This window comes from Sabulicella flocculans, assembly GCF_045449635.1.
Taxonomy (GTDB): Bacteria; Pseudomonadota; Alphaproteobacteria; order Acetobacterales; family Acetobacteraceae; genus Roseococcus.
This window is the reverse complement of sequence record NZ_JBJJBR010000002.1, coordinates 53,631-108,234: the sequence shown is the minus strand read 5'-3', so window position 1 is coordinate 108,234 and position 54,604 is coordinate 53,631. Positions and strand designations below refer to the sequence as shown.

The 54,604-nt window shown below is 74.4% G+C and carries 52 protein-coding genes and 3 tRNA genes (2 of these 55 only partly in view); 25 read left to right on the top strand and 30 right to left on the bottom strand.

The features are described from left to right. The 3 genes in view from ACI6QG_RS03345 to ACI6QG_RS03335 are tightly spaced (at most 11 nt apart) and all read right to left on the bottom strand, a layout consistent with a single transcriptional unit that may run on beyond the window. A protein-coding gene (locus tag ACI6QG_RS03345) for a hypothetical protein (RefSeq protein ID WP_407023145.1) crosses the window boundary here: on the bottom strand, nt 1-242 show its 5' portion. Its footprint begins 49 nt before the window's first position; 242 of the gene's 291 nt are visible here — the first part of the coding sequence; the start codon lies at nt 240-242; its stop codon lies off the left edge, out of view. Nucleotides 243-246: 4 nt separating this feature from the next. Continuing rightward, nucleotides 247-771, bottom strand: coding sequence for a hypothetical protein (locus ACI6QG_RS03340; RefSeq protein WP_407023144.1), 525 nt, complete (start codon nt 769-771; stop codon nt 247-249). A gap of 11 nt (nt 772-782) precedes the next feature. After that, entirely contained in the window at nt 783-1,715 is a 933-nt protein-coding gene (locus tag ACI6QG_RS03335; RefSeq protein WP_407023143.1) for a LysR family transcriptional regulator, read from the bottom strand. Nucleotides 1,716-1,791: 76 nt separating this feature from the next. Between ACI6QG_RS03335 and ACI6QG_RS03330 the strand changes: the two genes are divergently transcribed. From ACI6QG_RS03330 to ACI6QG_RS03310, 5 genes are all read left to right on the top strand, one after another. Continuing rightward, on the top strand, nt 1,792-2,565 hold the full coding sequence (locus ACI6QG_RS03330; protein ID WP_407023142.1) for a putative hydro-lyase: 774 nt from the start codon (nt 1,792-1,794) through the stop codon (nt 2,563-2,565). Between the two features lie 28 nt (nt 2,566-2,593). After that, complete coding sequence (locus tag ACI6QG_RS03325) at nt 2,594-3,655, top strand: TRAP transporter substrate-binding protein (RefSeq protein WP_407023141.1); 1,062 nt, start codon at nt 2,594-2,596, stop codon at nt 3,653-3,655. Beyond that, entirely contained in the window at nt 3,652-4,251 is a 600-nt protein-coding gene (locus tag ACI6QG_RS03320; protein WP_407023140.1) for a TRAP transporter small permease subunit, read from the top strand. Before ACI6QG_RS03325 ends, ACI6QG_RS03320 begins: the two co-directional genes overlap by 4 nt. Beyond that, nucleotides 4,248-5,615, top strand: a complete 1,368-nt coding sequence (locus tag ACI6QG_RS03315; protein WP_407023139.1) for a TRAP transporter large permease — start codon at nt 4,248-4,250, stop codon at nt 5,613-5,615. The genes ACI6QG_RS03320 and ACI6QG_RS03315 overlap by 4 nt, the downstream gene beginning before the upstream one ends. A 38-nt stretch (nt 5,616-5,653) precedes the next feature. Further along, a tRNA-Glu gene (locus ACI6QG_RS03310) sits at nt 5,654-5,729 on the top strand. 16 nt (nt 5,730-5,745) lie between these two features. On the opposite strand, the gene ACI6QG_RS03305 is transcribed toward ACI6QG_RS03310, so the two are convergent. The 9 genes from ACI6QG_RS03305 to ACI6QG_RS03265 form a co-directional block, all read right to left on the bottom strand. Beyond that, the gene (locus tag ACI6QG_RS03305) at nt 5,746-6,909 is read right to left on the bottom strand and encodes an acyl-CoA dehydrogenase family protein (RefSeq protein WP_407023138.1); all 1,164 of its coding nucleotides are present in this window, start codon (nt 6,907-6,909) and stop codon (nt 5,746-5,748) included. Between the two features lie 54 nt (nt 6,910-6,963). Next, a complete protein-coding gene (gene mnhG / locus ACI6QG_RS03300) occupies nt 6,964-7,299 on the bottom strand; it encodes a monovalent cation/H(+) antiporter subunit G (protein ID WP_407023137.1) in 336 nt (111 codons plus the stop codon). Continuing rightward, complete coding sequence (locus ACI6QG_RS03295) at nt 7,296-7,577, bottom strand: K+/H+ antiporter subunit F (RefSeq protein WP_407023136.1); 282 nt, start codon at nt 7,575-7,577, stop codon at nt 7,296-7,298. The genes mnhG and ACI6QG_RS03295 overlap by 4 nt, the downstream gene beginning before the upstream one ends. Beyond that, a complete protein-coding gene (locus tag ACI6QG_RS03290; RefSeq protein WP_407023135.1) occupies nt 7,574-8,062 on the bottom strand; it encodes a Na+/H+ antiporter subunit E in 489 nt (162 codons plus the stop codon). The genes ACI6QG_RS03295 and ACI6QG_RS03290 overlap by 4 nt, the downstream gene beginning before the upstream one ends. Next, nucleotides 8,059-9,651: a monovalent cation/H+ antiporter subunit D gene (locus ACI6QG_RS03285; protein WP_407023134.1), complete on the bottom strand. Its 1,593-nt coding sequence runs from the start codon at nt 9,649-9,651 to the stop codon at nt 8,059-8,061. The genes ACI6QG_RS03290 and ACI6QG_RS03285 overlap by 4 nt, the downstream gene beginning before the upstream one ends. Then, nucleotides 9,648-9,992, bottom strand: a complete 345-nt coding sequence (locus ACI6QG_RS03280) for a Na+/H+ antiporter subunit C (protein WP_407023133.1) — start codon at nt 9,990-9,992, stop codon at nt 9,648-9,650. Before ACI6QG_RS03280 ends, ACI6QG_RS03285 begins: the two co-directional genes overlap by 4 nt. Beyond that, entirely contained in the window at nt 9,983-12,871 is a 2,889-nt protein-coding gene (locus ACI6QG_RS03275; protein WP_407023132.1) for a monovalent cation/H+ antiporter subunit A, read from the bottom strand. The genes ACI6QG_RS03280 and ACI6QG_RS03275 overlap by 10 nt, the downstream gene beginning before the upstream one ends. A 4-nt stretch (nt 12,872-12,875) precedes the next feature. Continuing rightward, the gene (locus ACI6QG_RS03270) at nt 12,876-13,367 is read right to left on the bottom strand and encodes a PTS sugar transporter subunit IIA (protein ID WP_407023131.1); all 492 of its coding nucleotides are present in this window, start codon (nt 13,365-13,367) and stop codon (nt 12,876-12,878) included. Nucleotides 13,368-13,431: 64 nt separating this feature from the next. Continuing rightward, a tRNA-Val gene (locus ACI6QG_RS03265) sits at nt 13,432-13,506 on the bottom strand. A 72-nt stretch (nt 13,507-13,578) separates the two neighbouring features. Between ACI6QG_RS03265 and ACI6QG_RS03260 the strand changes: the two genes are divergently transcribed. From ACI6QG_RS03260 to ACI6QG_RS03225, 8 genes are read left to right on the top strand one after another with little or no spacing between them, the layout of a single operon-like run. Continuing rightward, entirely contained in the window at nt 13,579-14,328 is a 750-nt protein-coding gene (locus ACI6QG_RS03260; RefSeq protein WP_407023130.1) for a DUF3108 domain-containing protein, read from the top strand. Nucleotides 14,329-14,339: 11 nt separating this feature from the next. Then, nucleotides 14,340-15,191: a metal ABC transporter solute-binding protein, Zn/Mn family gene (locus ACI6QG_RS03255; RefSeq protein ID WP_407023129.1), complete on the top strand. Its 852-nt coding sequence runs from the start codon at nt 14,340-14,342 to the stop codon at nt 15,189-15,191. Beyond that, nucleotides 15,178-15,846 carry a deoxyribonuclease V gene (gene nfi / locus ACI6QG_RS03250; RefSeq protein WP_407023128.1) on the top strand — a complete coding sequence of 223 codons (669 nt, stop codon included), beginning with the start codon at nt 15,178-15,180 and terminating at the stop codon, nt 15,844-15,846. Before ACI6QG_RS03255 ends, nfi begins: the two co-directional genes overlap by 14 nt. Nucleotides 15,847-15,856: 10 nt before the next feature. After that, entirely contained in the window at nt 15,857-16,189 is a 333-nt protein-coding gene (locus ACI6QG_RS03245) for a DUF423 domain-containing protein (RefSeq protein ID WP_407023127.1), read from the top strand. After that, the gene (locus ACI6QG_RS03240; RefSeq protein ID WP_407023126.1) at nt 16,186-17,082 is read left to right on the top strand and encodes an SAM-dependent methyltransferase; all 897 of its coding nucleotides are present in this window, start codon (nt 16,186-16,188) and stop codon (nt 17,080-17,082) included. Before ACI6QG_RS03245 ends, ACI6QG_RS03240 begins: the two co-directional genes overlap by 4 nt. Nucleotides 17,083-17,117: 35 nt before the next feature. Next, nucleotides 17,118-18,200 carry an enolase C-terminal domain-like protein gene (locus tag ACI6QG_RS03235; RefSeq protein WP_407023125.1) on the top strand — a complete coding sequence of 361 codons (1,083 nt, stop codon included), beginning with the start codon at nt 17,118-17,120 and terminating at the stop codon, nt 18,198-18,200. A 57-nt stretch (nt 18,201-18,257) separates the two neighbouring features. Then, nucleotides 18,258-19,433 carry an acetyl-CoA C-acetyltransferase gene (locus ACI6QG_RS03230; RefSeq protein ID WP_407023124.1) on the top strand — a complete coding sequence of 392 codons (1,176 nt, stop codon included), beginning with the start codon at nt 18,258-18,260 and terminating at the stop codon, nt 19,431-19,433. Next, nucleotides 19,433-20,257: an HpcH/HpaI aldolase/citrate lyase family protein gene (locus ACI6QG_RS03225; RefSeq protein ID WP_407023123.1), complete on the top strand. Its 825-nt coding sequence runs from the start codon at nt 19,433-19,435 to the stop codon at nt 20,255-20,257. Before ACI6QG_RS03230 ends, ACI6QG_RS03225 begins: the two co-directional genes overlap by 1 nt. 7 nt (nt 20,258-20,264) lie before the next feature. On the opposite strand, the gene ACI6QG_RS03220 is transcribed toward ACI6QG_RS03225, so the two are convergent. The 9 genes from ACI6QG_RS03220 to ssb form a co-directional block, all read right to left on the bottom strand. Next, on the bottom strand, nt 20,265-22,238 hold the full coding sequence (locus ACI6QG_RS03220) for a methyl-accepting chemotaxis protein (RefSeq protein ID WP_407023122.1): 1,974 nt from the start codon (nt 22,236-22,238) through the stop codon (nt 20,265-20,267). A 75-nt stretch (nt 22,239-22,313) separates the two neighbouring features. After that, nucleotides 22,314-22,389 (bottom strand) — tRNA-Lys (locus ACI6QG_RS03215). Between the two features lie 47 nt (nt 22,390-22,436). Then, entirely contained in the window at nt 22,437-22,955 is a 519-nt protein-coding gene (locus ACI6QG_RS03210) for a peptidylprolyl isomerase (RefSeq protein WP_407023121.1), read from the bottom strand. A gap of 74 nt (nt 22,956-23,029) precedes the next feature. After that, nucleotides 23,030-23,530, bottom strand: coding sequence for a pantetheine-phosphate adenylyltransferase (gene coaD, locus ACI6QG_RS03205; protein ID WP_407023120.1), 501 nt, complete (start codon nt 23,528-23,530; stop codon nt 23,030-23,032). Then, entirely contained in the window at nt 23,527-26,229 is a 2,703-nt protein-coding gene (gyrA, locus tag ACI6QG_RS03200; RefSeq protein WP_407023119.1) for a DNA gyrase subunit A, read from the bottom strand. Before gyrA ends, coaD begins: the two co-directional genes overlap by 4 nt. A 151-nt stretch (nt 26,230-26,380) precedes the next feature. Further along, complete coding sequence (locus ACI6QG_RS03195; protein ID WP_407023118.1) at nt 26,381-27,232, bottom strand: class I SAM-dependent methyltransferase; 852 nt, start codon at nt 27,230-27,232, stop codon at nt 26,381-26,383. Next, nucleotides 27,229-28,260, bottom strand: a complete 1,032-nt coding sequence (locus ACI6QG_RS03190) for a glycosyltransferase family 2 protein (protein ID WP_407023117.1) — start codon at nt 28,258-28,260, stop codon at nt 27,229-27,231. Before ACI6QG_RS03190 ends, ACI6QG_RS03195 begins: the two co-directional genes overlap by 4 nt. Continuing rightward, complete coding sequence (locus ACI6QG_RS03185) at nt 28,250-30,355, bottom strand: glycosyltransferase WbsX family protein (RefSeq protein ID WP_407023116.1); 2,106 nt, start codon at nt 30,353-30,355, stop codon at nt 28,250-28,252. Before ACI6QG_RS03185 ends, ACI6QG_RS03190 begins: the two co-directional genes overlap by 11 nt. A 144-nt stretch (nt 30,356-30,499) precedes the next feature. Beyond that, nucleotides 30,500-31,033, bottom strand: coding sequence for a single-stranded DNA-binding protein (gene ssb, locus ACI6QG_RS03180; RefSeq protein WP_407023115.1), 534 nt, complete (start codon nt 31,031-31,033; stop codon nt 30,500-30,502). A 125-nt stretch (nt 31,034-31,158) separates the two neighbouring features. Between ssb and uvrA the strand changes: the two genes are divergently transcribed. After that, the gene (uvrA, locus tag ACI6QG_RS03175; protein ID WP_407023114.1) at nt 31,159-34,053 is read left to right on the top strand and encodes an excinuclease ABC subunit UvrA; all 2,895 of its coding nucleotides are present in this window, start codon (nt 31,159-31,161) and stop codon (nt 34,051-34,053) included. A 1-nt stretch (nt 34,054) separates the two neighbouring features. On the opposite strand, the gene ACI6QG_RS03170 is transcribed toward uvrA, so the two are convergent. Together ACI6QG_RS03170 and ACI6QG_RS03165 are read right to left on the bottom strand one after the other, a co-directional pair. Beyond that, nucleotides 34,055-34,300: a hypothetical protein gene (locus ACI6QG_RS03170; protein ID WP_407023113.1), complete on the bottom strand. Its 246-nt coding sequence runs from the start codon at nt 34,298-34,300 to the stop codon at nt 34,055-34,057. A gap of 111 nt (nt 34,301-34,411) precedes the next feature. Then, complete coding sequence (locus ACI6QG_RS03165; RefSeq protein ID WP_407023112.1) at nt 34,412-35,488, bottom strand: alpha-hydroxy acid oxidase; 1,077 nt, start codon at nt 35,486-35,488, stop codon at nt 34,412-34,414. A gap of 68 nt (nt 35,489-35,556) precedes the next feature. Here ACI6QG_RS03165 and ACI6QG_RS03160 point away from each other — a divergent pair, with 68 nt between their 5' ends. Then, nucleotides 35,557-36,408, top strand: coding sequence for an isocitrate lyase/PEP mutase family protein (locus ACI6QG_RS03160; RefSeq protein WP_407023111.1), 852 nt, complete (start codon nt 35,557-35,559; stop codon nt 36,406-36,408). Here ACI6QG_RS03160 and ACI6QG_RS03155 read toward each other — a convergent pair. Next, nucleotides 36,396-38,699, bottom strand: coding sequence for a xanthine dehydrogenase family protein molybdopterin-binding subunit (locus tag ACI6QG_RS03155; protein ID WP_407023110.1), 2,304 nt, complete (start codon nt 38,697-38,699; stop codon nt 36,396-36,398). The two genes, ACI6QG_RS03160 and ACI6QG_RS03155, sit on opposite strands and share 13 nt — an antisense overlap. A gap of 63 nt (nt 38,700-38,762) precedes the next feature. On the opposite strand from ACI6QG_RS03155, the gene ACI6QG_RS03150 reads away from it, so the two are divergent. Beyond that, nucleotides 38,763-39,620, top strand: a complete 858-nt coding sequence (locus ACI6QG_RS03150) for a DMT family transporter (RefSeq protein ID WP_407023109.1) — start codon at nt 38,763-38,765, stop codon at nt 39,618-39,620. Beyond that, the gene (locus ACI6QG_RS03145; protein ID WP_407023108.1) at nt 39,617-40,450 is read left to right on the top strand and encodes an alpha/beta fold hydrolase; all 834 of its coding nucleotides are present in this window, start codon (nt 39,617-39,619) and stop codon (nt 40,448-40,450) included. Before ACI6QG_RS03150 ends, ACI6QG_RS03145 begins: the two co-directional genes overlap by 4 nt. On the opposite strand, the gene ACI6QG_RS03140 is transcribed toward ACI6QG_RS03145, so the two are convergent. Then, complete coding sequence (locus tag ACI6QG_RS03140; protein ID WP_407023107.1) at nt 40,407-41,570, bottom strand: MFS transporter; 1,164 nt, start codon at nt 41,568-41,570, stop codon at nt 40,407-40,409. The genes ACI6QG_RS03145 and ACI6QG_RS03140 overlap by 44 nt on opposite strands. Then, a complete protein-coding gene (gene greB, locus ACI6QG_RS03135) occupies nt 41,567-42,082 on the bottom strand; it encodes a transcription elongation factor GreB (RefSeq protein WP_407023106.1) in 516 nt (171 codons plus the stop codon). Before greB ends, ACI6QG_RS03140 begins: the two co-directional genes overlap by 4 nt. 66 nt (nt 42,083-42,148) lie before the next feature. Here greB and ACI6QG_RS03130 point away from each other — a divergent pair, with 66 nt between their 5' ends. After that, nucleotides 42,149-43,123, top strand: a complete 975-nt coding sequence (locus ACI6QG_RS03130) for a glycosyltransferase family 2 protein (protein ID WP_407023105.1) — start codon at nt 42,149-42,151, stop codon at nt 43,121-43,123. Here the strand turns inward: ACI6QG_RS03130 and ACI6QG_RS03125 are convergent. After that, nucleotides 43,082-44,599 (bottom strand): DUF6311 domain-containing protein, encoded by a 1,518-nt coding sequence (locus ACI6QG_RS03125; RefSeq protein WP_407023104.1) that lies wholly within the window; start codon nt 44,597-44,599, stop codon nt 43,082-43,084. The genes ACI6QG_RS03130 and ACI6QG_RS03125 overlap by 42 nt on opposite strands. 210 nt (nt 44,600-44,809) lie before the next feature. Between ACI6QG_RS03125 and ACI6QG_RS03120 the strand changes: the two genes are divergently transcribed. The 6 genes from ACI6QG_RS03120 to ACI6QG_RS03095 all read left to right on the top strand — a co-directional run bounded on the left by ACI6QG_RS03120 (nt 44,810) and on the right by ACI6QG_RS03095 (nt 51,076). After that, nucleotides 44,810-45,502: a sugar transferase gene (locus ACI6QG_RS03120; protein WP_407023103.1), complete on the top strand. Its 693-nt coding sequence runs from the start codon at nt 44,810-44,812 to the stop codon at nt 45,500-45,502. A 35-nt stretch (nt 45,503-45,537) separates the two neighbouring features. Next, nucleotides 45,538-47,043, top strand: a complete 1,506-nt coding sequence (locus tag ACI6QG_RS03115) for an oligosaccharide flippase family protein (protein ID WP_407023102.1) — start codon at nt 45,538-45,540, stop codon at nt 47,041-47,043. Next, nucleotides 47,040-48,086 carry a glycosyltransferase family 4 protein gene (locus ACI6QG_RS03110; protein ID WP_407023101.1) on the top strand — a complete coding sequence of 349 codons (1,047 nt, stop codon included), beginning with the start codon at nt 47,040-47,042 and terminating at the stop codon, nt 48,084-48,086. Before ACI6QG_RS03115 ends, ACI6QG_RS03110 begins: the two co-directional genes overlap by 4 nt. Further along, nucleotides 48,083-49,174 carry a glycosyltransferase gene (locus tag ACI6QG_RS03105; protein WP_407023100.1) on the top strand — a complete coding sequence of 364 codons (1,092 nt, stop codon included), beginning with the start codon at nt 48,083-48,085 and terminating at the stop codon, nt 49,172-49,174. The genes ACI6QG_RS03110 and ACI6QG_RS03105 overlap by 4 nt, the downstream gene beginning before the upstream one ends. After that, a complete protein-coding gene (locus tag ACI6QG_RS03100; RefSeq protein WP_407023099.1) occupies nt 49,171-50,019 on the top strand; it encodes a glycosyltransferase family 2 protein in 849 nt (282 codons plus the stop codon). The genes ACI6QG_RS03105 and ACI6QG_RS03100 overlap by 4 nt, the downstream gene beginning before the upstream one ends. 184 nt (nt 50,020-50,203) lie before the next feature. Next, entirely contained in the window at nt 50,204-51,076 is an 873-nt protein-coding gene (locus ACI6QG_RS03095) for a glycosyltransferase family 2 protein (RefSeq protein WP_407023098.1), read from the top strand. On the opposite strand, the gene ACI6QG_RS03090 is transcribed toward ACI6QG_RS03095, so the two are convergent. Genes ACI6QG_RS03090 through ACI6QG_RS03080 form a run of 3 tightly spaced genes read right to left on the bottom strand, consistent with a single transcriptional unit; the run spans nt 51,071 to nt 54,236 of the window. After that, nucleotides 51,071-51,871, bottom strand: coding sequence for a YdcF family protein (locus ACI6QG_RS03090; protein WP_407023097.1), 801 nt, complete (start codon nt 51,869-51,871; stop codon nt 51,071-51,073). The genes ACI6QG_RS03095 and ACI6QG_RS03090 overlap by 6 nt on opposite strands. Further along, nucleotides 51,871-53,349 (bottom strand): ArnT family glycosyltransferase, encoded by a 1,479-nt coding sequence (locus ACI6QG_RS03085; RefSeq protein WP_407023096.1) that lies wholly within the window; start codon nt 53,347-53,349, stop codon nt 51,871-51,873. Before ACI6QG_RS03085 ends, ACI6QG_RS03090 begins: the two co-directional genes overlap by 1 nt. 23 nt (nt 53,350-53,372) lie before the next feature. Beyond that, nucleotides 53,373-54,236 (bottom strand): DMT family transporter, encoded by an 864-nt coding sequence (locus ACI6QG_RS03080; protein ID WP_407023095.1) that lies wholly within the window; start codon nt 54,234-54,236, stop codon nt 53,373-53,375. Nucleotides 54,237-54,275: 39 nt separating this feature from the next. Here ACI6QG_RS03080 and ACI6QG_RS03075 point away from each other — a divergent pair, with 39 nt between their 5' ends. Further along, nucleotides 54,276-54,604: the 5' portion of an NUDIX domain-containing protein gene (locus ACI6QG_RS03075; RefSeq protein ID WP_407023094.1), read on the top strand. It continues 307 nt past the right edge of the window; only the first 329 of its 636 coding nucleotides appear in the window; the start codon lies at nt 54,276-54,278; the stop codon falls past the right edge of the window.

Below are 54,604 nucleotides of genomic sequence, written 5' to 3'. Positions count from 1 at the left end.
TGCTTCTTGGCGGCCAGCCCGCGCTCGCTGGGCGCGCCGTCGCCGGGCGACTTGCCGCGGCGGGCGCGGCGCAGGTCGCGCACCTTGCCCTGGGCGCGGGCGTGGCGCTCGCGCAGCCAGCGCGCGGTCTCCAGCGCCTCCTCGGGCGTCAGCGCGGCCAGGGCGGGCATGTGGGAGCGGCGGACGAAGCCCACCTCCTCCTCGCTCAGCAGGCGGCGTTCGGTGGCGAAGGAAGCACCCATGGTCTCAGGCCTCGTCGTGGCGGATCTCGACCTGCGCCGCCGCCAGCCGCTCGAACAGGCGGCGGCGGCGCAGGATCGGCATCCAGTCATACAGGAAAATCTCGGCCGGCTTCCACATCAGCACCCAGCCCAGGATCTTCAGCCCCTCGGAGGCGATGGAAGGGGCGGCCCAGCCGGGCACCAGCTCCTCGGCGAAGGTGGCGAGCACCAGGCAGGCTGACAGCCCGGCCAGCCCGGTGAGCAGCGCCTTGCGGCCATAGCGGAAATGCTCGCGCATCGCCGCGCGCTCGGCCGCGGCGCGGGAGGCGAAGGCGGCGGCGAGCATCGCGGCCATGCCCTCGTCCGCCGCGCCGCGCGGCAGGTGCAGGCGCAGCCGCAGGGGGGCGCGGCTGGGCGTGGCGGCGGCGCGTTCCAGCAGGTAGGCCTCGGCCTCGGCGTCCAGCCGCCCGGCGCGGAAGGGCGAGGGGTCGAGCGTGTTGAACAGCTCCGCCGCGCTGCCGAGGCGGATCTCGATCACGGCGTGGTCCATGCGCGCGGATGCTAGGGCGAAGCGGCGGCGGCGCCATGGCCCAGAGTCCCGGCGCTGGTCGGTGCGTCCGCCACTTCCGCCGCCATCGCCGCCGCCGCGGCCGCGGTGGCCGAGCGCGGGCCGGCGCGCCAGCAGGCCACGAAGTCCAGCGGCGGCAGCGCCGGGCCGCGCAGGGCCACCAGCCGGCCGGCCGCCACCTCCTCCCGCGCGATGGCCGGCGGCACCACGGCCACGCCGATGCCGCCCGCCGCCATGCGCAGCAAGGTGGCCAGCGAGTGCGAGGTGTGGATGCGCGGCCGCCCCCGCCCGGCATGGCGCGCCAGCAGGGCGTGCACGGCGGCGTAGGGCGCGGTCTGCCGCGCGAAGGTCAGCAAGGGCTGGCGCGCCATCTCCGCCGCGCCGAAGCGGCGCCCGTGCAGGCCCAGCGCCGGGGCGGCGAAGAAGCCCAGCGCCTCGCGCCGCAGGGGGCGGACCGCCAGCCCCGGCCCGGCGAGCGGGCCGACCAGGAAGGCCAGGTCCAGCGCCCGCTCCTCCACCCGCGCGCGCAGGTGGGGCGTCACGTCCACCTCCACCTCCAGCTGCAGGCGGGGGTGGCGCTCGGCCAGGCGCTCGACGAAGCGCGACAGGAAGGTGTGCACCACCGTCTCGGACACGCCCAGGCGCAGCGTGCCGGACAGGGCGGCGGGCTCGCCCAGCTCGCGCAGCATCTCCTCGCGCGCGGCCAGCAGGCGCTCGGCGTGCTCCAGCAGCAGGCGGCCGGCCTCGGTGGGCACCACGCGGCGGGCGCTGCGGTCCAGCAGGCGGCGGCCCAGCGCCTCCTCCAGCGCGGCGATGCGCTGGGAGACGGCGGGCTGGGTGGTGCGCAGCCGCGCCGCGCCGCCGCCGAAGGAGCGCAGCGTGGCCACCGCCACGAAGGTCTCCAGCGCCTTGAACTCCACGGCCATGGATAAGCCCCGCTGATGGCCGGCCATCGAAAACGAGGATTGGACGTGATGCAAGCGCCCGTGCTGCGCTGCGTGCATGACAGCCCTCGCCAACCCGCGCGCCGTCCGCCTCGCCTGCCGCGAGGGGCGCTTCAGCCGCCCCACCCACGGCCAGGCACCGGGCTGCGAGCAGGCCAACCTGGTGATCCTGCCCGCCGACTGGGCCGACGAGTTCCTGCGCTTCTGCGTGCGCAACCCCCGCCCCTGCCCGGTGCTGGGGGTCAGCGAGCCCGGCGCGGTGACGATGCCCGGCGTGGCCGAGGGGCTGGACCTGCGCCACGACCTGCCGCGCTACCGCATCTGGCGCGATGGCGTGCTGGCGGAGGAGCCGGACAGCATCGCCCATGCCTGGCGGGACGACCTGGTGGCCTTCGCGCTCGGCTGCTCCTTCGGATTCGAGGCGGCGCTGGACGCGGCGGGGCTGACGCCGCGGCACATGCAGCTGGGCTGCAACGTGCCGATGTTCCGCACCTCCCTCCCCTGCAAGCCCGCCGGGCGGTTCCACGGGCCGATGGTGGTGTCCATGCGCCCCTACCGGGCGCGCGACGCCATCGAGGCGGTGCGCATCACCGCGCGCTTCCCGGATTCGCACGGCGCGCCCCTGCACCTGGGCGACCCCGCGCTGATCGGCATCGCCGACGTTTCGCGCCCCGACTACGGCGACCCCGTGCCCGTGGCGGCGGACGAGCTGCCGGTGTTCTGGGCCTGCGGCGTCACGCCCCAGGCGGCCATCGCGGCGGCACGGCCGCCCTTCGCCATCACCCATGCCCCGGGCTTCATGCTGGTCACCGACCGGCGCGCCCCCGGCTGAGCCTGCCCCCCCGAGAGGAGAGACGACGATGCGAATGCCCGCCCTGCTCGCCGCCGCGCTGCTGGCCCTGCCAGCCGCCGCGCAGACCGTGCCCTCCCTGCCCGCCGGCCCGCCGGTGACGCTGCAGATCGTCACCCAGCCCGGCCCGGCTTTCCCGCAATACACCCGGGTGGACCAGCCCATCCTGCGCGACGCGATGCGCGAGCGCTCCAACGGCCGCGTCACCACCACCCTGGCCAGCTGGCCCGAGCGCAACCTGAACGGGCCGGAGATCATCCGCCTCGTGCGCTCCGGCCAGGTGGACATCGGCGCGGCGCCGCTGAACACGCTGGCCGGCGACGTGCCGCTGCTGGACGTGTTCGACCTCGCCGGGCTGAACCCGACGCTGGAGCAGGCGCGCCGCGTCGCCGCCGCCGTGCTGCCCGAGGCGAACCGCGAGCTGGAGCGCTTCGGCGTGCGCATCATCGCCGCCTACCCCTTCCCGGCGCAGGTCTTCTTCTGCCGCGAGCCGGTGGCGTCCCTGGCGGAGCTGCGCGGCAAGCGGGTGCGCACCGGCGGCGGCTCGATCAACGACTTCGTGAGCGCCATCGGCGCGCAGCCGGTCGGCATCGGCTTCCCCGAGGTCTATGCGGCGCTGGAGCGCGGCGTGGTGGACTGCGCCATCACCGGCACTGCCAGCGGCAACAGCGCGCGCTGGTACGAGGTGACGCGCGGCCTCTACGCGCTGCCGGTGGCGTGGTCCACCTCGGGCTACCTGGTGAACCTCGCGTGGTGGAACCGGCTGGACCCCGCGGTGCGCGGCTTCATCGAGGCGCATCTCCGCGAGGTGGAGGAAGCCCAGTGGCGCCTTGGCGCCGAGACGACGGAGGACGGCATCGCCTGCAACGCCGGCCAGCGCGCCGAGTGCCGCATCGGCCGGCTGGTGGAGGGGCGGACCATGACCGTCGCCCGCCCGGGCGACGCCGACATCGCCGCCGTGCGCGCCACGCTGTCGGCCAACGTGCTGCCCGGCTGGGTGCGGCGCTGCGGCGAGCGCTGCGGGCAGCTCTATGACCGCCTCGTCGCGCCCGTCTCGGGCGTGGCGCGGTGATCGGCGCGGTCAGCCTGGCGCGGCGCAGCCTGGCCGGGCTGGCCGCCCTGATGGGGCACCTGGCGGGGTGGGGATTCATCGCCTGCGCCGGCCTCATCACCTTCGACGTGGTGGCGCGCAACACGGTGGGCTTCTCCTCGCAGAGCACCACGGAGCTGTCGGGCTACGCGCTGGCCTTCGGCATCGCCTGGGGGCTGGCGCATGCGCTGGCCCGGCGGGCGCATGTGCGGATTGACCTGCTGGTGATGAAGCTGCCGGCGCCCGTGCGGCCCTGGCTGCACCTGCTGGCCATGGCCTTCCTGCTGGGCTTCGCCGCCACGCTGACCTGGGCGGCCTGGATGCTGGTGGATGAGAGCCTGCTGTTCGGCGCCCGCGACATGAGCCTGCTGGGCACGCCGCTGTGGCTGCCGCAGGGGCTGTGGCTGGCCGGCATCGCGGTGATGGCGGCGCTGGCCCTGCTGCTGCTGCTGGAGGGGCTGCTGCTGACCCTGGCCGGCCGCGGCGCCGATGCCGAGGCGCTGCTGGTGGCGCGCACCGACATGGACGAGGCCAAGGAGACGCTGGAGATCCTGGCCGAGGTGGAGCGGCGCGCATGATTGCCATCGGGTTCATCGGCACGCTGGTGGCGCTGCTGGTCGGCATGTCGCTGTTCGGCGCCGGGCCGGGCTCGGGCATGATCGGCGAACTGCTGATGCTGGCGGGCCTGTTCGCGCTGTTCTTCGGCATGGGCATCCATGTCGGCGCGGCGCTCGGCGTGCTGGGGCTGCTGGTGGGGCTGGCCTATTCCGACCGGCCCTTCTGGCTGTTCCTGGGGCAGACGGTGTGGTCGCCCTCCTCCTCCTTCGTGCTGGTGGCCGTGCCATTGTTCCTGCTGATGGGCGAGGTGCTGCTGCGGGCGGGGCTGAGCGAGAAGCTGTATCGCGCGCTGAACCTGTGGCTGGACCGGCTGCCGGGCGGGCTGCTGCACACCAACATCGCGGCCTCGGGCGTGTTCAGCGCCATCAGCGGCAGCAGCGTGGCGACGGCGGCGACGATGGGCAGCGTGGCCCTGCCCTTCTTCCAGGGCCGCGGCTACGACCCGCGCATGGTGCTGGGCTCGCTGGCGGCAGGCGGGGCGCTGGGCAACCTGATTCCGCCGGGCATCACCTTCATCATCTACGGGCTGATCACCGAGACGTCCGTGGGCGCGCTGTACCTTGCCGCGGTCGGGCCTTCGCTCCTGGTGGTGCTGCTGTTCACCGCCGTCATCCTGGTGCGCGCCAAGGCGGCGCCGCGCGCGGCGGAGCCGGTGCCGCTGCGCGACAAGCTGCGGGCGCTGAAGGACCTCGGCCCCACGGCGGCGCTGATCCTGCTGGTGCTGGGCACCATCTATGGCGGGCTGGCGACGCCCACCGAATCCGCCGCGCTGGGCGTGGTCGGTGCCATCGCCTTCGCGGCGCTGGACGGGCGGCTGTCCCTGCGGATGCTGAACCAGTGCGCCGAGGCGACGGCGCGCAACACCGCGCTGCTGGGGCTGATCCTGTTCGGCGCCTACGTGCTGAACTACGTCTTCACCGCGCTGGGCGTGCCGCAGGCGCTGGCGGCGCTGGTGAGCGGCCTGCCGCTGCCGCCCTGGGGCATCATGCTGCTCATCATCGGCTTCTACCTGGCGCTGGGCACCTTCATGGAGGGGTTCTCCATGATCATCACCACCATCCCCGTGGTGTTCCCGGTGGTGATGGCGCTGGGCTACGACCCGGTGTGGTTCGGCGTGGTGGTGGTGATGCTGGTGGAGATCGCGCTGATCTCGCCCCCCGACGGGACCGTGCTGTACGTGCTGCAAGGGATGCGGCGGGATGGCGGGCCGATCACCGACGTCTTCGCCGGGGTGCTGCCCTTCATGGCGGTGTACATCCTCGCCATCATCCTGCTGATGCTGGCGCCGGGGGTGGCGCTGTGGCTGCCCGCCGTCGCCGGTTGACCGCGCGGCCCAAGCCCGGTAATCGCCCGCACGGCCCGGTCCCGTTCGTCTAGAGGCCTAGGACACCAGCCTTTCACGTTGGCAGCACGGGTTCGAATCCCGTACGGGACGCCACCGCCGCACCCCCGCCTCAGCCATGCCGCCGCAGGGCGCGGCGGGCGATGGCCATGCGGTGCACCTCGGTCGGGCCTTCGTACACCCGCATCAGCCGCACCTGCTGGGCCATCAGCTGCAGCGGCAGCTCGCGCGTCATGCCCATGGCGCCGTGGGCCTGCATGGCATGGTCCAGCACCTCCGTCGCCAGCTCGGTGGTGAAGACCTTGATCATGCTGGCCTCGTCGCGCAGGTCGCCGCCGGCGTCCAGCGTGGCCGCGCCGGCCTGCACCATCAGCCGGGCGGCGTGGATCTTGGTCGCCGCATCGGCGATCCACCACTGCACCGCCTGGCGGTCGGCCAGCAGCGCGCCGAAGGTGCGGCGCTGCTTGGCGTGGGCGCACATCATCGCCAGGGCGCGCCCGGCCATGCCGATGCAGCGCGCGCCCATCTCCAGCCGGCGCACGTTCAGCCGCAGCTGCATGGGCGCGTAGCCCTGCCCCTCGGCGCCCAGCAGGTTGGCCGCGGGCACCCGGCAATCCTCGAACACCAGCTCATAGACGCGGCGGCCGCCGATCAGCTTGATCTGCCGCTCGATGATGAAGCCCGGCGTCCCCCGGTCCACCAGGAAGGCGCTGACGCCCTCGGGCCCCTTGCCCGGGCTGGTGCGCGCCATCAGGATGATGAAGTCCGAGGACGGCACGCGCGAGACCCAGATCTTGCGCCCGTTGATCACCCAGTCCTCGCCGTCGCGCACCGCCTTGGTCAGCATCCCCGCCGGGTCGCCGCCCGCGCCGGGCTCGCTGATGGCGATGCACGACGTCGTCTCGCCGCGGGCATAGGGCAGCAAGTAGCGCTCCCTCTGCCCGGCGTTGGCGGCGTGCAGCAGCATGTGCAGGTTGGGGCTGTCCGGCGGCACGGTGAAGGGCGTCACCGTGCCGCCCAGCGCCTCATGCACCATCACCAGGGAGGTCGCGGGCAGCGCGGCGCCGCCCAGCTCCTCCGGCACGTCCAGGCCCCACAGGCCCAGCTCCCGGCAGCGGGCGTGCAGGGGCGCCAGCTCCTCCTCCGTCAGGGCATAGGCGCCGCCGGCGGCCTCGCGCTCCAGCACGGCGGGCTCCAGCGGCATCAGCTCGCGCTGCACGAAGCGGTCCACCAGGTCGCGCAGCAGGCGCTGGTCCTCGGTCATGGGGTGCGTCATCGTTCGGTCCTCGGATGGCGCAATGTCGCACGCGCGCCGCGCAGGTCGAGTCCCTCAGGGCGGGGGGTCGGCGGGGGGCTGCGGCGGGTGCCCGTCGCGCGCGCGGGCCGCGCGGGTCAGCAGCATCAGCGTCACCGGGGTGGTGACCACCACGAAGGCGGCGATCAGCACCTCGTGCACCACCAGCCTGGACTGGGTGACGGTGAAGAAGAGCATGGAGGCCAGCAGCACGCAGCCGATGCCCAGCGTGGTCGCCAGCGTCGGCGCGTGCACGCGCTCGTTGAAGCTGCGCAGCCGCACCAGCCCCAGCGAGCCCACGAAGGACAGCGCCGCGCCGGCCAGCAGCAGCAGCGCCACGGGCAGCGCGGCCCAGAGCGGCAGGGCGCTCACTCGATCACCTCGCCGCGCATCAGGAAGCGCGCCAGGGCGGCGGTGGCGGCGAAGCCCAGCAGCGCCACCAGCAGCGCCGCCTCGAAATACAGCGTGCTGCCGCTGCGGATGCCGAACACCAGCAGCAGCGTCGCGCCGTTGACGTAGAGGGTGTCCAGCGCCAGCACGCGGTCCTGCGCGCGGGGGCCGCGGAACAGCCGCCAGGCGGCCAGCGCCATCGCGCCGGCCAGCAGCGCCTGCGCGCCGGCCAGCGCAGCGCCGAGGATGGCGGCGCTCATTCGAAGATCTCCATCAGCGGCCGCTCCCAGCGCTCCTTGACGATGCGCACCCACTCGTCCTCGCCGATCATGTCCAGCACGTGCAGCAGCATGGTGCCCTCCGCCTCGTCCCAGTCCACCCAGACGGTGCCGGGCGTGGCGGTGAGGATGCAGGCCAGCGCGGCCAGCCCGGCATGGCTGCGCATGGCCAGCGGCACCCGCACGAATCCGGCCCGCCGCCCGGGCCCGCCCAGCCCCAGGATGATGCGCGCCACCGCGTTGTTGGAGCGCACGACCTCCACCACCACCGCCGCCAGCAGGCGCGGGACTGGGCGCAGCCGCCGCAGCCCGCCGCGCTGCAGGTCCAGGGTGCGCAGGGTGGCGGCGGCCGGCAGCGCCACCAGCACCCCGGTCACCAGCGCGCCGGGCGAGGCGCTCTGCCACAGCAGCAGCCACAGCCCCAGCAGCGCCAGGGCCAGCAGCGGGAAGGGAAGCCAGCGGCTCACGGCCGCGGCCCCGCGGCGGCAGCGACGCCGGCCAGGTAGCGACCGGGGGCGTGCAGCGCGGCGGCCGTCGCCTCCAGGTAGGCCATGGCGGGGCCGGCCAGCGGCACCAGCGCCCCGGCCAGCAGCAGCAGCAGGGCCACCGGCGCCGCCTCGGCCAGGCGCACCCGCGGCGGGGCGGCGGCCGGGGCGGCCCAGAACACCTCCACGCCGACGCGCAGCATGGCCACCAGCGACGCCAGCCCGGACAGCAGCAGCGCCGCCAGCACCGCCCAGGCCAGGCGCGTCGGCTCCTCCGCCGAGAGCATGGCGTGCAGCACGGCGAACTTGCCCAGGAAGCCGGGCATGGGCGGCAGCCCGGCCAGCAGCAGCGCGCAGGCCAGGAAGGCGGCGCCCAGCAGCGCCACGGCCCGCGGCAGCGCGATGCCGACCTCGTCCGGCCCTTCCTCCGGGTCCTCGTCCTCGTCGCCGGTGCCGTAGGCGGCGCGCGTCACCGCCAGCACGTCGGCGCCGGGGCCGCGGCCGCGCTCCACCAGTTCCGTCAGCAGGAACAGCGCCCCCAGGCCCAGCGCGGAGGCGACGAGGTAGAACAGGGCGCCGGCCGTCACCGCCGGCTGGCCCAGCCCGATGGCCGCCAGCAGCGTGCCGGAGGAGACGATGACGCTGGCGCCGGCCAGCCGCGCCAGGTCCTGCGTGGCCAGCACCGCCACGGCGCCGAAGCCCAGCGTCAGCAGCCCGCCCAGCGCGATGGCCAGCCCGCCGAAGCCGGCCGAGGCGCCGGCGTCGCCGCCGAACACCAGCAGCCACACCCGCAGCACGGCGTAGACGCCGACCTTGCTCAGCAGCGACAGGATGGCGCCCGACGGCGGCGCGGCGGCGGCGTAGGTGCCGGCCAGCCAGAAGCCCAGCGGCCACATCGCCGCCTTGATGAGGAAGGCCACGCCCATCACCGCCAGCCCGGCCTCCAGCAGCCCGCGGTCCTCGACGACCACCTCGGGCATGCGCGCGGCGAGGTCGGCCATGTTGAGCGTGCCGGCGATGCCGTACACCACGCTGACCCCCACCAGGAACAGCAGGGAGGCGACGAGGTTCACCACCACGTAATGCAGCCCCGCCCGCACCCGCGCCGTGCCCGAGCCGTGCAGCGCCAAGCCGTAGGATGCGGCCAGCATCACCTCGAAGAACACGAACAGGTTGAACAGGTCGCCGGTCAGGAAGGCGCCGCACAGGCCCATCAGCTGGAACTGGAACAGCGGGTGGAAATTCGCACCCCGCCGGTCCCAGCCGCCCATGGCGAAGACCAGCGCCGCCAGCCCCAGCACGGCGGCCAGCAGCACCATCAGCGCAGAGAGGCGGTCGAGCACCAGCACGATGCCGAAATCCGCCGGCCAGTCGCCCAGGCGGTACACCACCACCTGCGGCGCCTGCGCCATGGCCACCAGCGCCACGCCGCCGCCCACCAGCGCGAGGGCGGAGGCGAGCGCCAGCACGCGCTGCGCCGGGCGCCGCCCGTCGCCCAGCAGGATCATCAGCGCGCCCGCCAGCATGGGCAGCGCCACCGGCAGGATGACCAGGTGCTGCGTCCAGTTCACCGCTCGCGCTCCCGCCCGTCCACGTGGTCGGTGCCGGTCAGGCCGCGGGCGGCCAGCAGCACCACCAGCAGCAGCGCCGTGGTGGCGAAGCCGATGACGATGGCCGTCAGCACCAGGGCCTGGGGCAGCGGGTCGGCGTATTGCGCCAGGCTGCCGGCCTCGCCGCGCGCCAGCACGGCGGCGGCGCCGGAGCGCAGCCCGCCGGTGGAGAAGATGAACAGGTTGACGGCGTAGCCCAGCAGCATCAGCCCGATGGCCACCTGGAAGGTGCGCGGCCGCAGCAGCAGCCAGACCCCGGAGCCTGTGAGCACGCCGATGGCCAGCGCCACGATCAGCTCCATCGCCCGGCCTCCTCCCGCGCGCGGCGGGCGCGCAGGCCCTGGTGCGCCAGCGACACCAGCATCAGCAGCGTGGCGCCCACCACCAGCATGAACACGCCCACGTCGAACACCAGGGCGCTGGCGGTCGGGAACTCGCCCACCACCGGCCATTCGGCATAGGCGAAGTAGGTGGTGAGGAAGGGCCGGCCGAAGGGCAGCGCCGCCAGCCCGGTGCCGGCCGCCACCAGCAGCCCGGCGCCGACCCACAGCCGCGGGCGCAGCAGGCGCATCCGCGCCTCGGTCCATTCGGCGCCGCCCATCATGTACTGCACGATCACCGCGATGGCGACGACCATGCCGGCGGAGAAGCCGCCGCCCGGCAGGTCGTGCCCGCGCAGCAGCAGGAAGGCGGCCACCACCAGCATCACCGGGAACAACAGCCGCGCGAGGAAGGAGGGCACCACCATCCAGCCCGCGCCGGGCGCCGGCATGGGCGGGGCGCCGCGCTGCGGCTCGGGCCGCTCCAGGCTGTCGGGGGCGGGGCGGAAGCGGCGCAGCAGGGCGTAGGTGGTCAGCGCCACGGCGGCCACCACGAACACCTCTCCCAGCGTGTCGAAGCCGCGGAAGTCCACCAGGATGACGTTGACCACGTTGGTGCCGCCGCCCTCCTTGTAGGCGCGCTCCAGGAAGTGCCGCGCCAGCAGCTCGGGTGGGGTGCGCGTCATCACGGCGTAGGACAGCGCGGCCAGCCCGGCGCCGGCCAGCACGGCCAGCGCCACGTCGCGCGCGCGGCGGGCGCGGGTGATCACCTCCGGGCTCTCGTCGCCCGGCGCGCCTTCCACCCGCTTGGGCAGCCAGCGCAGGCCCAGCAGCAGCAGCACGGTGGTCACGATCTCCACCGTCAGCTGCGTCAGCGCCAGGTCGGGCGCCGAGAGCCAGGCGAAGGTCACCACCACCACCAGCCCGGTGCCGCCCACCAGCACCAGCGCCGCCAGGCGGTGGAACTTGGCCATGGAGGCCGCGGCCAGGGCGCAGGCCCCGCCCACCCCCCACAGCAGGGCCAGCGTCGGGTCCACCGGGGAGGGCGGCAGGTTGCCCGGCCCCATGCCGCGCCACCACACGGCGGCCCCGCCGGCCAGCACCGGCGCCAGCACCATCAGGCGCAGCTGCGGCTGCAGGCGGCGGGTGGCCAGCCAGCCCTCGGCGAAGCGCGCCGCCCGCCAGGAGACGAACACCACCGCGCGGTCGAACAGGCGCCGGCCGTCGAGGTGGCGCAGCAGCGGCGGGCCCTCCGGCCCCTCGCGGAAGCGGCGCTGCAGCGCGACGTAGAGCACGGCGCCGCCGGCCAGCGCGGCGACGCTCATCAGCAGCGGCAGGTTCAGCCCGTGCCAGACCGCGAGGCTGTAGTAGGGCACGTTGTCCCCCAGCACCGCGCGCACCGCGTGGTCCAGGAAGGGGCCGACGGTGGCGGCCGGCAGCACGCCCACGCCGATGCAGACCAGCACCAGGATCTCCACCGGGAAGCGCATCCAGGTCGCGGGCTCGTGCGGGGTGCGCGGCAGGTCCTGCGCCACCGGCCCGGAGAAGGCGCCGTGCACCAGCCGCAGCGAATAGGCGACGGAGAAGGCGCTGGCCACCATCGCCGCCAGCGGCAGCACGTTCGCCAGCCCCAGCGGCGTGTCGGCCGACAGCGCCTCGGCGAAGAACATCTCCTTGGAGATGAAGCCGTTGAGCAGCGGCACGCCGGCCATGGCAGCCGAGGCCACCAGCACCAGCCGCGCGGTGAAGGGCATGGTGCGGTTCAGCCCGGACAGGCGGCGGATGTCGCGCGTGCCGGCCTCGTGGTCGATGATGCCCGCGGCCATGAACAGCGAGCACTTGAAGGCCGCGTGGTTCAGCACGTGGAACACCGCCGCCACCAGCGCCAGCGGGCTGTTCAGCCCCAGCAGCAGGGTGATCAGCCCCAGGTGGCTGATGGTGGAATAAGCCAGCAGCCCCTTGAGGTCGTTCTGGAAGATGGCGGCGTAGGCCCCCAGCAGCAGCGTCAGCAGCCCCGCCGTGCCGACCAGGACGAACCACGCCTCGGTGCCCGACAGCACCGGCCACAGCCGGATCAGCAGGAACACCCCCGCCTTCACCAGCGTCGCCGAGTGCAGGTAGGCCGAGACAGGGGTCGGCGCCGCCATGGCCTGCGGCAGCCAGAAATGGAAAGGCACCTGCGCGCTCTTGGTGAAGGCGCCCAGCAGCACCAGCACCAGGGCGGGCAGGTAGAGCGGGTGCGCCTTCACCTGATCGCCCGCCGCCAGCACCGCCTCCAGCTCGAAGGAGCCGACGATGTGGCCCAGCAGCAGCACCCCGCCCAGCAGCGCCAGCCCGCCGGCGCCGGTGACGGTCAGCGCCGTGCGCGCGCCCTCGCGCGCCGCGCCGGACTGGTGCCAGTAGCCGACCAGCAGGAAGGAGAACAGGCTCGTCATCTCCCAGAAGAAGACGAGCTGGACGAGGTTGCCCGACAGCACCACCCCCAGCATGGCCCCCATGAAGGCCAGCAGGAAGGCGAAGAACCGCGGCACCGGGTCCTCGGCCGACATGTAGTAGCGGGCGTAGAGCACCACCAGCGCGCCGATGCCGGCCACCAGCCCGGCGAACAGCCAGGCCAGCCCGTCCATCCTGAGGGTGAAGGACAGGCCCAGCGAGGGCAGCCAGGGCAGCGCCACCACCGGCACCGCCCCGGCCGAGACCTGTGGATAGGTGGCCCACACCAGGCCCAGCGACACCAGGGCCACGCCGCCCGCCAGGATGCCGGCGGCGTTGCGCGCGCGCACCGGCAGCAGCGCGGCCGCCAGCGCCCCGAGGAAGGGCAGGCCCACCAGGGCCAGCAGCAGGATCTCGTCGCGGTTCATCCGCTCAGGGGCCGGCGGCGCGGGAATCGGCGAGGGCGGCGGCGGCCTCCTCCAGCGTGGTGGCGGTGCGCAGGCGGCGCAGGGTGCGCCCGTCGCGCAGCCCAGCGCAGATGCCCGACAGGGCGGGCAGGAAGCCGTCCCCCGACCCCTCAGGCCACAGCATCAGGATCAGCAGGTCCACCGGCTCCTCGTCGCGCGCGCCCCAGTCGAGCGGGCGCTGCAACCGCGCGAACAGGCCGAGCGGGGCGAAGTCGCCGGGCATGCGGGCGTGCGGCAGGCCGACGCCGCGGCCGATGGCGGTGGCGCCCAGCGCCTCGCGGGCCAGCAGGGCGCGCAGCACCTCGTCCTCGGCCAGGCCGCGCCGGGCGGCGGCGGCGGCGGCCAGCGCGGCGATGGCGTCGCGCTTGCGAGCGGCATCCAGCCCGAGCAGGATCTCGCCCTGCCCGATCAACGCGTCGTCCAGGGTGCCCTCCTCCGGATGCATGACCTGTGTCATCACATAGGGAGCACGTGGACGCCATGCAATGTTGTCGGGGCTGATCGGTGAGACCGGCGAAAAATGGTGGGCGCGACAGGGATTGAACCTGTGACCCCTGCCGTGTGAAGGCAGTGCTCTCCCGCTGAGCTACGCGCCCGTGCCATCGGGTGGGCGGTGTTTGGCCGCGCCGGGCGCTTGTGTCAAGCGGGGCGCGGGCCATCTCGGGGGGGTGAAGGCAACGCGCATCCTCCTTGCCGCCGCCCTGGCCGGCGCCACCCCGGCCATGGCCGCTCCCTGGCGGGCGGAATACGCCGTCACCGTTTCCGGCATCACGGTGCTGGAGGCGCAGGTGCTGTTTGACATCGACGGCGCCGGCTACCGGGTGGAAACCCGCACGCGCTCCCGCGGGGTGGCGACGTTGGTGTCGCGCGGCCACCAGCGCACCCTGGCCGAGGGGAGCTGGCGCGGCGGCACCGCCCTGCCCCGCCGCTACGAGACGGAGGGGCAGTGGCGCGGCGCCGTCCGCAACGCCGTGCTGGACTACGCGAACGGCGCGCCCCGCATCCGCCGCCTGGAGCCGCCGGAGGACATGCCCCGCACCCCGGTGCCCGAGGACGCGCTGCCCGGCACCCTCGATTCGCTGTCCATCCTGGCGATGCTGGCCCGGCAGGTCGGCGCCACCGCCCGCTGCGACGGCCGCGCCCGCATGTTCGACGGCCGCCGCCTCACCGACTTCTCCGCCCGCACGCTGGAGCAGACCCCGCAGGGCCTGCATTGCGAGGTGGAGGCCCGCGCCATCGCCGGCATCCCGACCGACCGCGACCCGGCGCAGGCCCGCGCCCCGCAGGTGCTCCAGGCCTGGTTCGTGCAGCCGGTGCCGGGTGGCCCGGCGGTGCCGCGCGCCGTGGAGTTCCCCTCGCGCTGGTGGGGGCGCATCGAGGCCAACCTGCTGAGGCTGGAACCCGCCACCCCCCGCTGATACAAAGTAACATGCTCGCCCGCCGCGCCCTGCCCCTGCTGGCCCTGCCCGCCGCCGCGCAGGGCCGGCCGGTCGCCGTCGCCTCCTTCACCATCCTGGGCGACCTCGCCCGCCAGGTCGCGGGCGAGGGTTGGGAGGTGCGCGTGCTGGCGGGGCCGGAGGCGGACCCGCACGCCTTCCAGCCCCGCCCCTCCGACGCCGCCCTGCTGCGCGGGGCGCAGCTGGCCATCCGCAACGGCGCCGGCTTCGACGCGTGGTTCGACCGCCTGCTGCGCGGCGCCGGCTTCCGCGGGCGGCTGGTCACCGCCACGGAAGGGCTGCCGCTGCTGCGCGCCGCGCCCGGCGGCCATTCCCACGGCGCGGTGGACCCGCATGGCTGGCAGGATGCGCGGCTGGCCATGGGCTACGCCCGCACCATCGCGGCGGCGATGGCGGCGGACCCGGCGCCGCTGCTGGCGCGCATGGCGGCGGTGGACCGCGACATCCGCGCCGCCCTCGACCCCATCCCCGCCGCGCGCCGCGTGGTGGTCACCGCCCACGACGCCTTCGCCCATTACGGCGCCGCCTATGGCGTGCGCTTCCTGGCGCCCGCCGGCCTGTCCAGCCAGTCCGAGCCCTCGGCGCAGCAGGTGGCGGCGCTGATTCGCCAGATTCGCGCCGAGCGTATCCGCGCGGTGTTCCTGGACAACGTCTCCAACCCCGCCACCCTGCGCCGGCTGGCGGAGGAGGCCGGCGTCGCCATCCGCGGCCGGCTCCACGCCGACACCCTCTCGCCCCCCGGCGGCCCGGCCCCGACATGGGAGGCGATGATGCGCCACAACACCGCGCTGCTGGCCGATGCCATGGCCGATGGCGCGGGCTGACCTCGCCGCGCTGCGCGCCGAGCAGCGCGACCTCGCCGCCCGCGCGGTGACGCGGGACGCGCTGGGCGAGGTGCGGCGCATCGGCGGCGTGGACATCTCCGCCTCCCGCTTCGAGCGCGAGGTGCACGCCGCCATCGTGGTGCTCGACTGGCCTTCTCTGGAGGAGGTGTGCCGCGCCGGCGCCACGCAGGAGGCCCCGCTGCCCTACCTCACCGGCCTGCTGGGCTTCCGCGAGGTGCCGGCCGCCGCCGCGGCCTGGGCGGCGCTGGAGCGGAAGCCCGACCTGCTGCTGGTGGACGGCCAGGGGCTGGAGCACCCGCGTCGCTGCGGCGTCGCCACCCACCTGGGCGTGACGCTGGACGTGCCGTCCATCGGCGTCGCCAAGTCGCGCCTGTGCGGCACATGGCCCGAGTTGCCGGAGGAGGCGGGCGCCGCCGTGCCCATCACCGACCGCGGCGAGGTGGTGGGCACGCTGCTGCGCTCCCGCCTGCGGGCGCGGCCCATCCATGTTTCCGTCGGGCACCGCGTCTCGCTCGCCACCGCGCTGGGCTGGGTGCGGGCGACGCTGCGCGGCCGCCGCCTGCCCGAACCGACGCGCCGCGCGCATGACGCCGCCGCGCTGGTGCGGCGGGACTTCCTGGCGCGCAGGGGCTAGACCGCGGGGCATGTCCCGCCTCGCCATCGCCGCCGCCGGGCTGTCCGGCTTCCTGGGCGTGCTGCTCGCCGCCATGTCCGCCCATGGCGACCCGGAGCGGGCGCGCATGGTCGGCAGCGTCGCCGCCCTGCTGGGCTGGCACGCCCCGGCATTCCTGGGCTGGCTGGCCTGGGGCCGCGCCCCGCTGGCGCCGGCGCTGTGGGCGGCCGGCCTGCTGCTGTTCGGCGGGGCGGTGCTTGCCCGCGCCTTCGCCGGCGTCTCGCTGGGCTGGACGGCGCCGGCCGGCGGCATCCTGCTGATGGCCGGCTGGCTGCTGGTGGCCCTGGCGGCGCTGCGGCGGTGATCCGCAGCGCCTTCCTGGCCGATGCGGGGCTGGAGCAGCCGCTGGAGGAGGAGCTGGCGCGGCTCGGCGCCCCGGTGCTGCGCTGGCACGGCCCGCTGGCGCTGAGCGAGGCGCCCCCGGCCGCGCCGGCCTGGGCGCTGGACGTGTGGGATGCGCCGATGGAGCTGCCCGCCCCCTCGGTGAAGGGTGCCGCCGACGTGCTGCGCGGCATCCAGCGCAACTGGTCGCTGGTGCCGGCGCTGCACCACCGCCGCGCCGCCCTCATCGAGGCGCGGCTGCCGCCGGTGAAGGCCCGCCCCCTGCGCTTCCCCGAGGCGCCGCCCGCTTCGCACCTCGGCGGCTGGACGCTGCTGGACGCCGATACCCTGCTGGCCTCCCCCACCAAGTCCTCGCCCTTTCCCGGCGGGGCGCCGCGCTTCGAGGAGGACCGGGAGGGTCCGCCGTCGCGCGCCTACCTCAAGCTGTGGGAGGGGCTGACGCGCATCGGCCGCCACCCCGGCCCGGGCGAGCGCGTGCTGGACCTCGGCGCCGCGCCGGGCGGCTGGTCCTGGGCGCTGGCGCGGCTGGGCTGCGCGGTGACGGCGGTGGACAAGGCCGATCTCGACCCCCGCGTCGCCGCCCTGCCCAATGTGGAGCTGCGCCGCGACAGCGCCTTCGCCCTGCCGCCGGAGCCGGTGGACTGGCTGTTCAGCGACGTCATCTGCTACCCCCAGCGGCTGCTGGCGCTGGTGGAGCGCTGGCTGCCGGTGGCGCGCAACATCTTCTGCTCCGTCAAGTTCCAGGGCGCGACGGACCACGACATCGCCGCCCGCTTCGCCGCCATCCCCGGCGCGCGGCTGTTCCATTCGGCGCACAACAAGCACGAGCTGACCTTCACGCGCCTCGCGCCCTGAGCCACGCTGCGGCGGCGGGCGCGGGAGGAACGGCGATGCTGACGGTGCGCGAGGTCGAGGTCCGGGCGGTGAACGCGCCCATCGCGCCGCCGCTGCGCAACAGCCTGAACACCATCCCGGTGGCGCCCCTGGTGATCGCGGACATCCAGACGGAGGAAGGGCCGCGCGGCACCGCCTACGCCTTCGCCTATGCCCCGCAGGCGCTGGGGCCGCTGGCCGCCCTGACCCGCAACATCGGCGAGGCGCTGCAGGGGCGCCCGGTGGCCCCCCAGGCGCAATGGGATGCCTGGCAGGACGGCTTCCGCCTGCTGGGCACCGAGGGGCTGGTGCAGATGGCCATCAGCGTGCTCGACACCGCGCTGTGGGACGCGCTGGCCCGGGCGGCCGGCCTGCCGCTGGTGCGGCTGCTGGGCGGGGTGCCGGCGCCGGTGCCGGCCTATGGCTCGCTGCGCGGCTGGGGGCCGGCCGCCCTGGCGGAGGAGGGCGGCCGCGCCGTGGCCGAATGGGGCGTGCGCGCGGTGAAGTGCAAGCTGGGCGCCCCGACGCTGGAGGCCGACCTGGACACGGTGCGCGCCCTGCAGGGCGCCGTCGGCCCGGGGGTGGAGGTCTTCGTGGACTACAACCAGGGCCTGACGCGGCCGGAGGCGCTGCGCCGCGGCCTGGCCCTGCAGGATGCCGGCGTGCGCTGGCTGGAGGAGCCGCTGCCGGTGGCCGACGACGAGGGGCTGGCCGCGCTGTCGCGCCGCCTCGCGTTGCCGGTGCAGGGCGGGGAGAACTGGTGGGGCCCGGCCGCCATGCAGCGCAGCCTGGGGGCCGGCGCGCTGGGCCTGTGCATGCCCGACGTCATGAAGATGGGCGGCGTCACCGGGTTCCTGCGCGGCATGGCGGTGGCGGCGGCGCACCGGGTGCCGCTGTCCTCGCACATCTTCGTCGAGGCCTCGGCCCAGCTGATGCCGCTGGCGCCGACGCGGCACTGGTTGGAATGGCTGGACCTGGCCGGACCGGTGCGCGCCTCCCCGCTCGCGCCGCAGATGGGGCTGGTGGCGCCGCCGGAGGCGCCCGGGCTGGGGCTGGAATGGGACGCGGCCGCGTTGCGCCGGCTGGCGGCGGAGGTGTGAGTGGACAGGCCGCCGGCACCGCGCGAGACTGGCCGCAACCAACGGGAGAGCCAGCCCATGACCGAAATCGTGATCGCCTCCATCGCCCGCACCCCGGTGGGCTCGTTCAGCGGCGCGTTCAGCGGCGTGCCCGCGCATGAGCTGGGCCGCACCGCCATCGCCGCCGCCCTGTCGCGCGCCCAGGTGGCGCCGGAGGAGGTGGACGAGGTCATCATGGGCCAGATCCTGACGGCCGGCGCCGGGCAGAACCCGGCCCGCCAAGCCGCCATGGCCGCCGGCATCCCGGCCGAGCGCACCGCCTTCGGCATCAACCAGCTCTGCGGCTCGGGCCTGCGCGCGGTGGCGCTGGCGGCGCAGCAGATCGCCACCGGCGACGCCACCATCGTGGTGGCCGGCGGGCAGGAAAGCATGACGGAGGCCCCACACGCCGCCAAGCTGCGCGCCGGCCAGAAGATGGGCGGGCTGGAGTTGGTGGACACCATGCTGAAGGACGGGCTGTGGGACGCCTTCCACGGCTACCACATGGGCAACACCGCCGAGAACGTGGCCCAGAAGTTCCAGCTGACCCGCGCCGAGCAGGACGCCTTCGCCGCCGAGAGCCAGCGCAAGGCCGGCGAGGCGATGAAGGCCGGCCGCTTCAAGGACGAGATCGCCCCCGTCACCATCAAGACCCGCAAGGGCGAGGTGGTGGTGAGCGAGGACGAGTACCCCAAGCCCGAGACCACCGCCGAGGTCCTGGCCAAGCTGCGCCCCGCCTTCAACAAGGAAGGCACCGTCACCGCCGGCAACGCCTCGGGCATCAACGACGGCGCGGCCGCCGCGGTGGTGATGAGCGCGGAGGAGGCGAAGCGGCGGGGCATCACGCCGATGGCGCGCATCGTCTCCTGGGCCACGGCGGGGGTGGACCCGGCCATCATGGGCACCGGCCCCATCCCGGCCAGCCGCAAGGCGCTGGAGAAAGCCGGCTGGAAGGTGGGCGACCTGGACCTGGTGGAAGCCAACGAGGCCTTCGCCGCCCAGGCCTGCGCGGTGAACAAGGAGCTCGGCCTGGACCCGGCCAAGGTCAACGTGAATGGCGGCGCCATCGCCATCGGCCACCCCATCGGCGCCTCGGGCGCGCGGGTGCTGACCACCCTGCTGTACGAGATGCAGCGCCGCGGCGCCAAGCGCGGGCTGGCGACGCTGTGCATCGGCGGCGGCATGGGCGTGGCGATGTGCGTCGAAAGGGACTGATGCTCCCTTCCTGGCGCTCCCTCCTCTACGTCCCGGTGCTGGAGGGGCGCTTCGTCGCCAAGGCGGCACAGCGCGGGGCGGATGCCGTCATCCTGGACTGCGAGGACAGCATCGCCCCCGCCCGCAAGGCCGAGGCGCGCGCCGCGCTGGCGGCGGCCGTGCCGCAGGCCCGGCCGCCCGGGGGCGACGTGCTGGTGCGCATCAACCGCCCGCTGGACCTGGCGGTGGCCGACATCGCCGCCGCGGTGGCCGCCGGCGCCGACGGGCTGGTGCTGACCAAGGTGATGGGCGCCGACCACCTGCGCCTGCTGGCCGAGCTGGCGGCGCCCGGCATGCGCCTGGTGGCCCTGGTGGAGGAAGCCGCCGCCCTGCCCCACCTGCACGCCATCGCCGCCGCCCACCCGGCGCTGGCGGCGCTGGGCATCGGCGGCGAGGACCTGGCGACGGACCTTGGCGCCGAGGCCACCGCCGACGCGCTGGACCTGCCCAAGCGCCTGGGGCTGCTGGCGGCGCGCGCCGCCGGCATCCTGCCGCTGGGCTTCCTGGGCACGGTGGCCGCCTTGTCCGACCCCGAGGGGCACCGCGCCACGCTGCGGCGGTCGCGCGCGCTGGGATTCGCCTGCGCCACCTGCGTGCACCCCGCGCAGGTGGCCATGATCAACGAGGAATACGGGCCGCGCGCCGAGGAGCTGGAGCGCGCCCGCCGCATGGTGGCCGCCTTCGAGGCGGCGCTGGCGGAAGGCCGCGGCGCCGCCGCCTTCGACGGCCAGATGATTGACCGCCCGATCGTGGAGCGGGCGCGGGCGCTGCTGGCCCGCGCCTGACCCGCGTTCAGGCGGCGTCCGCCCGCAGCCGCGCCAGGAAGGGCGCGATGTCCTGGCCGGTCGGCAGCACCAGCACGCTGCGCCCGCCCTCCACCCGCGCGAGGCGCGCCGCCACCGGGCCAGGCAGGCCCGGCAGCAACAGCCGCAGCGGCGTGCCGGTCGCCAGTGCGATTTCCCCAGCCAGCGCCAGCCCGGCCGGGGAGGCGTCGAGCACCTCCGCGCGGCGCGTCGTGCCGTCGGGCAGGCGCAGCTCGGCCTGGGCGCCGCCGCCGGGCAGCCGCTCGAAGCCGCGGCGCTCCCCGGCGTCGCGGATCTGGCGGAAGAAGCCTTCCATCTCCGCCTTCAGCGCCTCGGCGTCGGTGGTGGTGGTGGCGGCGCCCTCCACCAGACCGCGGCTGACCTCGCAGGTTTCGGCGGCGGTGCGCGCCACCTCCTCCATGGCGCGGCTGGTCTCGGTGGTGGCGGCGCTCACCGTGCCGGCGCCGCGGGCGATCTCGCGCGTCGCCTCGCCCTGCTCCTCGACGGAGCGGGCGATGCCCGCGGCGATGGCCTCCACCCGCTGCACCACCACGACGATGCGCGCGATGGCGTCGGCCGCCTCGCCGGAGGCGCCCTGCATGCGGCCGATGCGCGCGGTGATCTCCTCCGTCGCCTTGGCGGTCTGCGCCGCCAGGGCCTTCACCTCGCTGGCGACCACGGCGAAGCCCTTGCCGGCCTCGCCGGCGCGGGCGGCCTCGATGGTGGCGTTCAGGGCCAGCAGGTTGGTGCGCCCCGCGACGTCGCTGATGAGGCCGACGACCACGCCCACCTCCTGCGCCTGCCCGGCCAGGCCGGACATGATGGCGTCGGAGCGCCCGGCCTCCGCCGCCGCGTGGGCCACGGCCTCCGCCGCGCCGCGCACCTGGCGCGCGATCTCGCTGGTGGAGGCCGAGAGCTGCTCCGTCGCCGCCGCCACGGCGGCGAGGTCCCGGCTGCTGTCCTGCGCCTGTCCGCGGGTCTGCTCCGCATGGGCCTGCATGCGGCTGGAGGCCTCGGCCATCCGTCCCGCGGCCTCGCGCATGCCGGCGGCGGCCGCGATCACCCCGCCCATCGCCCCATGGGCGCTGCGGCCGAAATCCTGCACATGCGCCTCCAGCGCCTCGTGGCGGCGGCGCCGGGCGGCGCGCTCGGCGGCCACCTCGGCCTCGGCGGCGTCGCGCGCCTCGCCCTGGCGGCGGAACACCTCCAGCGCGGCAGCGAGCGCGCCGAGCTCGTCGCGCCGGCCGGCGCCGGGGATGGCGATGTCCCGCCGGCCCTCCGCCAAGGCGCGCGTCGCCGTCGTCGCGGCGACCAGCGGGCGGGTGATGCCGCGCGCCAGCCAGGTGGCCAGGGCGCCGGCCATCAGCGCCAGCAGCGCCGCGGCCCCCAGCCCGAGCAGCCAGGTGCGCCGGATCGCCGCCTGCAGGTCATCCACGTAGACCCCGGTGCCCACCACCCAGCCCCAGGGCTCGAACAGGCGGACGAAGGAAAGCTTGTCCACCGGCTGCGCCTCCCCCGGGCGGGGCCATTGGTAGGCGACCACCGCGCCGGCCGGATTCGCCCGCGCCTCGCTGGCGAAGACGCGGAACAGCGGCACCCCGTTGGGGTCGCGCATGGCGCCGGCCGGCTGCCCGTCCAGCTCGGGGCGGATGGGGTGCATGACGATGCGCGGCTCGAGGTCGTTGACCCAGAGGTACTCGGCGCCCGCGTAGCGCATGGCCCGGAGCGCCTGCAGCGCGTTGGCCTTCGCCTGCGCCTCGCTCAGCCGTCCGGCCCGCGCCTCCGCCTCCTGCGCCGCGACGATGGCCAGCGAGGCTTCCACCATGCCGCGCAGCAGGCTGGCCCGGTCCTCGCGCATCTGGGCGGCGCGGCCGGAAAGGCCCAGCACCACCAGCCCGGAAAGGCCCAGCAGCCAGACGCCCGTGATGAGGTGGATCCGCCACGCAATGGGCATCCGTGCCATGCCGCTCTCCTCGACTTGTTGGGGAGAGGGTTACGCGCGAATGGTGAAGCGGCGGTGAAGGGAAGGTGCCGGCGGTGGTGAGCCCGCAGGGATTCGAACCCTGGACCCCATGATTAAAAGTCACGTGCTCTACCGGCTGAGCTACGGGCTCGTGCTGCGCGCGGCCCCGTAAGGCCGCGCGCAGCCCAGGCTGTCAAGTCAGGTGGCGTCGGCCGCCACGCGCATGCGGATCAGGCGGTCCGGGGTGCGCGGCGGCTCGCCGCGGGCGATGCGGTCCACCCGCTCCATCCCTTCCACCACCTGGCCCCAGATCGTGTACTGGTTGTTCAGGAAGTCGCCCGGCGCGAACATGATGAAGAACTGGCTGTTGGCGCTGTTGGGGTTCTGGCTGCGGGCCATGCCGCAGGTGCCGCGCAGGAAGCGCGCGCGGGCGGCGGGCACGAACTCGGCCGGGATGTCGGCATAGCCGCGGTCGCGGAAGCCGCCGGTGCCGGTGCCCGTGGGGTCGCCGCCCTGGGCCATGAAGCCCTCGATCACGCGGTGGAAGGGCGTGCCGTCATACAGGCCGGCGCGCGTCAGCTCCTTGATGCGCTCCACGTGGCGCGGCGCCAGGTCGGGGCGCAGCTGGATGCGCACGTCGCCGTCCTTCAGCGTCATGATCAGCTGGTTCTCGCGGTCGTTGGCCGGCTGGGCCTCCGCCTCGGTGGTCTCGGTCATGGCGACTCCCATCATCGTCGTTGCGGCAAGAAGCGTGCGGCGGTGCATCGGTGCTTGCTCCGGGGTTGAAGGTTTCAGCGGCCCACCTTGGCCAGGGTCCGCTCCAGGGTCAGGGGCGGCACGAAGCTGCCGATGTCGCCGCCCAGCTGCGCGATCTCCTTCACGAAGCGCGAGGAGATGAAGTGGTTGCGCTCGCTCGCCATCAGGAACACCGTCTCGACCGCGCTGTCCAGCCGGGCGTTCATGCCCGCCATCTGGAACTCGTAGTCGAAATCGGTCACGGCGCGCAGCCCGCGCACGATCATCTGCGCGCCGCACTCCCTGGCGAAGCCGACCAGCAGCCCGGTGAAGGGGCGCACCTCGATGCGGCAGCCGGTGCGCGCGGCGATGTCGCGCACCTCCGCCTCCACGATCTCCACCCGCTCCTCCAGCGCGAAGAGCGGGCCCTTGCCGATGTTGATGGCCACCCCGATCACCAGCCGGTCCACCAGCCGGGCGGCGCGGGCGATCACGTCCAGGTGGCCGTTGGTCACCGGGTCGAAGGTGCCCGGGTACAGCGCCGTGCGCGCGCTCATGCCTCGGCCTCGTCCTCGTCGTCCTCGATCACCGGGAAGCAGGAGGTGACGCGCTCGTCCTCGTCCAGCCGCATCAGCATCACCCCCTGGGAGGCGCGGCCGGTGCGCCGCACCGAGGCGCCCTCGAAGCGGATGGCCTGGCCGCCATCGGTCATGATCATGACGTGGTCGCCCGGCGTGACGGTGAAGTTGGCCACCACCTCGCCCCCGCGCCGGCCGCCGGCCAGCTGGATGTTGGCGATGCCCTGCCCGCCGCGCCCCGTCACGCGGTACTCGTAGGCGCTGGAGCGCTTGCCGAAGCCGCGGTCGGTGACGGTGAGGATGACCTGCTCCATCGCGTCCAGCTCGGCGAAGCGGTCGGCGCTCAGCGCCTCCTCGGCCACGCCCTCCTCGTCGGCCGGCAGCTCGGCCTCCTCCTCGCCGCTGGCGCGCCGCTTGGCCTTGAGGAAGGCCAGGCGCTCGCCAGGGCTCGCCTCCACGTGCCGCAGCACGGCGAGCGCGATCACCACGTCATCCCCCAGCAGCCTGATGCCGCGCACCCCGGAGCTGTCGCGTCCGGCGAAGACGCGCAGCACCTCGTCCGTCGCGTGGAAGCGGATGGCGCGGCCGTTGCGGGTGGCCAGCAGCACGTCGTCGCCCTCGCGGCAGGTGGCGACGCCGATCAGCGCGTCCCCCTCGTCCAGCTTCATGGCGATGAGGCCCGAGGCGCGGACGTTGCGGAAATCGCCCAGACGGTTGCGGCGGACATTGCCCTGCCGGGTGGCGAAGACCAGGTGCAGCGCGTCCCACAGGCTCTCGTCCTGCGGCAGCGGCAGCACGGCGGTCACGCTCTCGCCATCCGCCAGGTTCAGCACCTGCCGCAGCGAGCGCCCCTTGCCGCCGGTGCCGCCCTCGGGCAGCTGCCAGACCTTCTCGCGGAACACCAGGCCGCGGTCGGTGAAGAACAGCACCCACTGGTGGGTGTGCCCGATGAAGGAGCGCACCACCACGTCGTCCGCCCGGGTGGCGGCGGCGGAGCGGCCCTTGCCGCCGCGCCCCTGCGAGCGGAAGACGTCCAGCGGCGTGCGCTTGACGTAGCCGTCGCGCGTCAGCGTCACCACCATGGTGGCGGGGGCGATCAGGCTCTCGTCGTCGATGTCGCCGACCTGGTCGCTGACCTGGGTCAGGCGGGGCGAGGCCAGGGTGGCGCGCACCGCCCGCAGCTCCTCGGCCATCACCTCCATGCGGCGGACATGGCTGCCCAGGATGTCCAGCAGGAACGCGATGGCCTCGCCGAACTCGCGCAGCTCGGCGTCGATCTTCTCGCGCTCCAGCCCGGTCAGGCGCTGCAGGCGCAGCTCCAGGATGCCCTTGGCCTGGGCCTCGGTCAGCCGCATGGTGCCTTCGGGGCTCAGCTCGTTGCCCTCGTCCTGCACCAGCGCCACCAAGGGCGCCACGTCGGCCGCCGGCCAGTCGCGCGCCATCAGCGCCCCGCGGGCGGTGGCGGCGTCCGGGCTCTCGCGGATCAGGCGGATCACCTCGTCGATGTTGGCCACCGCGATGGCGAGGCCGATGAGGTTGTGCGCCTTGCGCCGCGCCTCGGCGAGGCGGAAGCGTGAGCGGCGCTCGATCACCTCCTCGCGGAAGCCGATGAAGGCCAGCAGGGCCTCGCGCAGCCCCATCTGCTGCGGGCGCCCCTTGTGCAGCGCCAGGAAGTTGACCGGGAAGGAGATCTGCAGCTGCGTCATGCGGTAGAGCTGGTTCAGCACCACCTCCGCGTTCGCGTCCTTCTTGACCTCGATCACGATGCGCAGGCCGGAGCGGTCGCTCTCGTCGCGCAGGTCGGAGATGCCCTCGATGGCCTTGGCGCGCACCAGCTCGGCGATCTTCTCGATCAGCGTCGCCTTGTTCACCTGGTAGGGGATCTCGGTGACGATGATGGCCTCGCGGCCGCCCTTCATCTCCTCCACCGCGCAGGCGGCGCGCAGCGGGATGGAGCCGCGGCCGGTCTCGAAGGCCGCCTTCACGCCGGCCCGGCCCAGGATGATGCCGCCGGTCGGGAAGTCCGGCGCCGGGACGATCTCCATCAGCTCGGCCAGCGAGGTGTCCGGCTCGGCGATCAGCTTCAGCGTGGCGTCGATGATCTCGCCGGGATTGTGGGTGGGGATGTTGGTCGCCATGCCCACGGCGATGCCGCCGGCGCCGTTCACCAGCAGGTTGGGGAAGGATGCCGGCAGGACGCGCGGCTCCTCGGCGGATTCGTCGTAGTTCGGCGCGAAGTCCACCGTGTCCTCGCCGATGCCCTCCAGCAGGGCGGTGGCGGACTTGGCCAGGCGCACCTCGGTGTAGCGCATGGCCGCCGGCGGGTCGCCGTCCATGGAGCCGAAATTGCCCTGCCCGTCCACCAGCGGCACGCGCATGGAGAAGGGCTGCGCCATGCGGACCATGGCCTCGTAGATCGCGCTGTCGCCGTGCGGGTGGTACTTGCCCATCACGTCGCCCACCACGCGGGCGGACTTGCGGTGCGGCTTGTCGGCCGTGTAGCCGCTCTCGTGCATCGCATACAGGATGCGCCGGTGCACGGGCTTCAGCCCGTCCCGCACGTCGGGCAGCGCGCGGGAGACGATGACGCTCATCGCGTAGTCGAGGAAGGAGCGCCGCATCTCCTGCTCCACCGCGACGGGCGCGATGTCGAAGCTCGGCGTAGGTCTCTCGGTCACGGCGGAAGTCCACTCTCAGGCCAGGGCGGCGGCGGCGGCGGAGGGCCGCGCCAGGGGCGCCCGGGGGGATGCGGGCCGGGGGGCCCGCGCCCTCGTCATATAGGGTGTCGCGGCCGATTCACCAAACCTCCGCCGCCCCCGGCGGCCCTTCTCAGAGGCGCTGCGCGACCACCAGCGCCTGCCAGAACTGGGCGGGATCGTCGAGGTAGCGCACCAGCCGGAAGCCCTCGCACCACTCGCGTTCGATGTAGGAGGGAGGGACCACCGCGTCGCCGTAGATGCTGGCGTCCAGGTGGTCGCCGCCCGAGGTCGGCAGGAACACGAACTCCCCCCGGTCGAAGGCGGCCAGCGCCTCCGGGACCTGGTCGCGGAAGCGGCCCAGCAGGGCGTGCCAGGCGGTCTGCGGCTGCGCCGGCAGGTCCTGCACGAAGGTGAGGAAGCGGCGTGGCTCGGTGGTGTAGGCCAGGATGCATCCCGGGCGTGCCACCCGCCGCAGCTCCGCCATCCAGTGGCGGGCGACGTCCTCCGGCAAGTGGCTGAACACCGAATAGGCGATCACCAGGTCGAAGCTCTCGGCCTCGAAGGGCAGGCTGCCGCGCGGCGCGATCTGGCTGAACCGCCCCGGCACCCCGAGGTGGCGGCAGGTGGCCAGGATGTCGCCGTCCACGTCCACGCCGTGGATGTTCTCGGCCGCCACGTCCCCCCACAGGAGGCGCGGGTAGCGCCCCCACCCGGTGCCGAAGTCGAGGACGGAGGAGGTCGCGCGCAGCGGGTTCGCCAGCCTCTCGGCATAGGCCTTCACCGCACGGAAGAAGGCGCCGGCCTCCTGGAGGGAGAGTTCGTCGGCCGAGCCCACGAAGTTCTCCTGCACCGCCGCGAGGGGCCAGCGCGGCATGTGCACCCCCGCGATCACCGGCTCGCGGACGCTGCGGGCGAGGATCTCCAGCCATTCCTGGTCGGTCTCGACGCCGAGGAGCGACTTGCCGGTCGGGGGGGTGGTCATGCCGGGCGGTCCTTGCTGGTGGCCTCGGCCTGGCGCCGGGCGACGCGGGCGGCCATGGCGCGCTTCTGCTGGGCGAGTTCGGCGGCGTCGCGCGCCGGGGCGCCGCGGGCCACGGTGCGGCTGTGGCGGGCCGGCATCTCCGCTTCCGCCAACAGCATCTCCTCGCCGCAGAAGCGGGCCGCCCAGGACTCGAACACCCCGGGCCAGTTGCGCGGGCTGGGGCACAAGCCGTTGGGGGTGGGCCAGCGGAGCACGGCGGCGAAGAAGCGCCGCAGCACCACCTCCACCTCGATCTGGTTGAGGTGCTGGTAGCCGCGGAAGGAGTTCTGCGGGTGCAGGCGGTAGCTGTAGAGCGGCTCCGGCACGAAGACCGGCTCGGTGAAGCGGGTGGCCTGCAGCACGAAGTCCCAGTCGTGGCAGTAGCGCAACGGCAGGAAGGGACCCACCCGCCGCGCGAGGTCCCGCGCGAACAGGAAGTTGCCGGTGGACAGCGCCACGTTCCGCCGCAGCAGCGCGAAGCCGACGCTGGGCGCCGACGCCACCTCCGCCACCGTGCGCGGCCCGAGCAGCAGGAAATAGTCGCCCGGCCCGGCGCCCGCCGGGTCGCCGCCGCCGTCCCAGATGGTGGCGGCGGCGGAGAAGGCGAAGGCCGAGCCCTGCGCGGCGAGGCCCGCCAGCAGGCGCTCCAGCCGCAGCGGGTGGAACAGGTCGTCGCTGTTGAGGATGGCGACGTGGCTGCCGGCCGCCATGCCGACGCCCAGGTTGATGGAGTCGTGCGCGCCGCCGTTGCCCTCCTTGCGGAGGCACACCACGCGCTCGAACCGCGTGCGCAGCGGGCCTTCCAGCAGGTCGCGCGCCACCTCGAAGGTGCGGTCGGGCGAGCGGTCGTCGAGGAACAGCAGCTCCATCCGCCCGTGCGTCTGCGCCGCGACGGAGCGCAGGCAGGCCTCCACATACGCCTCGTGCCGGAAGGCGGGGATGACGACGCTAACCAGCGAGTCCGGGCCCGGCCGCGCCTCAGCCGACATACACGGTGGCCTTGGTCGGCAGACGCAGCGCGACGGCCGGGTCGGCGCGCGTGCCGGCCAGCAGCGACACGGCATAGGCGCCTGGCGCGACGCGCAGCAGGCTGGCGGCCACCTCGAAGCCGAACCAGCAATTCCCGCTGTCGGCCATCTGCAGCGCCTGGGCGACGTCGGGCCGCAGCGAGCGGCGCTCGATGGCTGCCACGTAGGCCTCCCCGCCCGGGTCGCGCGGCTCCAGCCGGACGAAGAGCGGGATCTCGGGCGAGGTGGGGAGGTCCTCCATCACCAGCCAACCCGCGAGGCTCAGCGCCTGCTCGCGGAACAGGGTCGCGCCGCTGGCGGCAGGGGGCGAGGTGCCGTTCAGCCGGTCCAGCGTGCAGCGGGCGGGGTGCGGCGCATTGCGGATGACGGTGAAGCCCAGCGGCGCCTCGGGAAGGAAGGCGCAGCGCTGGCCGTCGGCGTCGCCGGCCGCGCGCAGCATGCGCCGCAACTCAGCGTTCGCGCGGGCATAGCCCTCCAGCTCGGCCTGCTCGGCCGGGAACAGCGCGTGGCGCACGGCGCGGAGGTTGGCGTGCCCCAGCTCCCGCTCCGGCTCCAGCACCGCCCCTTCCGCCCACTCGTTCCAGGCGTTGACGAAGACCAGCCGCGCCTCGGCGCGGTTGCGGCCGCGGGCCTGCGTGCACAGCGCGTCCAGCCAGACCTCGAACAGGGTCGGCGAGGCGCCGTGGAAGGTGTGGCCGCCGGCCCCCTTGCGGGCCGTGTTGTCCCAGGCGGGCGACGCGGTGCGGAACAGCAGGCAGCCTGGGTCCGGCCGGGCGAGCTGGCCGGCCACCATGTCGGCGTAGTCGTACACGCGGCCGGTGAAGTCGGGGCGCAGCCCGGGGAGGTCCTGGGTGATCTCGCGCGCATTGACGCCGTGGGGAGGGAACTCCACGGCGCTGTCGGCGCCTTGCAGGTCGGGCGCGCGCTGCCCGAAGGTTTCCGCCATGCAGACATGCAGGTCGGGGAAGCCGGCCGCGCGGGCGGCGGCCTTCCACCGCAGGATGGTGGCCGGGGCGTTGGCCAGCAGCGACAGGCGGTAGACGATGAGCAGCGGCGCGCCGTCCACCTTCAGGTAGCGCGGGCTGTGGAAGAACGGCAGCGCCGATTCGATGAAGGCGGCGTCATCCGCCTCCGAATGCTGCTGGCCCATCAGCACGTCGTGCTCGGAGCCGTCCCAGCGGCGCGACCAGTTCTCGTTCGCCCAGCACAGGCAGAAATCCAGGTCCAGGCCCTCGCGCAGGTGGCGCTCCGCCGGCAGCGTCAGCAGCGAGGTGCCCGAGAACCAGTAGTGGTGGTAGCAGAAGGCGGTGATGCCGTAGCTGCGCGCCAGCTCAACCTGGCGGCGGTGCACGTCGTCCAGGCGAAGGTCATAGAAGCCGAGGTCGGCGGGCAGGCGCGGCTGGGCGTGCCCGTCGAAATTCGGCTTGGCGGCGACCACGCCGCTCCATTCGGTGAAGCCCCGACCCCACCACTGGTCGTTCTCCACCGTGGGGTGGAACTGCGGCAGGTAGAACGCCACCAGCCGCACGTCGGGCGCGTCCGGCGGCTGCAACGGCGAGGAGCGCAGCAGGGCCTCGCGCTGGCGCACCTTCTGGTTGGCCGTCACCTCGACCAGGCGGGCGGCCAGGCGGTCGCGGAACGAACGCAGGGCGGCCTCGTCCGCCGTGAAGGTCGTCGCCTTGAACAGCGCGTAGGGGGCGCCGGCCACCCGCACCTCCAGCCCATCGATGAAGGCGTCGGGGTCGCCGGCGGCGCGGTCCAGCACGGACAGCGCCAGTTCCAGCCGGTCGGAGGCGACGTCCGCCGCGCCGATGCTGAAGCCGGCGTAGCACGGCCCCGCGACGAAGCGGTCCAGGTCCATCCGCCGGTGGCCGGTCGTGGCCAGGGCCACCACCTGCCCGCCCATCCGCAGCTCCACCGACACCGGGTCGGACGGCGCCTCGACGCCGAGGACCCAGCCGAGGATGGCGTGGGAGCGCAGCGTGTCGAGCGCGCCGCGGAACGGCGGCTCCTCGTGCAGGTTGTCCAGGGAGGGGTTAACGACGCTGGCGGCCAAGGGGAGGCTCCTCGCATCCGGCGCCACGCACGCGCCGGCCTTCTGCGGACGATCATGAGGTCCGGCCGCGTTGGCAACTCCACCCTAGCCTGTTCCGTGTAGCATCACGCAAACGTCATGCAAGGGCGTTGGCGCGCTTCCGGCTCAAAACGGGATGTCGTCGTCCAGGTCGGCCTTCTTGGCCCCCGAATCCCAGCTGCCGGAGGACCGCCCGCCGCCGCCCGAGGAGGCCCCGCCGCGCCCGCCGCCATAGCCACCACCGCCGGAGGAACGCCCGCCGCTATAGCCGCCACCCCCCTCGCCCATCTCGTCGCCGCCGCCGGAGGCGCCGCCGCGCCCGCCGACCAGCGCCAGCTCGCCGCGGTACTGCCGCAGCACGATTTCGGTGGTGTACTTGTCCTGGCCGTCCTGTCCCTGCCACTTGCGGGTCTCGAGCTGGCCCTCGATGTAGACCTCGCTGCCCTTCTTCAGGTAGCGCTCGGCGATCTCGCCCAGCTTCTCGTTGAAGATGGCCACCGCGTGCCACTCCGTCCGCTCCTGCTGGTTGCCCTCGCGGTCCTTGTAGCGTTCGGAGGTGGCGATGCGCAGGTTCACCACCTTGCCGCCATTCTGGAAGTTCCGCACCTCGGGGTCCTTCCCCAGGCGGCCCAGGATGATCACCTTGTTGACGCCGGCCATCGCACGCATATCCCCGCAGATTCAGGGGCCGGTCATACCCGAAAACCCCTTGGACACCCACCCCATATGATGCTTGAAGGGCGAGAACGCAACGCGAACTTGTCCGCTTCCGGAGCCTTTTTCCCATGCCGCGCGACGCCGCAGACCTTTCCCCTTCCGCAGGGTCGATCCGCATCCGCGGCGCGCGCCAGCACAACCTGAAATCCCTGGACCTCGACCTGCCGGGGGGGCAGCTCGTGGTGCTCACCGGGCTGTCGGGGTCCGGCAAGTCGTCGCTCGCCTTCGACACCATCTATGCCGAGGGGCAACGGCGCTACGTCGAATCGCTGTCCGCCTACGCGCGCCAGTTCCTACAGCTGATGCAGAAACCCGACGTGGACAGCATCGAGGGCCTTTCCCCCGCCATCTCCATCGAACAGAAGACCACCTCGCACAACCCGCGCTCCACCGTGGGCACCGTCACCGAAATCCACGACTACATGCGCCTGCTGTGGGCACGCGTCGGCGTGCCCTATTCCCCCGCGACCGGCGAGCCGATCGAGGCGCAGAGCGTCTCGCAGATGGTGGACCGCGTGCTGGCCATGCCGGAGGGGACGCGGCTGCTCATCCTCGCGCCCGTCATCCGCGGCAAGAAGGGCGAGTACCGCAAGGAACTGGCCGAATACCAGCGCCGCGGCTTCGAGCGCGTAAAGATCAACGGCGCGCTGCACCGCATCGAGGAGGCGCCCAAGCTCGACAAGAAGCTGAAGCACGACATCGAGGTGGTGGTGGACCGCGTGGTGGTCCGCCCCGACATCGCCCAGCGCCTGGCCGACAGCTTCGAAACCGCGCTCGGCCTGGCCGACGGCATCGCCTATGCCGAGGAAGCCGACACCGGCGCGCGGACCGTGTTCTCCCAGAAGTTCGCCTGCCCGGTCAGCGGCTTCTCCATCGAAGAGATCGAGCCGCGGCTGTTCTCCTTCAACTCGCCGCAGGGCGCCTGCCCCGCCTGCGACGGGCTGGGCACCGAGAGCTTCTTCGACCCCGCGCTGGTGGTGCCGCAGGAGGGGCTGAGCCTGAAGGAAGGCGCCATCGCGCCCTGGGCCGGCAACGCCTCCAGCGCCTATTACGACCAGACGCTGGCGAGCCTCGCCCGCCACCTCAGGGTCAGCGCCGAGAAGCCGTGGGAGGAGCTGCCGGAGGAGGCGCGGGAGGCCATCCTGCACGGCACCGGCACCACCCCGGTGACGCTGCGCTACAAGGACGGGCTGCGCGCCTACGAGGTGGAGAAGCCCTTCGAGGGCGTGATCCGCAACCTCCAGCGCCGCTTCAAGGAAACCGACAATCCCTGGGTGCGCGAGGACCTGGCGCGCTACCAAGCGGAGAAGCCCTGCCACGCCTGCGAAGGCTTCCGCCTGAAGCCGCAGTCGCTGGCGGTGAAGGTGGCGGGCCAGCACATCGGCGCGGCCTCGGCGCTGTCCATCCGCAAGGCCCGCGAATGGTTCGGCACCGTCAGCGCCAGCCTGACCCCGCAGCGGCAGGAGATCGCCCGCCGCATCCTGCGCGAGATCGAGGACCGGCTGCAGTTCCTGGTGGACGTCGGGCTGGACTACCTCTCGCTCGCCCGCTCCTCCGCCACGCTGTCCGGCGGGGAATCCCAGCGCATCCGGCTGGCCTCGCAGATCGGCTCGGGCCTCACCGGCGTGCTCTATGTGCTGGACGAGCCCTCCATCGGCCTGCACCAGCGCGACAACGAGCGCCTGCTGGGCACGCTGCGCCGCCTGCGCGACCTGGGCAATTCCGTGCTGGTGGTGGAGCACGACGAGGACGCCATCCGCACCGCCGACTGGCTGGTGGACATCGGCCCCGGCGCCGGCGCGCATGGCGGGCAGGTGGTGGCCCAGGGCCGGCCGGAGGAAGTGGCGGCCAACCCCGCCAGCGTCACCGGCGCCTACCTGTCCGGCCGGCGCGAGATCCCAATGCCCGACGCCCGGCGCAAGCCCGACCCCAAGCGCCTGATCCGCGTCGTCGGCGCCTCGGGCAACAACCTGAAGGACGTGACGGCGGAGTTCCCGCTGGGCACCTTCACCGCCGTGGCCGGCGTCTCCGGCGGCGGCAAGTCCACCCTGGTGATCGAGACGCTGTTCAACGGCCTGTCGCGCCGGCTGATGGGCGCCTCCGTCGTGCCCGCCCCGCACCAGCGCATCGAGGGGCTGGAGCACGTGGACAAGGTGATCGACATCGACCAGTCGCCCATCGGCCGCACCCCGCGCTCCAACCCCGCCACCTACACCGGCCTGTTCGCGCCCATCCGCGACTGGTTCGCCGAGCTGCCGGAAAGCCGCGCCCGCGGCTACAAATCCGGCCGCTTCTCCTTCAACGTGAAGGGGGGCCGCTGCGAGAGCTGCCAGGGCGACGGCGTCATCAAGATCGAGATGCACTTCCTGCCCGACGTCTACGTCACCTGCGACACCTGCAAGGGCAAGCGCTACAACCGCGAGACGCTGGACGTGCGCTTCCGCGGCAAGTCCATCAGCGACGTGCTGGACATGACGGTGAGCGAGGGGCGCGAGTTCTTCGCCGCCGTGCCCTCCATCCACGACAAGCTGCGCACGCTGGAGGAGGTGGGGCTGGGCTACATCCACCTCGGCCAGCAGGCCACCACGCTGTCGGGCGGCGAGGCGCAGCGCATCAAGCTGGCGAAGGAGCTGTCCCGCCGCGCGACGGGGCGCACCCTCTACATCCTCGACGAGCCGACCACCGGCCTGCACTTCGAGGATGTCCGCAAGCTGCTGGAGGTGCTCCACGCGCTGGTGAAGGGCGGCAACACCGTCATCGTCATCGAGCACAACCTGGAGGTCATCAAGACCGCCGACTGGGTGCTTGACCTCGGCCCGGAGGGCGGCGACGGCGGCGGGCGCATCGTCGCCAAGGGCACGCCGGAGGAGGTGGCGGCGAACCCGGAGAGCCACACCGGCCGCTTCCTGGCGCCCATCCTGGCGCGCCACGCCCCGCCGAAGGCCAGGCGCCGCAAGGCCTGATTCAGCGGCGCCAGCCGTGCCCGTGCCCGCGCCCGTGATGCCGCGGCCCACCGCCCCAGTGGCGCGGCGGCGGGGCGCGCCAGGCATAGGCCGGCGGCCCCCATGCGCGCGGCGGCGGCGGCGCGACGTAGCCGTAGGACGGCCCGTGCCACACCCGCGGCCCGGGCCCGTAATAGCCCGGCCCGGCGGCGACGCAGCCGGACAGCGCGGCCATCGCCGCGAGCGGAAGAAGGATTCGGCGCGCCATGGCGTGGGCCCTCCGGGCGGCGGGGGTTCGGGGGGACCGCCATCCTCGTGAGGGATGCAACGCCGGCGCTGCGGCCCCGTCGCGGCGGCGGCGTGGCAGGAAGGTGGCGGGTCAGTAGCCCTCGGCCAGCAGGGGGAAGGCGCTGTGGACGTGCGGCATCGCCACCAGCGGCGCCCCGCGGTGCAGGTGCCCCCGCCCCAGCCCGGCCCAGCCGGTCACGCCGGTCAGTCCCAGGGCGCGCTCGGCCTCGTCCTGCAGGATCTCCAGCACGCGGCGCACGCCATCCGCGCCCCCCGCCGCCAGGCCGTAGAGGTAGAGCCGCCCCAGCCCCACATAGTCGGCCCCCAGCGCCAGCGCCTTCACAAGATCCGTCCCGCGCGAGAAGGAGCCGTCCACGATCACCTTCGCGCGCCCGGCCACCGCCTCCACCACCTCCGGCAGCACGTCCAGCGAGCCGCGGCCGCCATCCAGCTGCCGGCCGCCATGGTTGGAGCAGTAGACCATCTCCACCCCGTGCTCGACCGCCAGGGCGGCGTCCTCGGCGGTGCCGATGCCCTTGAGGATCAGCGGGATGCGGTGCTTGCGCTTGAAGTCGGCGATGTCGGCCCAGGACAGCGCGGCCTGGTGGTGCATGGCGCCGGGCTCGTTGGCCCGCCAGCGCTTGACGAAGCGCTTGGCCAGGTCGCGCTCGCGGCGCGAGTAGTGCGCCGTGTCCACCGTGATGGCGAAGGCGTCGTAGCCGGCGGCGATGGCGCGCCGGGCGATGGCGTCCGTCTCCTCGCGGTCGCCGCGGACGTAGAGCTGGAACACCTTGGGCCCTGTGGCCGCCTGCGCCGCCGCCTCCAGCCCCGGCTGCGAGACGGAGGACAGCATGAACGGCACGCCGAACCCCCCCGCCCCGCGCGCCACAGCCGTCCCCGCCTCCGGATGAAAGGATTCGAGGGAGCCGACGGGCGCCAGGATCACCGGCAGGGCGATGCGGTGGCCGAGGAAATCGGTGCCGGTGTCCACCTGCGAGACGTCGTTCAGCACGCGCGGGCGCAGCGCCACGCTGTCGATGGCCAGGCGGTTGCGGCGCAGCGTCGTCTCGCTCTCGGTGCCGCCGACCAGGTAGTCCCAGATGTTGCGGTCCAGCTTCGCCTGCGCCGCCTTCACGATCTCGTGCAGGCAGAGGTAGTCGTTCTCCATGGTGCGCCCGTCCCTTCCCTGGGCCGCAGGCTAGGCGCGGCGGCGCCGGGCGTCCATGCTGCCCGGCGATGACCTTCACCCGACGCCGCGAGGCCCTGCGCGCCATGCTGGCCGGCAGCGCCTGCCTGCACCCCGCCTCCACGCATGACCCGCTTTCCGCCCGCATCGCCGAGGGGCTGGGCTACGAGCTGGGGATGCTGGCGGGCTCCACCGCCTCGCTCGCCATCCTGGGCGCGCCGGACCACATCCTCATCACCCTCGGCGAGTTCGCCGAGCAGGCGCGCCGGGTGTGCCGCGCCGCCGCCACCCTGCCCATCCTGGCCGACGCCGACCACGGCTACGGCAACGCGCTGAACGCCGCGCGCACCGCGCAGGAGCTGGAGGCGGCGGGCATCGCCGGCTTCTCCATCGAGGACACCGAGCTGCCGCGCCCCTTCGGCGCGGCGCAGCCCCGGCTGGTCGGCATCGCCGAAGGCGTGGGCAAGGTGCGCGCCGCCTGCGAGGCGCGGATGGACCGCGCCACCTGCGTGTTCGCCCGCACCGGCGCCATGTCCATCTCCGGCCTGGAGGATTGCCTGGAACGGGTGCGCGCCTACAACGCCTCCGGCGCCGACGCCATCTTCCTCACCGGCGTGACGGCGCGCGCGCAGCTGGACGCGGTGGCGGAGGCGGCGGCGCTGCCGCTGGTGCTGGGCACGCTGAGCGCCGAGATCCGCGACAACGCCTACCTGGCCAGCCGCGGCGTGCGGGTGGCGCTGCTGGGCCACGCGCCGTCCCAGGCGGCCGCCCAGGCGGTGCATGACGCGCTGCTGGCCCTGCGCGAGGGCCGGCCGGTCGGCGCCCTGCCCGCCAAGGCCGACTGGGCGCGCTGGACGCGGGAGGCCGAATACGAGGCGGAGATGGCGCGCTACCTCGGCTGAAGCGCGCGCCACACCACCTCGGGCGTCGCCGGCATGTCGATGTGGTCCACGCCCAGCGCGTCGCACAGCGCGTTCATCACCGCGGGCAGCGAGCCCGCGCAGCCGGCCTCCCCGCAGCCCTTGGCACCCAGCGGGTTGGTGGTGCAGGGCACGCCGTGGTCCAGCGTGGCGATGGGCGGCAGGTCGTCGGCGCGCGGCAGGCCGTAATCCATGAACGAGCCGGTGACCGGCTGGCCTTCCTCCGTGTAGGCCACGCGCTCCAGCAGCGCCTGGCCGACGCCCTGGGCGATGCCGCCATGCGCCTGGCCCGCCACCATCAGCGGGTTCACGATGACGCCGAAGTCGTTGACGGCGACGTAGCGCACCACCTTCGCCACCCCCGTCTCCGGGTCCACCTCCACCTCGCAGACGTGGCAGCCATTGGGATAGGCCTGGGGCGCCTGGTCGAACACGTGGGTGACGTCGAGGCTGGAGGGCACCTCCGGCGGCAGGGAATGGCTCTCGCGCAAGCGGGCCGCCAGGTCGAGCACGGAGATGCCGCGGTCGGTGCCGGCGATGCTGAAGCGGCCGTCCGCGAACTCGATGTCCACCGGCGCGGCCTCCAGCAGGTGGGCGGCGGCGGCGCGGCCCTTCTCGATGACCAAGTCGCTGGCCTCCAGGATGGCGGCGCCGGACGCCATCAGGCTCTTGGAGCCGCCGGTGCCGCCGCCGGCCACCAGCAGGTCGGAATCGCCCTGCACCAGCCGGATGGCGGCGAAGGGCACGCCCAGCTTCTGGTGCAGCACCTGGGCGAAGGGCGTCCAGTGGCCCTGGCCGTAGTCCAGCGTGCCGGTGATGATGGTCACCGTGCCGTCCTTCTCGAAGCGCAGCCCGCCCTGCTCCTTGGCCGGCGGGGCGGTGCATTCCAGGAAGTTGCCGACGCCCAGGCCGCGGCGCATCCCGCGCGCCTCGCTCTCCGCCCGCCGCGCCGCGAAGCCGGCCACGTCCGCCGCCTCCAGCGCCTGGTCCAGCACCGCGGAGAACTCGCCCCCGTCATAGGTGCTGCCCGAGGCCGCCTTGTAGGGGAAGGCGGTGATGTGGTTGCGGCGGCGGATCTCGTTGGCGTCCAGGCCCAGCGCGGGGGCGGCGGCCTCGACCAGGCGCTCCATGAAGTAGTTGCCCTCCGGCCGGCCGGCGCCGCGATAGGCGCTGACCGGGGTGGTGTTGGTCAGCATGCACCTGGTGAACACGCCGATCAGCGGCACGGCGTAGTTGCTCTGCACGTTCTTGACGAAGTTGCCGGTGCCCATCAGCGGCGCCACGGTGGACAGGTAGGCCCCCATGTTGGCCCAGGCGTCCAGCCGCACCGCCAGCATCCGCCCCTCGGCGTCGAAGGCCAGCGCGGCCTCCACCTCGTGGTCGCGCCCGTGCTGGTCGCTGAGGAAGGATTGCGAGCGCTCGTCGGTCCACTTCACCGGGCGGCCCAGCAGCCTGGCGGCGTGCAGGATGGGCAGGTATTCCGGGTAGGCGTTGGCCTTCATGCCGAAGGAGCCGCCGACATTGCCGGTCAGCACCCGCACGCCGTCGCGCCCCACCTTCAGCACGTCGTCCGCCAGCTGGTTGCGCAGGCCGAACACCCCCTGGCAGCCCACCCGCAGCACGAAGCGCCCGTCCTCGAAGGAAGCGAGGGCCGAGCGCGGCTCCATGCTCGCCACCACCACCCGGTTGTTGCGGATGGACAGGCGCTGCACGTGGGCGGCGCGGGCGAAGGCGGCGTCCAGCGCCGCCGGGTCGCCATGGGCGAAGTCCAGCACGCAGTTGCCCGGCAGGTCGTCGTACAGCGCCGGGGCCCCGGCGGCGCGGGAAGCCTCGGTCACCGCCTCCAGCGGCTCGATGTCCAGCAGCACCAGCTCGGCGGCGTCCTTGGCCTGGGCCTTGGTCTCGGCCACCACCACCGCCACCGGGTCGCCCACCCAGCGCACGCGGTCCGTCGCCAGGGCGGGGCGGCGGGTGGTCCGCAGCCCGGGGAAGGGCATGGCGCAGACCATCTCCCCATAGGCGCCGAGGTCGGCGGCGGTGATGACGGCGTGCACGCCGGGCGCGGCCAGCGCCTCCGCCGCGTCCACCCCGCGCAGCACGCCATGCGCGTGGGGCGAGCGCACCACCCAGGCCTGCAGCTGCCCGGGCAGGGAAAGGTCGTCGGTGTAGCGTCCCTCGCCGCGCAGGAGCTTCGGGTCCTCCTGCCGCGGCACCGGCTGGCCGATGCCGAACTTCAGGGCGGAGGGGTCGAAGGGCAGGTGGGTGTCGGGCATGGGCGAAGATTAGGCCCGTGCATGGCTTCCGCAACCGCCCCCGCCGGGCGAAGCTGCGCGGTGATGAACCCCGCCCTCGCGGGCATGGGCCTGGCCGCGCTGGCCGGGCTGTGCTTCGCCCTGCTCAACACCGGCATGCGCGTGCTGACGCACGACCTGCCGCCCTTCCAGGTGCAGTTCCTGCGCTACGCCCTGGGCGTGGTGCCGCTGCTGCCCTGGCTGCTGCGCGCCGGGGTGGCGCCGCTGCGCCCCAACGGGCTGGGCGGGCAGGTGCTGCGCGGGGCGGTGCATTCCTCCGGCCTGTTCCTGTGGTTCGCCGCCCTGCCCCACATCCCCTTCGCCGAGATGACGGCCATCGGCTTCACCACGCCGCTGTTCATCATGCTGGGCGCCGTGGCCTTCCTGGGCGAGCGGATGATGTGGCAGCGCTGGGCCGCCTCCCTGCTGGGCTTCTGCGGCGTGCTGGTGGTGGTCTGGCCCAGCCTGGCGGGGGCGGAGCCGACCTGGTCGCTGGTGATGCTGGCGTCCTCGCCGCTGTTCGCCGCCTCCTTCCTCATCACCAAGGCGCTGACGCGGCGCGACGGGCCGGCGGTGATCGTGCTGTGGCAGTCGCTGACGGTGGCGGGGTTCTCCCTGCCCCTCGCGCTGTGGGCCTGGCAGGCGCCGCTGCCCTGGCACTGGGGGATGGCGCTGCTGTGCGGCTTCCTGGGCACGCTGGGCCACTGGCTGCTGACCAGCGCCTTCCGCCTGGCCGACATCTCCGCCGCCCAGCCGGTGAAGTTCCTGGACCTGCTGTGGGCCGCCGTCCTGGGCTGGCTGGTCTTCGCGGAGGTGCCGGAACGCGCCACGCTGGTCGGCGCCCTGGTGATCTTCGCGGCGACGACGTGGATCGCGCGGGTGGAGGCGAGGCGCAAGGCATGACGGACGAGATCACCACCCTGGCCGCCGCGGCCGACCTGCTGCACACGCCCTGCGGCGAGGGACACGTCGCCTGGCGGGCCTGGGGCGACGGGCCGGCGCTGGTGCTGCTGCATGGCGGCTCCGGCTCCTGGATGCACTGGCTGCGCAACATCCCCGACCTGGCGCGCGACTTCCGGGTGCTGGCGCCCGACACCCCCGGCCTGGGGGACAGCGCCATGCCGCCCGGCGACGCCCCCGCCCCCGCGGCGGCGGCCGCGCCGCTGCGCGAGGGCCTGCGCCGCCTGCTGGGCGAGCGGCGGGCCTACCACCTCTGCGGCTTCTCCTTCGGGGCCAATGTGGCGGGGCACCTGGCGGCAACGGAGGGCGGGCACGTGCGCTCCCTCACCCTGGTCGGCGCGGCGTCGCTGGGCCTGCCGCGCCCGCCGCTGGACTTGCTGAAGGTGCGCGGCCTGCCCCCGGCGGAGCGCCGCGCCGCCAACGCGGAGAACCTGCGCCGCCTGATGCTGCACGACCCTGCCAGGGTGGACGCCACCGCCCTGGACATCCAGGAGCACAACACGACGCTGGCCCGGCTGCGCTCGCGCGGCTACGCCTCGGGCGATTCGCTGCGGCAGGCGCTGCTGAAAGCGCGCGCGCCCCTGGCCGGCATCTGGGGCGAGCGCGACGCCGTGGCCTGGCCGCAGGTGAGGGAGCGCCTGGACGTGCTGCGCGCCCTGGACCCCGGCCTGATGGAGACGGTGATCCCCGGCGCCGGCCACTGGGTGGCGTACGAGGCGCCGGAGGCCTTCAACGCGGCGCTGCGCCGGGTGCTGGCGGCGCGCGCAGCCTGAGCAGCGCCGCCAGCCCGAGCAGCGACAGCGCCGCCGTCAGCCCCAGCGCCCAGGCGCCCAGCGATTCCAGGGCGAAGCCGAAGGCGGCGGGCGCCCCGGCGGCCAGGAAGCGGGCGGGCGCGACGATGAGGCCCTGGCGCTGGCCGTAGCCGGCCGGGCCGAACACCGCCAGCGGCAAGGTGCCGCGCGCGATGGTCTGCACCCCGTTGCCCGCGCCGTGCAGCAGCACGAACAGCACCGCCCCCGGCGGGCCGAGCATCAGCAGCACCGCCGCCCCAAGCGGGTGCGCCAGCAGCGCCAGCCGGGCGGAGAACAGCGGGTGCAGCCGCCGCAGCAGCCCGAACTCCAGCACCCGCGCCCCCACCTGCGCCGGCCCCAGCAAGGCCCCGGCGGCGATGGCGGCGGCCGGCGCCACCCCGGCGGCCACCAGCAGCCCGGGCAGGTGTGCCCCCAGCGCGGCGGCGGCGAAGCCCCCGGCGGCGAAGGCCAGGGCCATCAGCGCGGCGTCGCGCCAGCCGGCGCGCGGCGCCTCGCCGGGCTGCGGCGGGGCGGCGGGCCTGGGCAGGGCGGCGGGCGGCGGGCGCGGCAGCAGCAGGTTCAGCGGGATGCACAGCCCCAGCTGGATGGCCGCCCAGCCCAGGCAGGCGCCGCGCCAGCCCCATTGCGCCTCCATCAGCGCCGAGAGCGGCCAGCCCAGGGTGGAGGCGAAGCCGGCGATGAGCGTGATGCCGGTGATGGCGCCGCGCGCCCCGCCGCCCAGCAGCCGGGCCAGGGTGGCGAAGGCGGCGTCGTACAGCGCCGCCGCCATGCCCAGCCCCAGCAGCGCCCAGCCGGCGAACAGCGCCGCCTCGCCGCCCGCCGCCGCCAGCAGCAGCAGCCCGGCGGCGCAGGCGGCGTTGCCGGCGGACATCACCCAGCGCCCGCCATGGCGGTCGATGGCGCGCCCCACCGCCGGCCCCAGCAGCGCCGTCAGCAGCAGCGCCAGCGAGAAGGCCAGGAACACGCGCGAGGGCGCGACGCCCAGCTCCCGCGCCATCGGGGCGGCCAGCACGGCGGGCATGTAGTAGGACCCGCCCCAGGCCAGGGTCTGCGCCGCGCCCAGCAGCAGCACCAGCCTCACGGGTAGCGGATGGCGGTGACCTCCACCTCCTCCGTCCCGCCCGGCTTGCGAAGGCGCACCACGTCGCCCACCCGCTTGCCCAGCAGCTGCCGCGCCACCGGCGAGAGGAAGGAGATGGCGCCCCTGCCGGCATCCGCCTCCTCCGCGCCGGTGATGGTCACCGTCACCTCGCGGTCGTCCAGGTGGGCGAAGGTGACGGTGGCGCCGAAGAACACCTGGTCGCGCCGGGTCTGCCGGGCGGGGTCCACCACCTCCGCGCGCTCCAGCCGCTTGCGCAGGAAGCGCACGCGGCGGTCAATCTCGCGCAGGCGCTTCTTGCCGTACTGGTAGTCGGCGTTCTCCGAGCGGTCGCCCAGGCTGGCGGCCCAGCCGACCACCTCCACCACCTTCGGGCGCTCCTCCGACCACAGGCGGCGCAGCTCCTCCGTCATGGCGGCGTGGCCGGCGGGGGTCATGTAGAAGGGCAGGCCGGGCGGCAGGCCCGGGATGGCGTCGTCGTCGTCCTCGTCCATCCCGCCGGGTTTACACGCGCGCCCTTGCCCGCGAAACGCCATCTTCCTGCGGCTTGTGGAGCCCTCATGACCGCCCCTGCCCTGTCCGTCGTCGTCCCCTGCTTCAACGAGCAGGAGGTGCTGCCCGAGTTCCACCCCCGCCTGGCCGCCGCCATGGACGGCATCGGCCTGCCGTGGGAGGTGGTCTACGTCAACGACGGCTCGCGCGACGGCACCCTGGCGCTGATGGAGGCGCTGGCGGCGCGGGACGGGCGGGTGGCGGTGCTGAACCTGTCGCGCAACTTCGGCAAGGAAATCGCGCTGACCGCCGGGCTGGACCACGCCGCCTGCACCGACGCCGTCATCGTCATCGACGCCGACCTGCAGGACCCGCCGGAGGTGATCCCCCGGCTGGTGGAGGCGGCGCGGGGCGGCTTCGACGTCGCCTACGCCCAGCGCAGCGTCCGCCACGGCGAGGGCTGGCTGAAGAAGGCCACCGCGGCCGGCTTCTACCGCGTGATGTCGCGCCTGGGCGGGCGGGTGCAGCTGCCGCGCGACACCGGCGACTTCCGCCTGATGTCGCGCCGCGCGCTGGACGCGCTGCTGGCGATGCGCGAGCAGCACCGCTTCATGAAGGGGCTGTTCGCCTGGGTGGGCTTCCCGGCGGTGGCGGTGCCCTACGAGCGCGCGCCGCGCGCGGCGGGCGAGACCAAGTGGAACTGGTGGAAGCTGTGGAACCTCAGCCTGGAGGGCATCACCTCCTTCACCGTGGGGCCGCTGAAGCTGGCCACCTACCTGGGCCTCGCGGTGTCGGTGGTGGCGCTGGCCTACCTGGCGCAGCTGCTGTTCCGCACGGCGTTCTTCGGCAACCCGGTCGCCGGCTACCCCTCGCTGATGGCGGTGGTGCTGTTCCTGGGCGGGGTGCAGATGATGATGCTGGGCGTCATCGGCGAATATCTCGGGCGCGTCTTCAACGAGACCAAGGCGCGGCCGCTGTACTTCGTCGAGCGCCACATCCCCTCAGCGGCACACCAGCAGGTCGCCCAGCGGCGCGCATCCTGAGGCGCCGGGCGCCCAGCCCGGCAGCACCAGCCGCAGCTCGCCGGGACGCAGGGGGCCGGGGGCCTCGCAGCGCGGCGCCTCGCCGCGCCAGCGCGCCACGTAGGCGGTGTTGACCGGGCGGGGCGATTCGCTGCCCAGCAGCAGCAGCTCCAGCAGGCGCACCCGCGCCGGCCCGTCCTCCTTCGCCACGCAGGGCCAGGCGGGCACCAGGGTGACGCTGCCGGCGGCGCGCAGCAGCGGCCGCAGCGCGGTGGCCTCCACCGTCCAGGGCTGGCGCTCCTGCGCCCACAGGCGCAGCGCGGCGCGGGCGGGGATGGCGTCCAGGAATTGCAGCAGCGCGCAGGCGAGCAGGATGGCCACCCCCCGCCGCCCCGCCCCGGCCAGCAGCAACGCCGCCCCCAGCAGCAGCGCGTAGGCCACCGGCCAGAAGAAGCGGCCTGAGGCGCGGAACTGCTCCAGCACCGCCGGCACCGGGCCGAGTTCCAGCAGCACCGTCCCGCCCAGCCCGACCCGCGAGGACACGGCCAGCGCCAGCAGCCCCAGGCAGGCCAGCGCCAGCCCGGCATGCGGGCGCAGGCGCGGCCGGCGCAGCAGCAGCCCCGCCGCCAGCGCCGCCCACAGCCCCAGCCCCAGCCAGTTGTAGCCCTCCCACCCGCCATGGCCGGTGGCGTCCACCTCCGCCACCACCAGCCCGCCCAGGAACCAGGAGCGGTGCGGCCAGGCGGGTGAGAGCAGGTTCATGGCGTACTGCCCGAAGCCGCCTTCGCCGGCCGCGCCCAGGTAGCCCAGCAGCGCCATGGCGGCGCCCATGGCCGCCGCCGCCCCTGCCACCCCGGCGGCGGCGCGCCCCCAAGGCCGGCGGCGCAGCAGCAGGGTCAGCGGCGCGGCGGCCAGTACGGCCAGCGCCATCAGCGCCAGGTAGGGGTGCACCAGCAGCGCCGCGACCTGGAAGGGAATCGCCGCCGCCCACCAGCGTGCGTCGCCCAGCGCGCGGGCGTAGAGGCCCAGCGCCGCCAGCAGCACGAAGTGCCCGCACAGCGCCGCGTGGCCGAAGCGCATGATGAAGGCGGGCATGGACAGCGCCATCAGCGCCACCGCCAGCGCCGGAAGGAGCCGCCGCTCACCGAAGCCGCGCAGGGCGAACACCGTCGCCGGCCCCTGCGCCACCCAGGCCAGGGCGTAGAACAGCCCGATGCCGTGGAAGCCTTCGGGCAGGAAGGGCGCCAGCAGCTTCAGCGGCAGCGCCAGCAGCGGGATGCCGTCCATGAAGGCGAGGTTGGCCCCGACCAGGGTCGGCAGTTCCAGCAGCGGCCAGCGCCAGGCATCGGCCAGGAAGTGGCGCTGGGCGATGGCGTGCTGTGCCGCATCCCCCGCCGCCCGCCAGTCCAGCCCGGCGCGCGGCAGGAGGAAATCGAGCGGGAACAGGGTGCTGGCGAGGATCGCTCCCATCAGGACGGAGGCCAGGTAGGCGCGCATGGGCCCTGCATGGCCGGGGCCGCGGCGGCCGACAAGGGCGGCGGGGAATGTTGCGTTGCCACAATCCTGCCTTAACCCCGTCGGAATGCCGCCCTTCCCACCTGGTGGAAGGGCAGGGTGTCCCGGGGCGGGTGTGCCTCTCCGCGGCACGCGGTGGAAAGAACCTCATCCATGCCCGGGCTGGACGCTTTCTCGTCCCTTCAGCGCGACATGACCCTGCAGGCCAGCGGCGGCTTCGCCGGCTCCGCCGCGGGCGTGCCGCAGATGGTGGCCGCCGCGTCGCTGCCGGCCTGGCAGGGCGCGGCCAAGCGCGGGCTGGACATCCTGGGCGCCGGCGCGCTGCTGCTGCTGCTCTCGCCGGTGTTCCTGGTGCTGGCGCTGCTGGTGCGCGCCGATGGCGGCCCGGCTTTCTTCGCCCACGCGCGGGTGGGGCGCGGCGGGCGCCCCTTCGGCTGCCTGAAGTTCCGCTCCATGGTGGTGGACAGCCAGGAGCGCCTGTCCGCCCTGCTGGCCAGCGACCCCGCCGCCCGCGCCGAGTGGGATGCCACCCGCAAGCTGCGCCGCGACCCGCGCATCACCCGCATCGGCCGCTTCCTGCGCGCCACCTCGCTGGACGAGCTGCCGCAGCTGCTCAACGTGCTGCGCGGCGAGATGGCGCTGGTCGGCCCCCGCCCGGTGGTGAAGGCCGAGCTGGACGCCCATTACGGCGCGGCGGCGGCCCACTACATCTCCGTCCGGCCGGGCATCACCGGGCTGTGGCAGGTGTCCGGGCGCTCCGACACCTCCTACGCCCAGCGCGTGGCGCTGGACGTCGCCTACGTCTCCCGCCCCTCGCTGGCGCAGGACCTGCGCATCCTGCTGCGCACGCCGCTGGCGGTGCTGTCGCGCAAGGGCGCGCACTAGGCTAGAGAGCCCCCTTCCGAGAGGGGTTGCGCGCGATGGCCGGCGAGAGCGCCGAGGCCCGGGCCGGGGCGGGGCGCCTCGTCTCCGGCATGTTCTGGAACGCCCTGGGCCGCGGCCTGCCGCTGCTGCTGGCGCTGGCGCTGACCCCCGTGCTGGTGGCGCAGATGGGGCTGGAGCGCTGGGGGCTGTTCACCCTGGCGCTGGCCATGGTCGGCGTGTTCGGCATCTTCGACCTCGGCATCGGCCCCGCGCTGACCCGCGCCATCAGCGAGCGCATGACGCAGGGGCGCGGCGGCGAATCGCCCGCCTTGGTCGGCACGGCGCTGGTGGCGCTGGGCGGCTTCGCCACCCTGGCCGCCGCGGCGCTGTGGTTCGCCCTGCCCGCCCTGGTGCACTCGGCGCTCAACGTGCCGCCGGCGCTGGAGGAGGAGGCGCTGCTGGCCTTCCGCATCCTGGCCGCCGCCGCGCCGCTGGTGGTGGTGAACGCGGCGCTGTGGGGCGTGCTGGCGGCGCACCAACGCTTCCGCGCCGCCAACCTCGTCACCATCCCGGTCTCCGTCATGTACTACCTCGGCCCGGTGCTGGCGCTGATGGCATGGCCCTCGCTGGTGGCGGTGATGCTGGTGCTGGTGGCCTGCCGGCTTGCCAACACCCTGTCCTACGCCTGGCTGGCGCGGCCAGTGCTGGGGGGGATGCGCGTCGGCTCGCCGCGCCTGGTGCTGCCGCTGCTTCGCATCGGCGGCTGGATGACGGTGTCCTCCATCCTCAACCAGGCGCTGGTCTACGCCGACCGCTTCGTCATCGGCGCGGTGCTGACGCTCGCCGCCGTGGCGCACTACGCCACGCCGCTGGACCTGGTGATGCGCATGTGGATCCTGCCGGTGGCGGTGGCGCAGGCGCTGCTGCCGGCCATGGCCGGCGCCTTCGCCGCCCTGCCCGCCGTCACCGCCGCCCTGCTGCGGCGCGGCGCCCTGCTGGTGGCCGCCCTGGCCCTGCCCGCCTGCCTGGTGCTGGCAGGCGCGGGCGACTGGCTGCTGGGGCTGTGGCTCGGCGCCGCCTTCGCCGCCGAGGGCGGCACGGTGGCGCGCATCCTGGGCGCGGGCATCTTCTTCTCCTGCCTGGCCTACGTGCCGAATGCGCTGCTGGACGCCATCGGCCGCCCCGACGCCACCGCCGCGCTGGTGGCGGCCGAGCTGGCGCTGTTCCTGCCGGTGCTGTGGTGGCTGCTGCACCGCTTCGGCATCGAGGGCGCGGCGCTGGGCTGGGCGCTGCGCGCCGCGGCCGATTGCGCCGGCAAGGCATGGCTGGCGGCGCGGCTGTACCCGGCGGCGCGGCCGGCGGTGCGGGCGCTGCTGCCCGGCCTGGCTGCCGCCGCCCTGGCCCTGGCGCTGACCGCCTGGGCGCCGGCCCGCCCCCTGGCCGCCGGGCTGGCGCTGGCCGGCGCGGCGCTGGCGGCGGTGCTGCTGCTGCGCGCCCTGTCGCCCGAGGAGCGCCGCGCCCTGCGCCACCCGCGCGAGGCGCGGAGGCTGCTGGCGGCATGATCTTCGTCAACGGCCGCTTCCTGGCGCAGGGCCTGACCGGCGTGCAGCGCTACGCCCGCGAGATCTGCCGCGCGCTGGACGCCATGGCCGACCGCCCGCCCATCACCCTGCTGGCCCCGCCCGACGCCCGCGACCTCGACCAGTTTCCCCGCCTGTCGCCGCGCATGGTCGGCCGCCGCACCGGGCAGGCGTGGGAGCAGTGGGAGCTGCCGCGCGCCGCGCGCGGCGGAATGCTGCTGAACCTGGGCAACACCGGGCCGCTGCTGGCCGGGGCGCGGCAGGCGGTGGTCATCCACGATGCCGGCGCCTTCGACACGCCGGAATCCTACTCGCTGGCCTTCCGCACCTGGTACCGCGCGGTGCAGCGCGGGCTGGCGTGGCGGGGGGCGCGCATCGTCACCGTGTCGCGCTTCTCGGCGAGGCGCATCGCGCAGCACCTGCGCATCCCCGCGCCGCCGGCGACGCTGGAGGGCGGCGAGCACATCCTGCGCGACGCCGCGGACGCCGCCGTGCTGGGCCGCCACGGGCTGCAGCCGCGCCGCTACGCGCTGGTGGTCGGCACCGGGGCGGCGCACAAGAACCTCGCCGCGCTGCAATCGGCCATGGGGGCGCTGCACGCGCGCGGGTTGGTGCTGGCGGTGGCCGGGGCGAAGGACGCCGCGGTGTTCCGCGCCGGCAGCGACGCGCCGGCCGACGTGCGCGCCCTGGGCCGCGTCAGCGATGCCGGGCTGCGCGCGCTGTACGAGGGCGCGCTGGGCCTGCTGTTCCCCTCTCGCTACGAGGGCTTCGGCCTGCCGCCGCTGGAGGCGATGTGGTGCGGCTGCCCGGTCGTCGCCGCCCCGCTCGGCCCCCTGCCGGAGGTGTGCGGCGAGGCGGCGCAATGGTTCGACGCCGCCCGCCCGGACTCGCTGGGCGAAGCAGTCGCCGCGCTGGCCGACGATGCAACGCACCGCGACGCCCTGGCCGCCGCCGGCCGGGCGCGGGCGCAATCCTTTTCCTGGGAGGCGGCCGCGCGGCGGCTGCTGGGGTTCATCGCGCCATGAAGGTCGCCCTCATCCACGAATGGCTGGACGGCTACGCCGGCAGCGAGCGCGTGCTGGAGCAGATGCTGCTCTGCTGGCCCGAGGCCGAGCTGTTCGTGCTGTGCGACTTCCTGCCCGGCGAGGAGCGCCACTTCCTGCGCGGCAAGGTGCCGCGCACCTCCTTCATCCAGCGCCTGCCCTTCGCGCGGCGGATGTTCCGCAACTACCTGCAGCTGATGCCGCTGGCCGTCGAGCAGTTCGACCTGCGCGGCTACGACCTCGTGGTGTCGTCCTCCCACGCGGTGGCGAAGGGCGTCATCACCGGGCCGGGCACGCGCCATGTCTCCTACGTCCATTCGCCGATGCGCTACGCCTGGGACCTGCAGGGGCAATACCTGCGGCAATCGGGCATGGAGCGCGGCGTGAAGGGCCTCTACACGCGCTGGCTGCTGCACCGCCTGCGCAACTGGGACGCCGTCAGCGCCCAGCGGCCGGACCTGCTGCTGGCCAATTCCTCCTTCATCGCCGCGCGCATCCGCAAGGCGTGGCGGCGGGAGGCGGCGGTGCTGCACCCCCCGGTGGACGTGGCCGGCTTCCCAATGGCCACCGGCCCGCGCCGGCACTTCGCCGTCGCCTCGCGCCAAGTGCCCTACAAGCGGCTGGAACTGGTGGCCGAGGCGTTCCGGCGCATGCCCGACCTGCGCCTGGTCATCGCCGGCGACGGTCCCTCCGCCCCCCTGGTGCGCGAAGCCGCGGCCGGCGCGCCCAACATCGAGGTGCTGGGCCGCGTGTCCCAGCCGAAGCTGGTGGAGCTGGTGCAGGGCGCCCGCGCCTTCGTCTTCGCCGCCGAGGAGGATTTCGGCATCGCCCTGGTGGAGGCCCAGGCCGCCGGCACGCCGCTGGTCTGCTTCGGCCGCGGCGGCGCCGCCGACATCGTGCAGGCCGACACCGGCGTGCTGTTCGCCGAGCAGACCCCCGAGGCCATCATCGCCGCCGTGCGCGGCTTCGTGGCGGAGGAAGCTCGGTTCACCCCCCAGGCCTGCCGCGCCAACGCCGAGCGCTTCTCCGCCGAAGCCTTCCGCGCCAGGCTGATGGAGCATTGCGCGTGATTTCCCTGGTCGTCGCCACCAAGGGCCGCGTCGCTGAGATCGGCGCGCTGCTCGCCAGCGTCGCGGCGCAGGAGCCGCCCTTCGAGATCATCCTGGTGGACCAGAACGGCGACGGCCGGCTGGACGCGCTGGCGGCGGAATGGGCGCCGCGCCTGCCGCTGACCCACCTGCGCATGGCGGCGGCCAACGCCAATGCCGGGCGCAACCTGGGCCTGCGCCACGCCCGCGGCGCGCTGGTCGCCTTCCCCGACGACGACTGCCTGCTGAAGCCCGGCACGCTGTCGCAGGTGCGCGCCGCCTTCGCCGACCCCGCCCTGGCCGTGCTGACCGGCCCGGCCGAGGCGCCGGGCGGCGGACTGGGCTCCGGCCGCTGGCGAACGGAGGGCGGGCCCATCACGCTGGAGAACGTCTGGACCAGCGTGATCGAGTTCAACCTGTGGCTGCGGCGCGAGGTGGCGCTGGCCCTGGGCGGCTTCGACGAGGGCATGGGCCCCGGCGCCCGCTTCGGCAGCGCCGAGGGCAACGACCTGGTGTGCCGCGCCCTGGCCGTCGGCCACCGCGCCCGCTACGACCCCGCGCTGCGCGTGGTCCACCCCGACAAGCGCCTGACGCCGGAGGCGGTGGAGCGCGCCGGGCGCTACGCGCTGGGGCTGGGCTTCGCGCTGCGCCGCCACCGCGTGCCCGCCGCCACCTGGGCGCCCTTCCTGTACCGGCCGCTGGCCGGCGCCGCGCTGTCGCTGCTGCGCGGGCGGGGGCTGCACGCGCGCTACTACTGGGCCACCGCGAAGGGCCGCTGGGAAGGGATGCGCGCTGCCCCCCTGCCGCCGCCGGGGCCGCTGGCATGACGGCGCCCGCCCCGGACCCACGGGCGCGCCCCGCCGCGCAACCGCCTTTCCCGCCCGCAGGCCAGCGGCGCGGCGCTGCGGAGCGCGCGGATGCGCGCACCCGGCGCGTGAGGGCGAAGCAAAGCCTCAGGGGAACGGCCCCGCGCCGCCCTGCCCAGCCGCCGTTCCCGCGGGGGCCATTCGCATGAGGATGGCCATCGGCATCGCCACCCGCGGCCGCGCCCCCATCCTGCTGGAGACGCTGGCGGAACTGGACCGGCAGCATCGCCCGGCGGACCGCATCCTCGTCTCCTACGCGGCGCCGGGGGACGTGGCCGGCGTGGCCGAGCGCTTCCCCGGCGTGGAGTTCCTCACCGGCGCCTCCGGCCTGCCGGCGCAGCGCAACCGCATCCTGGACGCGGTGGCGGATTGCGACGCCGTGGTGTTCTTCGACGACGACTTCCTGCCCGCCCCGGAGTGGCTGGCGGTGCTGGAGGCGGTGCTGCGCGCCCGCCCGGATTGCGCGGTGGCCACCGGCGTGGTGCTGGCCGACGGCGCCAAGGGCCCCGGCATCGCGCCCGATGCCGCCCGCGCCATCCTGGGCGGGGCGCCGCCGCCGCCGGACGCCCTGGCGGTGGCGAACGCCTTCAACGCCTATGGCTGCAACATGGCGCTGCGCCTGGCGCCGCTGCGCGCCCACGGCATCCGATTCGACGAGGCGCTGCCCCTCTACGCCTGGTACGAGGACATCGACCTGTCGCGCCGGCTGCTGCCGCACGGCGCCATCCTGCGGCTGCTGGCGGCGCGCGGCGTCCACCTGGGCACCAAGCAGGGCCGGGTGCCGGGGGTGCGGCTGGGCTATTCGCAGGTGGCGAACCCGCTCTACTTGGCGCGCAAGGGGTCGTTTCCCTGGTCGCACGCCCTGCCCTCGGCGGCGCGGCACTGCCTGGTCAACGCGGTGAAGTCGCTGCGCCCGGAGCCGGAGGTGGACCGGCGCGGCCGGCTGCGCGGCAACCTGCGCGCCCTGGCCGACCTGCTGCGCGGCCGGATGCGCCCCGACCGCGTGCTGGACCTATAGCGGGCGCGGGAACAGCGCGTCGGTGCGCCCCAGCAGCCGGTAGGCCACCAGCCCCACATATTCCCGCACCGCCCATTCCGCCTGCCCCAGCCGCTGCGACAGCGGGCTATCGAACCAGCCCCGCCCGCCCGGCTCGGTCGAGTAGTTCACCGGCCAGGGCACCATCCCCTGCCACCCGGCGGCGCGGAAGCACCCCACCGAGCGCGGCATGTGCGAGGCGCTGGTGACCAGCAACCAAGTCTCGCCCGGGCGGGGCTGCACCTGCGCGCGGGTCAGGGTCGCGTTCTCCCAGGTGTTGCGCGACGCCTCCTCGAACACCACGCGCTGACCCTCCAGGCCGAGCGAGGACCAGAGGCGACGCGCCACCTCGGCCTCCGTCACCTCGTCGGGGTTCACCTTGCCGGTGCCGCCGGTGAAGACGATGCGCGCCTCCGGGAAGCGGCGGGCCAGGGCCACCGCCTCCGTCATGCGCTCGGCGGCGCCGTTCAGCGAGGGGATGCCGCGGCCCTCCGTCAGCCCCGTCTCCACCGCGCCGCCCAGGATCACCACGCCGTCCACGCGGGCCGGCGCCTCGGCGCGGGGGAAGCGGTCCTCCAGCGGCAGGGTCAGCCAGGCGGCCAGCGGCGTCAGCAGAACGGCGGCGTACCAGCCCAGCCCCAGCAGCGCCGGCCAGGCGCCCCAGCGCCGGCGCCCGACCAGCAGCGCCACCCCCAGCACGGCGAGGAACAGCGCGAAGGTGTTGGGCCGCGCGAACATCCAGAACAGCTTGGAGGCGAGGAACAGCGCATCCTGCATCACTCGGCCTCCACCCGGCGCCACAGCTCCACCGTGCCGCGCTCCTCCACGAAGGAGGCGGCCAGCTCGTAGCCCTCCTCCAGCGCCTCGCTCAGCATCGCCATGGCGGAGGCGCGCATGGCGAACCACTCCGAGCGGTCGAGCACGATGAAGCGCGGCCGGCTGTCCAGGATGCGCTTGACCTCCGCATCCGTGTCCACTCCGGCGAGCGAGGCGAAGGAGCCGGTGAGGTGCACCGGGAAGGGGAAGCGCGTCGGCAGGCGCGCCTCGGTGAGGAAGTACACCACGGGCTGGTAGTTGGGCACGAAGATGGTGTCGCCCTCGTGCAGCTCCTCGTTCATCAGGGCGGCCATGCGGCGCGGCGTGTCCGGGCTGCCCAGCGCGAAGCCGCGCGACAGGCGGGGCGACAGGTCGGCCGCCACCACGTCGAGCGCCGCCAGGGCGAGCACGGCCAGGATCAGCGCCCGCGCCCGCGCCCCGGCCAGGAAGCGCGCCGCCAGGAACAGCCCCAGCGCCGCCAGCAGCGAAAGGGGCGGCAGCAGGATCAGGAAGTAGTGCGGGAAGAACTGCCCCGGCCCCACCACGGCCAGCCCCGCCACCGCCAGCCACAGCGCCCCCAGCCGCGCGACGCGCCGGGCCATGCCCTCGCCCCACCACAGCGCCGGCAGGCCGCACAGCGCCAGCAGCAGCACCCAGCGCAGCGCCAGCGCCGCCAGCGTGGCGCGCCACAGCGCCTGCTCGGCCGACATGCGGCCGGAGGCGTATTCCAGCGGCGCCAGCACGGTGGCGCCGAACCATTCGGCGAACTCGCCGCGCCCGGCGTAGATGGCGGCCATCAGCAGCGTCGGCGCCAGGCACAGCAGCAGGTAGGCGCCGGCCATGGCCGCCAGTTGCCGCCACTGCCGCGCGCGCAGGGCGGGCCAGGCCAGCAGGGCGAAGGCCAAGCAGCCCTCGGGTGTGGCCACCGGCTTCACCAGCAGCGCCAGCCCCACCAGCAGGCCCATGGGCACCAGCCGCGCCCATTCCCGCCCGGGGCTGACCGCCAGCGCCAGCGCCGCCACCCCCAGCGGGGCGAACAGGATTTCCGTGTTGGAGGCCAGCCCGCCCAGCAGGATGGAATGCGCGGCGTAGAGCACCGCCGCCGCCCAGCCCAGCGCCGGCGGCGCGCCCAGCCGCCGGGCCAGCCACACCAGGGCGTAGCCGGTGGCGGCGACGCAGGCGGCGCCCAGCAGGCGCACCGCCTCCAGGCTCTCGCCCAGCAGCAGGAAGGCGAGGGCGATCATGCCGGGCGCACCGGGCGGGTGCATGTCCCACACGCCGGAGAAGGGCCAGTTGCCGCGCAGCCATTCGCGCGCCTGGAGGAGATAAAGGCTCTCGTCCCAATCGATCACGGAGGGCAGGAAGGAAGCCCAGCGCAGCCCCAGCACCAGCACGGGGAACAGCAGCAGGGCAGCCAGCCAGGGCAGGCGTGCGCGCATGGCGCCTTGTGCCGCGCCCGCCGTCATCGCCGCAAGGCCGCCTCGCGCCGCCACAGCCACAGCCCGGCGCCGACCAGCACCGCCACCCCGGCGGCGTCCCAGCCGTCCGGCCAATCGGCCCACACCACCACGCCCAGCAGCGTGGTCCAGAGGATGGCCGAGTATTCGAAGGGCGCGACCAGGGTGGGCTCGGCCGAGCGGTAGGCTTCCGTCATCAGCACCTGCGCGAAGGCGGCGACGAAGCCCACCACCGCCAGCAGCGCCCATTGCCGCGGCGTCGGCCACACCCAGCCGGGGATGGACCAAGCCAGCGCCACCAGCGCGCAGCCCAGCGAGAACCAGAAGACGATGGCCACCCCGCTCTCGCCCGAGGCGCCCATGCGGCGGATGGTGATCATCGCCATGGCCCAGGCGAAGGCGCCCGCCAGCACCACCAGCGAGGGCGCCATGGCCCCGCCGCCATCCGGGCGCACCATCAGCAGCACGCCGCCGAAGCCCAGCGCGGCACAGAGCAGCCGGGCGCGCTCCATGCGCTCGCCCAGCAGCGGCACGGCCAGCAGCGCCAGCATCAGCGGCATGGTGAAGCCCAGCGCGGTGACGGTGGCCAGCGGCAGGTGGGCATAGCCGTGGAAGGCGGTGGCCATGCCGATGAAGCCCCAGACCAGGCGCTGCGCGTGCAGGCCGGGCGCGCGCATCCGCAGCCCCCCGCGCCCCTGGCGCAGCAGCAGCGGCAGCAGCACCGGCAGCGCGAAGATGTTGCGTCCCAGCACCACCTGCGCCAGCGGCACCTCGCCGGCCAGCGCCTTCACGCAGGCGCCCATGCCGGCATAGAGCAGGCTCGCGAGCAGGATCGCCAGGATGGCGCGGCGGGGATCGGGGGTGCTCATGTGGACGGGTGTTCGCCGCGAAGCTAGGCTCCGCGCCGCATGAGCGCCAGACCGCCCAAGGCCCCGCCCCTCCCGCCGCATCCGGGGCTGGAGGTGCGCGAGGACAGCATCGCCTTCGACGGCCGCTTCCCGGTGCAGAAGGTGCGCTTCACCTACACCCGCTTCGACGGCGCCCCCTCGCGCGAGCTGACCTGGGAGGTGTGGCGCCGCGGCGGCGCGGTGGCCCTGCTGCCCTACGACCCCTGGTCCGACCGCGTCTGCCTGATCGAGCAGTTCCGCCTGCCCGCCCTGGCGGCCGGCTTCCCGCCGGTGATGACCGAATGCGTCGCCGGCCTGCTGGAGCCGGGCGAATCCCCCGAGGACTGCGC

Coding starts and splice junctions, on each gene's coding strand:
- ACI6QG_RS03340 (WP_407023144.1), bottom strand. CDS start 771: ATGGACCACGCCGTGATCGAGATCCGCCTCGGCAGCGCGGCGGAGCTG.
- ACI6QG_RS03335 (WP_407023143.1), bottom strand. CDS start 1,715: ATGGCCGTGGAGTTCAAGGCGCTGGAGACCTTCGTGGCGGTGGCCACG.
- ACI6QG_RS03330 (WP_407023142.1), top strand. CDS start 1,792: ATGACAGCCCTCGCCAACCCGCGCGCCGTCCGCCTCGCCTGCCGCGAG.
- ACI6QG_RS03325 (WP_407023141.1), top strand. CDS start 2,594: ATGCGAATGCCCGCCCTGCTCGCCGCCGCGCTGCTGGCCCTGCCAGCC.
- ACI6QG_RS03315 (WP_407023139.1), top strand. CDS start 4,248: ATGATTGCCATCGGGTTCATCGGCACGCTGGTGGCGCTGCTGGTCGGC.
- ACI6QG_RS03305 (WP_407023138.1), bottom strand. CDS start 6,909: ATGACGCACCCCATGACCGAGGACCAGCGCCTGCTGCGCGACCTGGTG.
- ACI6QG_RS03295 (WP_407023136.1), bottom strand. CDS start 7,577: ATGAGCGCCGCCATCCTCGGCGCTGCGCTGGCCGGCGCGCAGGCGCTG.
- ACI6QG_RS03280 (WP_407023133.1), bottom strand. CDS start 9,992: ATGGAGCTGATCGTGGCGCTGGCCATCGGCGTGCTCACAGGCTCCGGG.
- ACI6QG_RS03275 (WP_407023132.1), bottom strand. CDS start 12,871: ATGAACCGCGACGAGATCCTGCTGCTGGCCCTGGTGGGCCTGCCCTTC.
- ACI6QG_RS03270 (WP_407023131.1), bottom strand. CDS start 13,367: ATGACACAGGTCATGCATCCGGAGGAGGGCACCCTGGACGACGCGTTG.
- ACI6QG_RS03255 (WP_407023129.1), top strand. CDS start 14,340: ATGCTCGCCCGCCGCGCCCTGCCCCTGCTGGCCCTGCCCGCCGCCGCG.
- nfi (WP_407023128.1), top strand. CDS start 15,178: ATGGCGCGGGCTGACCTCGCCGCGCTGCGCGCCGAGCAGCGCGACCTC.
- ACI6QG_RS03245 (WP_407023127.1), top strand. CDS start 15,857: ATGTCCCGCCTCGCCATCGCCGCCGCCGGGCTGTCCGGCTTCCTGGGC.
- ACI6QG_RS03235 (WP_407023125.1), top strand. CDS start 17,118: ATGCTGACGGTGCGCGAGGTCGAGGTCCGGGCGGTGAACGCGCCCATC.
- ACI6QG_RS03230 (WP_407023124.1), top strand. CDS start 18,258: ATGACCGAAATCGTGATCGCCTCCATCGCCCGCACCCCGGTGGGCTCG.
- ACI6QG_RS03225 (WP_407023123.1), top strand. CDS start 19,433: ATGCTCCCTTCCTGGCGCTCCCTCCTCTACGTCCCGGTGCTGGAGGGG.
- ACI6QG_RS03220 (WP_407023122.1), bottom strand. CDS start 22,238: ATGGCACGGATGCCCATTGCGTGGCGGATCCACCTCATCACGGGCGTC.
- ACI6QG_RS03210 (WP_407023121.1), bottom strand. CDS start 22,955: ATGACCGAGACCACCGAGGCGGAGGCCCAGCCGGCCAACGACCGCGAG.
- coaD (WP_407023120.1), bottom strand. CDS start 23,530: ATGAGCGCGCGCACGGCGCTGTACCCGGGCACCTTCGACCCGGTGACC.
- ACI6QG_RS03195 (WP_407023118.1), bottom strand. CDS start 27,232: ATGACCACCCCCCCGACCGGCAAGTCGCTCCTCGGCGTCGAGACCGAC.
- ACI6QG_RS03190 (WP_407023117.1), bottom strand. CDS start 28,260: ATGTCGGCTGAGGCGCGGCCGGGCCCGGACTCGCTGGTTAGCGTCGTC.
- ssb (WP_407023115.1), bottom strand. CDS start 31,033: ATGGCCGGCGTCAACAAGGTGATCATCCTGGGCCGCCTGGGGAAGGAC.
- uvrA (WP_407023114.1), top strand. CDS start 31,159: ATGCCGCGCGACGCCGCAGACCTTTCCCCTTCCGCAGGGTCGATCCGC.
- ACI6QG_RS03170 (WP_407023113.1), bottom strand. CDS start 34,300: ATGGCGCGCCGAATCCTTCTTCCGCTCGCGGCGATGGCCGCGCTGTCC.
- ACI6QG_RS03165 (WP_407023112.1), bottom strand. CDS start 35,488: ATGGAGAACGACTACCTCTGCCTGCACGAGATCGTGAAGGCGGCGCAG.
- ACI6QG_RS03160 (WP_407023111.1), top strand. CDS start 35,557: ATGACCTTCACCCGACGCCGCGAGGCCCTGCGCGCCATGCTGGCCGGC.
- ACI6QG_RS03155 (WP_407023110.1), bottom strand. CDS start 38,699: ATGCCCGACACCCACCTGCCCTTCGACCCCTCCGCCCTGAAGTTCGGC.
- ACI6QG_RS03150 (WP_407023109.1), top strand. CDS start 38,763: ATGAACCCCGCCCTCGCGGGCATGGGCCTGGCCGCGCTGGCCGGGCTG.
- ACI6QG_RS03145 (WP_407023108.1), top strand. CDS start 39,617: ATGACGGACGAGATCACCACCCTGGCCGCCGCGGCCGACCTGCTGCAC.
- greB (WP_407023106.1), bottom strand. CDS start 42,082: ATGGACGAGGACGACGACGACGCCATCCCGGGCCTGCCGCCCGGCCTG.
- ACI6QG_RS03130 (WP_407023105.1), top strand. CDS start 42,149: ATGACCGCCCCTGCCCTGTCCGTCGTCGTCCCCTGCTTCAACGAGCAG.
- ACI6QG_RS03125 (WP_407023104.1), bottom strand. CDS start 44,599: ATGCGCGCCTACCTGGCCTCCGTCCTGATGGGAGCGATCCTCGCCAGC.
- ACI6QG_RS03120 (WP_407023103.1), top strand. CDS start 44,810: ATGACCCTGCAGGCCAGCGGCGGCTTCGCCGGCTCCGCCGCGGGCGTG.
- ACI6QG_RS03115 (WP_407023102.1), top strand. CDS start 45,538: ATGGCCGGCGAGAGCGCCGAGGCCCGGGCCGGGGCGGGGCGCCTCGTC.
- ACI6QG_RS03110 (WP_407023101.1), top strand. CDS start 47,040: ATGATCTTCGTCAACGGCCGCTTCCTGGCGCAGGGCCTGACCGGCGTG.
- ACI6QG_RS03105 (WP_407023100.1), top strand. CDS start 48,083: ATGAAGGTCGCCCTCATCCACGAATGGCTGGACGGCTACGCCGGCAGC.
- ACI6QG_RS03095 (WP_407023098.1), top strand. CDS start 50,204: ATGAGGATGGCCATCGGCATCGCCACCCGCGGCCGCGCCCCCATCCTG.
- ACI6QG_RS03090 (WP_407023097.1), bottom strand. CDS start 51,871: ATGCAGGATGCGCTGTTCCTCGCCTCCAAGCTGTTCTGGATGTTCGCG.
- ACI6QG_RS03085 (WP_407023096.1), bottom strand. CDS start 53,349: ATGCGCGCACGCCTGCCCTGGCTGGCTGCCCTGCTGCTGTTCCCCGTG.
- ACI6QG_RS03080 (WP_407023095.1), bottom strand. CDS start 54,236: ATGAGCACCCCCGATCCCCGCCGCGCCATCCTGGCGATCCTGCTCGCG.